We start from the raw sequence: 56,168 nt of genomic DNA, 5'->3' as shown, positions 1-56,168 counted from the left end.
CAGAAGAAGGATGCGCGCTGCCTGTCCTGCCACGCCCCGGACCAGGCCGAGCAGGGCACCGCGGCCGTCACCTGCGAGACGTGCCATGGCGGCGGGCAGTACTACTCGCCCTCGTACGTGATGAAGGACGCGGAGCTGGCGCGGCTGGTGGGGCTGGTGGACCCGTCCGAGAAGATGTGCCGGACGTGCCACGACGCCTCCTCGCCCTCCCTCCGGCCGTTCGACTTCAAGGACGCGCTCAAGGCCATCGACCATTGGTCCGCCGAGCGCACCCGCAAGGCCGCCCGGGCCGAGGCGCCCCCCTCCACGCCGCCCCCCGCGAGCGCCAGGAAGTAGCCCCGCTTGATCAAGATTCTCGACGCCCGCTTCGTCACCACCGCCGTGGAGCTGAAGGGCCTGCCCACGGACCACGCCGCGGAAGTGGCCTTCGTGGGCCGCTCCAACGTGGGCAAGTCCTCGATGATCAACACGCTCACCCAGCGCAAGAAGCTGGTGCGCGTGTCGAACACCCCGGGGCGCACGCGCACCCTGAACTTCTTTGACGTGGACCTGGAGCGCGACGGCGTCCGGCACACGGTGCGGCTGGCGGACCTGCCCGGCTATGGCTTCGCCAAGGCGAGCAAGACGGACAAGTCGCAGTGGCAGGAGATGATCACCTCGTACCTCCAGAACCGGCACCGGCTGGAGGTGGTGGTGAGCATCATCGACGCGGAGGTGGGCCCCACCGCGGATGATCTCCTCACCCTGGACTACCTCCAGGCGCACAGCCGGCGCATCCTCGTGGTGGCCACCAAGGTGGACCGGCTCACCAAGGCGCAGCGCAAGCCTCGGCTGCACGCGCTGGCGGAGCAGCTCGCGCTGCCTCGCGAGGCGGTGATGCCGTTCTCCTCCACCGAGCGGCTGGGGGTGGACGAGGTGTGGGGCACGCTGCTGGATACGTTTGGCAAGGCAACGCGCCGTTGAGCGTTCCCCTCCCGGGCGAGGAGGGGCTGTGGTAGGGACCGCGCCGTGTCCCAGAACGGCAAGACGAACGGTGCTTCCTCGCCCCTCGCTCCGCGTGAGTTGCGCCAGCGGTTGATGCAGCTCGCGCCGCGGCAGCGCATGGACGCGATTCTCGACTCCCCGGATACGCGCGCGCTCGTGCGCTCGCTGCCGGCGGAGGACCTCTACGTCACCATCCAGGAGGTCGGGCTCGCGGACTCCACGGAGCTGGTGCAGTGGGCCTCGCCCGCGCAGTTCCGCACCTTCGTGGACCTGGGGGGCTGGAAGAAGGACGCGCTCGCGCCCCACGACATCCTCACGTGGCTGCGCGCCGCGCGGGGAGATGAGCTGGAGGACTTCCTGCGCAAGGTCCACGCCTTGGACCTGGAGGTGCTCGAGTACCTGCTGAAGGAGTTCAGCGTGGTGCACGACCTGGAGGAGAACCCCGACGTCAACCCCGAGGGGATGACGCTGGAGACTCCCGAGGGGCGCTACCTCGTCGAAATCAAGGCGGAGGGCGTGGAGATGTCCGCCATGCGCGCCTTGCTCAATGACCTCATCGCGGAGAACCCCTTCGAGTCCGTGCGGCTGATGGAGGCCGTGCGCTGGGAGCTGCCTTCGGAGATGGAGGAGGCCGCGTTCCAGTTCCGTCGCGCGCGCCTGTCGGACCTGGGCTTCCCCTCGCTGGAGGAGGCCATGTCGCTGTTCAGCCGCGTGGAGGTGGGGCCGCGTCCCCAAGGGGGACCGGGCACGGCGCTCGTGGCCACCGGCGGCCACATTGACTACCTGGAGGCCGCGTTCCGCGAGCTGAGCGACGTGGAGCGGATGAACGCGGAGGACGAGCTGCGTGAAGTGGCCAACGCCGTGCTCGTGGCGGAGCTGGAGGACCCGGGCGACCTCGAGGCCGTGCGCCGCGTGAGCGAGACGGTGCGCGATTCGTTGTCCCTGGGGTTGGAGCAACTGTCGGGTTCGGATCCGGCGCGGGCGGGGGACGTGCTCCGCGACACGCCGATGCGGCGGGTCTTCCAGACGGGCTTCACGCTGACGCTCCACCTCAAGTTCCGGGCGGATCGGCTCTTCAAGCAGCCGCTCGCGCGCGTGGAGGACGTGCCGCTGCTGCTGCCCGAGGAGACCGCGGCGCTCGAGGCGCTGCGCCGCAAGCGACCGCGCCGGGCGCTGCGTGTCGCTGGGGCGGAGCCGGTGCCGTTCCGCTCGCTGCGTGAGCTGGCCTCGTCCGAGGCGGTCCTCACCCGCGCGGAGGGGCAGGTGGCGGTGTTCGCGGCGCTGCTGGGAGGCACGGAGGGCTCGGCGCGCGAGGTGGTGGCTCGCTTCGGCGTGCCGCTGCCCATCCTGGGCATCGAGCGGCTCCTGGCCGCCGCGGTGGCCATGGCCGTGTTGGAGGAGCGGGTCCACGTGCGGCCCGTGCCACAAGGGCGCGTGGTGGAGTTGGGGCAGCGTCTCTTCGAGGGCACTCCGGACGCGCCGCGCTTGCGGCCGAGCGCGGCCGATCGCGCCATCGCGGGCCTGGAGCCGGCCGTCCCCGCCGAGGCGCGGCAGGAGCTGCGGCGCATGGTGGGCCTCGCGCTCGAGCGTTTGCTGTCCGAGTTGGGCACGGCCTGGCTTCTGGAGGGCCGGCTGGACCCCATCGCCTCCGCGGTCCTGCCCATGGAGGGCGGCGCGGTTCCGTAGGTTTTTCAGTCCCGCGCTCGGCATGGGCGCGGAACTTCCGTGCAAGGCCCTGGAGATACAGGGCTTTGCGCGGCGCCTCGCCGTGGCACGCGCTTCGCTTTCCGAACCACCGCGCAGTGCAGGGCAGTTCGACAGGCGACAGGCGGGGAGGACGAGGGCATGGGGCCGGGCGGGCAGGAGCAGCGCCGTGACGTGATGGCGTTCTGCATGCTGGTGTCGTTCGCGGCGGTCATGTACGCGGTGCCGGGGGAATGGCTGCCCGTGTTGGAGCCGCTGCGGCTGGCGCTGGTGACATCCGGTCTGGCCGCGGGGCTGATGGTGATGCGGCGGCTGGGACGCGCCGAGCCGCTCTACCTCGACGGCGCGCGCGGCTGGGCGCTCCTGGCGTTCGCGACGCTGGCCTTCGTGTCCATGGCCTGGTCGGTGGATCCCGAGGTGACGCGCGCGCAGGGCATCGAGCTGCTCAAGCTCGCGGCCATCTACCTGACGCTCGTCAATGTCATCACCACCGGACGCCGGTTGATGGCCATGGGCATCGCGATGGTGCTGGCCTCCATCGTGACGTCCATCGGGGTCATCAACTGGTACATCGTGGGCGAGAACATGGTGGAGGGCTTCCGCTCGCGCTGGGTGGGCGTCTACGCGGATCCCAACCACATGGCCATGAACATGGTGGTGGTGGTGCCGCTGGCGGTGGCGATGCTCGCGCGCAAGGGCAGCCCGTGGCTCTTCCGCCTGGCGTGCGCCGCGGCGGCGGTGCTGGCGGTGGTGGCGATTGTCTTGAGCCACTCGCGCGGTGGCTTCATCGGGTTGTCGGTGGCGATGGCGCTGTGGGCCATTCGCGAGAAGCGGCGCATGCAGGCCATCGTGGTGGGCTCGCTCTTCGTCGCGGGCCTGGCGGTGTTCGCGCCCAAGAGCTTCTGGGATCGCAACGAGACGGTGGCCGACTTCCACGAGGACGCCTCCGCGATGGGCCGCGTCTACGCGTGGCAGGTGGCCAGCCGCATCAGCTTGGATCAGCCCCTGCTGGGCGTGGGCGCGGGAGGGTTCCGCTACGCGTGGCCGCTCTACGCGCCCCCCGAGGCCCACCGGGCCTATGTGGCGCACAACATCTTCTTGGATGTGATTGGCGAGCTGGGTTGGGTGGGGCTGCTCTTCTTCCTCACGTTCGTGGGCGGCGCCACGGGGGGCGCGTTCGCGGCCTCGCGCGATGTCGAGTTGGGGTGGCTTGCCCGGGCGCTGTCGTCGTCCATGGCGGGCTACCTCATCTGTGACCTGTTCTCTGGCTACATCCTCTCGGCGCACCTGTATGTGTTGTTCGGGCTGGCCGCGAGCGTTCACCGAATCGTCCTGGCAGGAGAGCGCGCCCGGGCGCCGCAGTACGCCCCCGTCGTGGACGGCGACCCCGTGAGGGGGGCGTGGGAGGGATCCGGCCATGCGGCGTGAGGAAGCGCGGATGGGACGAGACCAGCCGCTTCGGCTGGTGCAGTTCACGCGCTCGTTCCACATCGGGGGCACCGAGGTGCAGGTGCTGGAGCTGCTGCGCGGCCTGCCGCCGAGCTATCGGCTCCAGGTCTCGGTCCTCGAGGACGTGGGCCCGTTGATGGGCACGGTGTGGAAGCTCGGCTATGCGCCGCAGGTGTTCTCGCTGCGCGGCTCGCTGGCTCAGCCCAACACCGCCCGGCAGGTGTACCGCATGGCGCGCTGGCTCAAGCAGCAGCGCGTCGAGCTGGTGCACGTGCATGACTTCTATTCGAGCATCGTCGCGGTGCCGGCCGCGAAGCTCGCGGGCACCAAGGTCATCGTCGGGCGTCTGGATTTGTCGCACTGGCAGGGGCGCGCGCGCCGCGCCCTCCACTCGCGGATGACCCGATTGGCGGACCACGTGGTGGCCAACGCCGAGGCCATCCGGAAGATGCTCGTCGAGCGCGAGGGCTTGTCCGCCTCGCGCATCTCCGTGATCCACAACGGCTTGGACCTGGCGCGCTTCGACGCCCGCGTCGCCGAGGGCCTCAAGGGTCCACTGCCGGACACGGGCGGTGCCCCCGTGGTCGTCCACGTGGCCAACATGAACCACGCGGTGAAGCGGCAGGAGGACCTGCTGCTCGCGCTGGCCATGCTGCGCCACAGCGGCACGCGCCTGCATGCGTACCTGGTGGGAGATGGTCCCCGTCGCCCCGCGCTGGAGCGCACCGCGGCGGAGCTGGGCATCGCGGACACGGTGCACTTCCTCCGACATCGCACCGACGTCCCCGCCATCTATGGCAAGGCGACCTTCGGCGTCCTGTGCTCGTCCGCGGAGGGGATGTCCAATGCCGTCATGGAGGGCATGGCGTCCGGCTTGCCCATGGTGGTGACGCGGGTGGGGGGGAACACGGACCTCATCGTCGAGGGAGAGCGCGGGCGCGTCGTCGAGGCCGAGCGGCCCGCCCAACTCGCCCAGGTCTTCCGACAGCTTCTCGCAAATCCTGGGAAAGCGAGCGAAATGGGAGCCGCCGCTCGGGCCTTCGTCGCCCGGGAGCTCTCCCTGGAGCGGATGGTGCGGCTGCACGACGCGCTGTACCGGCGGATTGCCCGAGGGCCGGACGCCTGATCGCCGCATGTCAGACCGGCGTGGATACTTCCTCCCCGTCGGCGCAATGGGGGGCACGCTCGCTCGTTTGAAGATCCGCAGCCTCGTCCGTTGTAGAGGCGCGCGCACGACTCCTACCCTGTATTCAGATGGGGCAGAGTGGAAAAACGAGATTTTCGTGATGTTTGACGCAAGAGTGTGGTAAGGGCGCGTCACGCGTTGCAGGAAACAGCCTCCGTGCCCAGGGTGTCGGTTGCTGGGGAAAGAGGGGCGGGGTGGCCGGGCGCGTGCGGCTGGAATCGTACCGGGTGGGAAACGGTTCCAAGAGGTGTCCGCGAGCGAGGGGCAGCGAATTGGACCCACGCGCGGGCATCCAGACATGATGGTGGTACCGAGGGCCTCTGGCTCGCGGTGTCTGCCTGCGACTTTACGAGGCCCGGCCGACAGGCCAGAGGCCCGGGGCGCTCGCCGGTAAAACTCCAAGGTACCGGCGAGCGCTCTCTTTTTTGTCCAAGTCTCGACGCTGAAGGCGCGGTCCATCGCTCTGCTAGGGTGCTCGCCCTCGCATGCCGCGCGCGTCCCTCTTCCGTGAGCCGATTGTCCTGTCGATGACACGGCGGCCTCGCGCTGTCGCGGCCGTGTTGGCGGGCGTGTTCGTGCTGCTCGCGCTGCGGCTGGGGCACTTCGTCGATCGCTTCGCGGTCAACCTCGTGTTCTGGGACCAGTGGGACTTTCTCCAGGGCCTCTTCGACGGCGCCGACGCCTGGACGCTCTTTCGTTGGCAGCATGGCCCGCATCGGCAGGGGCTCGCGCAGTGGATCATCGCGGGCGTCTACCGCGTGAGCGACTGGAACGGCCGCGCGGATGCGGCGTGTGCCGCGGTGGTGATGCTGCTCGCAGGTGGGCTCGCGCTCGTGCTCGTGCGGCGCGCGGCTGGGTCGCTGCGGTTGGTGGACGCGGTGGTTCCGCTGCTCTTCCTCACCACGCAGAACGCGGAGACCTACGCGGGCACGCCGAACCTGGCGCATGGGGCGCTGCCATGCCTCATCCTCGTCGCAGTCGGGTGCGCGCTCACGCTCGAGTCCCCCGCGCCTCGCGCGGTGCTCCTCGCGGTGCTGTCTCTGCTGGGCGTCAGTGGAGGCTTCGGCATGACGCTGGGCGGGATCATCCCCGCGATGCTCCTGGTGTTCGCCCTGGGCCCTGGGCTCACCGTGCGCGAGCGCGTGGTGCAACTGGTGGCCGCGCTGCTCTCGGCCGCGGGCGTGCTGCTCTTCCTGCATGGCTATACCTTGCAGCCCGCGGTGGAGTGCTTTGTCTTCCCGCATCCGCGCCCGCTGGAGTACCTGCCATTCGGCGCCTTCGTGTTGGCGCGTCCCTTTGGTGTCTTGCCGGGACATGGCGCGGCGGCGGGAGTGCTCGCGGGGGCGCTGGGGCTCGGTGTCCTGGGGGCCGCCGTGGGCGCGACGGTGCAGGTGCTCCGCTCGCGGGGCGGGACGGCTCGCGCGCGGGCCGTGAGCGCGCTCGCGGGCTTCGCGGTCCTCTTCGCGGCGCAGAGCGCGGTGGGGCGGGTCTGCACCGGGCTGGAGTTCGCCGCGGCCAGCCGCTACGTGCCCTATGTGATTCCCGGGCTGCTCGCGCTGTACCTCATGCTGCGCGACACGCGGTTCTCGCCCCACGTGGCCCGCGCGCTGCCCGTGTGTTTCCTCTTGCTGTGCGTGGCCAAGGAGCTGCGCATGGGGCCGAGCCTCGACGAGGCGCGCGCCTATTCCACCGGCAAGCGGCACTGGCGTGACTGCTACCTGCGCGAGCATGACATTGCGCGGTGCGATCGCGAGACGGGCTTCTCGGTGTACCCCGATCCCTCATGGACCCACCTGCAGGCGAAGCTCGACTGGCTGGAGGCGCGCGGGCTGAGCTTCTTCCATGCCCGCGCGCGTCCCGCGGTCGCCGCGCCGCAGAGGTAGCGCTCCTGGGTGTTGCCGCCGCCGGGCCTGCTCGCTTGCCTGTACCCCAGGGGGTGAACCAGGGGGGTGCGACGCCGCGCGTCTTGGCGCGTGTCGGGCATCGAACACAGTGCGCTGTTGTGAATAAGTCGTGGGCGTTGGAGTCTCAGCGCGAGTGTTGAACGCCCTGAGAGTCCGTCGTGCCAGCGCGGGCGTGGCTGGTGCGGCTCAGGCGGCAGTCCGCGTGGAGATGGGTCATGGCTTCTTCTCGATGGTGGGTATGTCTGGCGGTGGGCTTGGCGACGCAGGGCGCTTTCGCGCAGACGGCTCCGGTGGCCGCGATGGAGCCCGCTTCCGAGTCCTACGGCGACTCGGACATGGATGACGACTCGGGTCCCGTGGCGCCTTCGCCGCCCCCCCAGCTGCCGGCCGAGAACCCCACCGCGCGCCCGGACAGTGATTCGGTGTGGGCATCGGGCTTCTGGTTCTGGGATGGCGGCCAGTGGGTCTTCAAGTCCGGTGGCTGGGTCGAGCGCATGCCGGGCTACCAGTTCGTCAACGGCTACTGGGCGCAGGATGGAGACGTCTGGCGCTGGGTGTCGGGCGGCTGGGCGCGCCCCGGCTCCACGGATGTGGAGATCCCCATCGCGGTGGACAACGAAGAGGTGACGACGGCTCAGGCGCCGCCTCCGCTGCGGCAGGAGGTTCGCCCGCAGCCCCCCGCTCCGGAGTACGTCTGGGCACCGGGCTACTGGTACTGGGGCGTCGGCGGCTGGGATTGGGTGACGGGCGGCTGGATTGTTCCGCCTCGCGCCGGCCTCGCCTTCGTCTCGCCGCGTTGGGTCCGCCGGGGACCGTCCTGGGTCTTCGTGGGCGGTGGCTGGGCCTCGCGGGGGACGTTGAGTGTCTCCATCCCCGTGTATCGCCACGCCAGCATCGCGGTCACGCTGGGGCGTCCCAACGTCTTCCTGCGCAGCTGGTACCGCTACCCCATGGTGTCGTGGCGCCACGTGCCCGAGCCGCGATACCGCTACCATGACGGCCGCTGGACGCATTACGAGAGCCGCGTGCGTGCGCCTCCGCCCTCGCACTACCACTCCGCGAGCCCCGGTCCGCGCTCGGGCGGGCACGGGGGCGGGCGGGGGGGCCACCGCCACTGAGTCCAGGACTCACTCCGCGGAGGCGCGCGTGCCCTCCGCGGGGCGAGGCAGCTCGAAGGCCCCGGTCAGCAATTCGTAGGAGCGGACCCGTTCGGCGTGGTCGTGGATGTGCGAGGTGACCATCAGCTCGTCGGCGCCCATCTGCTCGGCGAGTTCGAGCAGCCGGGCCCGCACCCGAGCAGGTGACCCGCACACGAGGATGGACCGCGCGACGCCGACCTGCTGACGCTCCATGGGAGAGTACGCGTAGGCGCGGGCCTCCTCGGGACTGGGAATGGGGCCGTTGCGTCCGTTGCGGAAGTTGACCCACAAGAGGTCATGCGTCCCGGCGAGCAGGTCCGCGCGCTCGTCCGTCTCCGCGCACACCACCGAGACACCCAGGATGGCGTAAGGCCGCTCCAGGTGCGCCGAGGGGCGGAACTGGCTCCGGTACGTGTGCATGGCGGAGTAGGCCGCCTCGGGACTGAAGTGGTAGGCGAAGGCGAAGCCCCGGCCTTGCTCCGCGGCCAATCGGGCGCTGAAGCCGCTGGAGCCGAGCAGCCAGATGGGCGGCAGCGTGATGTCCGCCGGAGAAGCGCGGATCCGCTGGAAGGGATGGTCCGGCTCCGAGAACGCTTCCTCACCGGCGAAGGCGCGCAGTTGGGAGAGCTGCTCGGGAAAGTCATCCGCGGTGAGGGCCTCCATCGAGCGGCGCAGCGCCAGGGCCGTGAGCTGATCCGTTCCCGGCGCGCGCCCCAGCCCCAGGTCGATGCGCCCAGGATAGAGCGCCTCCAACGTGAGGAAGGTCTCCGCCACCTTCAGCGGCGAGTGGTTCGGCAACATGATGCCGCCCGAGCCCACGCGCAGGTGCTCCGTCTCCCGCGCGATGGCGGTGATCATGATCTCCGGCGCGGAGCTCGCCAGCCCCCGAGAATTGTGGTGCTCGGCGATCCAGTACCGCGTGAAGCCCAGGCGATCCGCGCGGCGCGCCAGGTCGAGGCTGTTGCGCAGGGCCCGCGGCCCCGTCGAGCCCGTGCCGACGGGGATGAGGTCGAGAATGGACAGGCGAGGCAGGGGCATGGCGGTCCTCGAAAAGACCTCCTTGCTAACGGCGGGTGCCTCCGCTTTTCAAGTCACAGTGGCGAGGGGGCCGTTCATTCCCGGGGGCGCGGGGTGGAGCCCCCTGCCGGTCCCTTGCGAGCTCAGGGCTCGGTCCACACAGCGAGGCGGTGGCCGCTCGGGTCGGTGAACTCGAAGCGCCGGCCGCCGGGGAAGCTGAAGATGTTCTTGGTGATGACCCCGCCAGCCTTGCGCACGCGATCGAGCGTCGCTTCCAGGTCACGCGAGTAGAGGACGATGAGCGGCCCGCCGGGAGTGACCGCGCCATCCGTCGTGAAGCCACCGCTCAGTCGGCCATCGTTGAAGGCGCTGTAGGCAGGGCCGTAGTCCTCGAAGCTCCAGCCGAACACGGTGCTGTAGAAGCGCTTCGTCGCGGCGAGGTCGGTGACGTTGAACTCGATGTAGTCGATGCGGTGGTGCTGCGCGGCCTGCTGGGATGCGGACGACATGGGGACTCCGGTGCTCGTGAAGGACACCCCGGACTCTAGAGGGCTTCCTCCGAGGGGAATTGTACGAATCCGACAGAGGCGAGCTCGCGGGCATAGGCGCCTGGAGACGCGCCCACCAGGGCCTTGAACTCCCGTACCAGGTGGGCCTGATCGAAATAGCCGGCCGCGAGCGCGAGCTGCGCACCCGGCAGCGTGGGCGTGCGCTTCAGCCACTCCACCGCGTGCTGCATCCGCGCGATGCGACACAGCACCTTGGGCGCCAGTCCCACCGCGGTCTGGAAGCGGCGCTCGAGCTGGCGCGCGCCCACGCCGAGCGTGGCTTCCAGGGACTCCACTGTGACTCGTCCCCGAGAGGCCCGGATGCGCTCCACCGCGTGGGAGAGCGCGGCATCGGGCTGCATCGACGGGAGTCGCCGCAAGAGCAGCTCCTCCATCCGCGCCATGCGCGCCTCATCCCCCGGCGCTTCGAGGAGCCGCTCGGTCCACCCGTCGGTCAGGGCGCTGGGCCAGAGGTTGTCGAGGCAGAGCTGCGAGCCAGTCACCTCGTCGAGCGGGACGCGCAGGAACGGACGCGCGCCACCGGGACGAAAGCGAACGCCGACGAAGCACGCAGCCGGCTCCAGCGGGACGACCTCGGCGGACAGCATCGTGCCGATGACTTGCGGCCGCGCATCCGCTGCGCGCTGGCCCGGACTCAGGTTGACGAGGATGTCGAGACATCCATCTGGCAACACCCGGTTGTCCGGCGGCGAGGCCAGCTGGGCCGACAAGGCCCAGAAGCACTGGACGTAGGGCGCGAGCGCGGCGCACGGGCGACGCTCGAAGTAGAGAGACGCGGGGGACATCGGGCCGCGATTCTGCCCGAGCAGGGCGTGGCGGGCGCGTCAGAAAGAGTCAGGCACTCCGGGATTGGGTCGGAGGCCCCTGGCGTGGGAGGCTCACCGAGAAGAGCGCGCCTCGGCCGGGGGCACTCTCCACGCGGACCGTGCCACCCAGCGCTTCCACGACTTGCCGCGTGATGTAGAGCCCCAGGCCCAGCCCTCCGTAGTGGCGGTCCGACACGGCGCGCTCGAACTTCTCGAAGATGCGGCGCTGGGCCTCGGTGGGGACGCCGATGCCCTCGTCGCGCACGGTCAGCAGGGCCGTGGACTCGGTGGTCTCGACGCACACCTTCACGGGGCGGCCCGCGCCATACTTCACCGCGTTGGAGAGCAGGTTCGTCACCACCTGCTCCAGCCGGAGTCGATCCCACCAGCCCATGGCATGGCCCTCCGCGCGCAGCTCCAGCGATGAGCCCGTCTTGGCCGCCTCGTTCGCGAAGGTCGCGAGCACCTCGTGCACCACCATCGCGAGGTCCACCTGCTCCAGGTTCAACTCCAGTCGCCCCAGGCTGATCCGCGAAACATCCAGCAAGCCGTTCACCAGGCTCGACAGCTTGCGGGCCTGACCCGCCACCGCGTCCAACACCTCCGCCACCTGGCGCGCGGGCAGCACCCCCGCGGGCTCCGCCGCGATGCGACGCTGCAGCGCCTGCACCTTGAGCTGAATGGGGGTCAGCGGGGTCTTCAGCTCATGGCTGGCCACGGACAAGAACTCATCGCGGAGTTGCACCGCTTGTTGCGAGGCCGCATACAGCCGTGCGTTGTCCACCGCGAGCGCGGCGCGGCGAGCCAGGTCCTCGGCCGTCTGGAGATCCGACTCGGTGTAGCGGCGCCCGGAGTTGGCGTAGACCAGGGTGAGCGCGCCGAGCACCTTGCCTCGCGCCACCAGCGGCACGACCAGATACGACTTCAGCCCCAGCTTCTCGATGAAGTGTCGCTGGGCGGGCTCGGTCGAGGCGTCCATCTGCAGTAGCCCGATGTCCGCCACCCAGTCCGAGCGGCCCGTGCGCAGTACCTGCGGGATGCCCCGCGCGGCTTGGGGATTCAGGGGGTAGCGGCGCGTGAGCTCCCAGGCCTCGAGCGTGCGCTGGGGCTCCACGTGCGCGAGCGCGAGCCGCCGGATGGTGCCTCCCTCATCCAGCACGTCCACGGCGCACGCGTCCGCGAGCGTGGGCACGGTGAGCTGCACCAACTGGTCGAGCGTCACCTCGGGATTGAAGGACTGTCCGAGCACCGCGCTGGCCTCGGCCAGGAAGCGGTTGCGATCCTTGCTGCGCTTGGTGGCGTCGATGTCCGTCGAGGTACCGAACCACTTCGCGGGGCGGCCCAGCTCGTCGGGCATGTGCGTGGCGCGGGTGAGGAACCAGCGGTAGTCTCCGTCTTTGTCCGCGATGCGGAACTCCGTCTCATAGGGGGCGCCGGTCTCCACGGAGTGTCGCCACGCCTCCACGGCGCCGGGGACGTCGTCCGGGTGAAGGACGTCCACCCAGGACGTTCCCAGCGCGGTCTCCACGCTTCCGCCGATGAACGTCGCGAAGACCTGATTGATGTAGTCGATGTGTCCGTCCGCGCGCGCGGTCCAGACAATCTGGGGCATGGCGTCCGCGAGCATGCGGTACTCCTGCTCGCGCTTCTCCAAGGCGCGCTCCACCATCTTCAGGGGGGAGATGTCCTGGAAGGTCACCACGCACGTGGAGGGGAGGGCGCCCACCGCGGGGACCCGTGCCGAGTCCACCAGGATGGAGGTACGGCCGCGCGGCGTGGACAGCTCCAGTTGCTCCTGACTCACGTGCTCGCCCTGGGCCGCGCGGATGGAGGGCATCTGCTCCACGGGCACCGGAAAGCCTCGCGTGTCCGTGACGGAGAACGTCCGCGCGTGCTCTTCTCGTGAAGCGGCCTTCGGAAAGCGTCCGCCCCAGAGTTGATCCGCCGCGGCGTTGGCGAACGTCATGCGCGCGGTGCCGGGCTCCACCAGGATGAGCGGCACAGGGAGTCGATCCAGGATGGACTCCAGCCACTGCTGCTGATCCGCGAGCGAGGCATTCAGCTGCTCGACATGCTGCCTCGCCAGCGTCTGCTCGGTGACATCCAGGGCGATGGCGCCCACCGCGACGACGGCGCCGTCGTTCCCCTTCACCGGGTAGTAGTTGAAGAGGAACTCGCGGGAGGGCCCTCGGCCCCCGGGCGCGGGCAGGGTGGTGGCCATGCCGAGCAGCGGGGCGCCTGTCGCCCAGACGCGCTCGACCCGCTCCCGCAACAGGGGCGCGAGCGTGGGGGCCACATCCCAGGCGCTGCGGGCGCGCGCGGCCTCGGGGTCGACTCCGTGCGCGCAGGCGAGCAGCGCGTTGAGGTGCAGGTAGTGCAGCTGGCGATCGAACAAGGCCATGCCCAGGGGCACGGTCTCGGTGAGGTCGTCCAGGTCCTGCGTGGGGCACCCGGGAGCATCGGGTGGGGGCGCGGCTTGCTCGCGCTGAAGGACCGCGGCCTCGCGCCGGGCCACGGCCACCCGCCGCTGGTGCATCGCGGTGAAGACCTGCACGCGGGCGCGCAGCAGCTCCGGGGGCATGGGCTCGACCAGGTAGTCGACCGCGCCCGCCGCGTATCCCTCGGCCATCCGGTTCGCGTCCTGGGGCGAGGTGGCGTGCAGGAGGATGGAGGTCTCTGCGCCCCGTGCGTGGCGCTGGAGGCGCGCCAGGGCCTCTCGCTCGTTCGTGCCGGGAAGGTCCACGGAGAGGAGGATGGCCGCGAAGGTCGTGAGCTCGAGCGCATCCAGGGCCGCGTCCACCGAGCGGACCTTCACCATCGGCCGCCCAAGCGGTGCCAGGACATCTTCCAGGGCCCGCGAGCGGGCGATGCAGTCATCCACCAGGAGGAGTGGCACGAGCGGAGCGGGGCAGGGGACAGACGAACCCTTCAGGGGGATGGAAGATCTATCCCACGGGCGTGGGAGTGATCCGAGGACGCGCGACCGTCCTGTTGCCCGGCCAACGCGAAGCGCGGTGCTGTTGCTCCAAAACACCCCGCTCGGCCCCCGCGCTTCCCCGCGGTGGACACCGGGTGCCGTCCGACTCCGCGAGGCGGCAGCGGAGACCCGGCGACCACTCAGGCCCTCCTCCGCTACCCCGTGCTGCGCACCGGCTGCGACTCCCGGAACTGCCGTTGGTACAGGTCCGCGTACAGCCCACCGTGTCGGAGCAGCTCGTCGTGCGTGCCCTGCTCCGCGACCCGGCCCGCGTCGATGACGAGGATGAGATCCGCGGTCCGGATGGTGCTCAGCCGGTGCGCGATGACGATGCTGGTGCGCCCGGCGAGCAGTGTGGCCAGGGCCTGCTGGATGAGCGCCTCGGTGCGCGTGTCGATGTTCGCGGTGGCCTCATCCAGGATGAGCACGCGCGGATCCGTGATGACGGCGCGCGCGAACGCGAGCAGCTGGCGCTGCCCCTGACTCAGCGAGGAGCCCCCCTCCCCGAGCACGCTGTCATAGCCCTTGGGCAACGCCGCGATGAAGTCGTGCGCGTGCACGGCGCGCGCGGCCGCTTCAATCTCCTCGCGCGTCGCGTCCGGCTTCCCGTAGCCGATGTTGTCCGCGATGGTCCCCGAGAAGAGCACGGGCTCCTGGAGCACCATCGCGAGCTGCTGGCGAAGGCTCGCGCGCGTCACCTGGCGCACGTCGTGGCCATCCAGACGGACCGTGCCCGAGGTGACGTCGTAGAAGCGAGGGACGAGGCTCGCGACCGTCGTCTTTCCTGCGCCCGTCTTGCCGACGAGGGCCACGGTCTGGCCTCGGCGGACCTGGAAGGTCACGTCGCGCAGCACCGGGTTCGCGGGGTCGTAGTGGAAGGACACCCGGTCGAACTCCAGGTTCCCCTCGACGCGTTGCAGGACGTGCGCCCCGGGGATGTCCGCGGGCTCGCGCGGCTCGTCGAAGATGGCGAACACCCGCTCGGCGCCCGCGAGCGCGGACTGCATCAACGTGTAGACCGACGCCGCGAGCTGCACGGGCCGGAAGAACTGCTGCACGTAGATGAGGAACGCGGCGAGCATCCCCACGCTCAAGCGCCCCGCGAGCACGAGCGAGCCGCCATAGCCAATCACCAGCGCGGTGGACAGGGCGGACAGCACGTCGATGGCGGGAGAGAACGCGGAGGTGACGCCCACCGCGGCCACGTTCGCATCGCGGTTCGCGGCGTTGCGCTGGCGGAAGCGCTCGATGTTCATCTCCGTCCGGTTGAAGGCCTGGGCCTGCCGCACGCCGACGATCTCCTCCTGGAGCTCAGCGGTGACGTTGCCCACCGTCTCCCGCGTCTTGCGATACGCGCGTCGCGCGCGCGCCGCGAAGAGCCAGGTCGTGGCCAGCATCACGGGGATGATGGTGAAGCACGCGAGCGCCAGGGGCGCGTTGAGCACCAGCATCGTCACGAGGATGCCCACCAACCCGATGAGCGACCCCAGCAACTGCGTCAGCCCCTGCGAGAAGAACTGATTGAGCGTCTCCACGTCGCTGGCGACGCGGCTCATCAGGTCGCCCAGGGAGCGCTTGTCGAAGTAGGCGAGGGGGAGCGATTGGAGCTGGGTGAAGAGCCGCACGCGCAGCACCGCGAGCACGCGCTGCCCCATCGCGCCCACGCGGCGGGTCTGCTCGCGCTGGGCGAACGCTCCAACCAGGTAGACGACGAGCAGCGCGCCCATGGTGCCCGCGAGCCCCAGGAGGTCGCGGTGCCCGATGTCCCGGTCGATGGCGCGGCTCACCAGGTACGGCGCCAGGGACTGCGCTCCGGCACCCACCGCGATGAACACCATGGCCACGGTCAACATGCCGCGGTACGGCCGCAGCTCCGTCAGGAGTCGCCGAGCGACCTCCCCGCGATGCGCGGCGTGCTGGACCTCCAGCTCCGCCATGGACTCGATGCTGCCCGGGCGCCTCATGACGCGGCCTCCATGGCTGCGGCCGGCTGGAGCTGCGAGCCGAGAATCTGGTTGTACAGCTCACTGGTCGCGAGGAGCTCCTCGTGCTTGCCGCTCGCCGCCACGCGCCCTTCGTCGAGCACGATGATGAGGTCCGCGTCGCGCACGGTGCTGATCCGCTGCGCGATGACGAGCGAGGTGCAGCCCGCCTTGCGCATCAGCCGGTCCAGCGCGCCTTGGATGGCGGCCTCGGTCTCCGCGTCCACCGCGGAGGTGCTGTCATCGAGGATGAGCAGCCGGGGCTCGGTGAGCAGGGCCCTCGCGATGGCGAGCCGCTGGCGCTGTCCGCCCGACAATCCCACGCCGCGCTCGCCCACCACCGTGTCGTAGCCACCCGGGAGTGCTTCGATGAACTCCGCGGCCTGGGCCGCCTGCGCCGCCGCGCGGACCTGCTCCATGCTCGCGTCGGGCCGGCCATAGGCGATGTTGTCGCGCACGGTGCCCGAGAAGAGCAGGGCGTCCTGAAGCACCACGCCAATCTGCCCGCGCAGGCTGGCGAGCGTGACCTCGCGCACGTCATGGCCATCCACGAGGACGCTGCCGCCCGTCACGTCATAGAACCGGGGGACCAGGTTGATGATGGTGCTCTTGCCCGCGCCCGTGGTGCCGAGGATGGCCACCAACTGCCCGGGCTCGGCGACGAAGCTCACCCCGCGGAGGATCTCCCGCTCGCTGCCGGCATAACGGAAGCGGACGTCGCGCAGCTCCAGCCGGCCCTCCAGGGGCGGCAGCTCCCGCGCACCCGGTGCGTCCGCCACCTCCACGGCCGTGTCGAGCAGCTCGAAGACCCGGACCGCCGAGGCGCCCGCGCGCGCCAGATGCGCCGCGAGGAACCCCAGCGTCATGATGGGCATCAGCAGGAACCCCAGGTAGCTGTTGAAGGCGATGAGCTCGCCCAGCGTGAGGCGGTCCTTGAAGATCAACACCCCGCCCAGGCCCACCACCACCAGCGTGCCCAGGTTCGCGAAGAGGCCCACGAAGGGGAAGTTGCTCGACATCGCGTCGATGGCCTGGAGGCTCTGCCCGAGCAGCTCGTCGTTGATGGCCGAGTAGCGGGCGGTTTCACGTGCCTCGCCAGAGAAGGCGCGCACCACCCGCAGTCCGCGCAGGTCCTCCTGGAGCACCGTGCTGAGCTTGCTCAGGAGAATCATCCCCTGGCCGAACAGCGGGCCGATTCTCGCGACGAAGCTCTTGAGCACCCACAAGATGGGCGCGATGGCGCCCAGCGCTCCCATCGCCAGGATGGGATTGAGCGCGAGCAGCAGCACCGCGCAGCCCACCAGCATCGCCGCGGAGGCCACGACCTGCACCACGCCCGAGCCCACGAACGTGCGCACCTGCTCCACGTCATTGGTGAGGCGGGTGAGCAGCTGCCCCGTCTGCGCCTGGTCGTAGTAGCTGAAGCTCAGTCGCTGGATGCGGGCGAACAGGGCGTCTCGGAGATCGAACGCGACGCCCTGCGAGGCCCGCTCCGCGAGGTACCCCTGGAAGAAGGTGAACAGGCCGCGGGCCGCGGCCAGGGCCACCATGCCCGCCACGGCGAGCATCAAGGTCCGGTGCTCCATCTTGGCGAGCCCGCCGTCAATGGCGCGCCGCACCAGCTGGGGCGCGGCGAGGTTCGCCGCGGAGAGCAAGAGGATGGAAAGGAGGGCTCCCCCAGTGTCCCAGCGATAGCCGCGGAGGTAGCCGAGGGCCCGCCCCACGGCTTTGACACCTGCCTTGGACTGCCCGGGCCGTTGCCTGTCTGTCATGGGATTGAACTAGCGTTGCGATGCTCGCTTCGCAGCGCCCGCGCCAGGGAATGCCTGGAGCTGGCCCATGGCGAGCTTGCCAAACCACGTGGAGAGCCGCACCGAACGCGCGTCGACGAAGCGTGCGAAGGGAATCGCGACGAGCAAGGTGCCTATGATGACGCAGAGGGACGCCACGCTCGCCCGTGTCAGATAGGACAGGTGCGTGGGCATTCCCATGTAGACGAACACGCCCAGCGACGACAGCACCGTGCTGTGCAAGAGGTAGATGGCAAAGGACTTGTCACCCAGCCACACGAGCGGGCGCAGCGAGAGGAACCGCGCGACAGCGTTCTCCCGCACGATTCCCCAGACGAGCAGCACCGAGCCCACCGCGGGGAAGAAGAGCGGCCACGCGAAGGTGGCGATGTGGACCTGGATCCAGTTGGCCACCGCGACGACGTGCGCATAGGCCGCGCTGTTCCAGTGGTAGCCCCCCAGGTAGAGCCCGACGAGCACCGCGAGCGCCAGGAGCACGGGCTGGCGGCCCAGATCGGGCCACCGGTGCATGTACGCCCCCACGAAGAAGAGCGAATAGAAGAGCCCGTTCTCGGGGAAGAGGCGGATGAACAACAGCGACACGGCGGTGGCCAACCAGCCGCTGCCACGGAAGCGCCCGAACAGTGCCAGGAAGGCGAAGAGCGCGATGGAGCCGATGAACTCCACCTGGATGGTCCAGAGCACGTAGTTGTACCGCGACGAGCCCAGGAGCAGCGCCCGATAGAGTCCCTCCTTCGTGGCTTCCACGAGCGACGGCGCCTGCTGATACGCGGAGGCCAGGAACGGGCCCAGGTCGCTCTTGCCCGCCGGGAACAAGCCCGCCTTGAGCAGCCCATAGCCGAACAGGACCGAGACGAGCACCGGTGGGCCCAGTCGCAGGTAGCGCTTCACCGCGGCCTCCTGCAAGGGCGCGACCTCGCCATGCGCGAAGAACTTTCGCGTCAGCACATAACCACTCATCACGAAGAACACGCAGACGGAATACGTGCCGTTGTAGAGCGCGCAGAGGGGGCTGTCGAAGAGGACGGGCTCCCACGGCTCCCGCAGCTGCGTGGCGCCCCCCTCATGGAGGAACGGATAGAACCCGTAGAGGCAGTGGGAGAGGATGACCGTGAAGGCCGCCAGCCCACGCAGCCCCTCGAGGGAGAGGGTCTTTCCCGAGCCGCGCGCCGCGTCTCGGGGGAGCGGGACGGAAGACGGCTCGGGAGCCGGGGCGATGGGGGCGGACGGCTGCGTGAGAGACATGAGGCGCGGACCTTACCGGAGCCAGCGCGGTGCGCGCGCGTCTTCTCTGCGCGGACTCAACGCTGCATGGCGCGCAGCAGTTTCTGTGCGTCCTCGGCGCTGACCTTGCCGTCCTGCACGAGCTGCAACACGCGACGCAACTCCTCGTCTGGGATGCCAGCCGTCCCGGGCTCGGGGGGACGGACGTGCGAGTCGGCGGGGGCGCCACCCCAAGGGGCAGCTCGCTCCCAGGCCCGGGCCCAGCGGTGCGCGTGGCGGTCCGCGCGGCGGTGCCAGCGCTCGGCCTGCCGCTGCCAGCGCTCGGCATCGTGGCGCCAAGGGTCGTGGTCGTCGCGCGCATCATCCTGCTCACCCCCGCCCGCCCCGCGGACCCGGACCGAGCCGAGCTCGGTCATCAGCCGCAGCGTGGCGGCGGCGTTGGGGTGGGGGGGATAGCGATTGCGGACCGAGCCCAGCGTGGTGCTCGCCTCGACGCGCACGTCCAGGTTCGGCGCCAGGCGGACCTCCAGCGCGCCAAGCTGTGAGCTGATGAGGTGCTCGCCCGGGGTGAGGCTGAGGATGTCCAGCTTCACCGTGCCCGCGCCCGTGTGGGCCTGGATGGCGCCCGCGAGCTGCTCGCCGAAGATGGCGCCCGCTCGCGTGCGCAGGTTCAGTCGTCCTTCCACGCCGCGCAGCTTCACGGCCCCCGCGTTGGTGGATACGTCCAAGTGGCAGCCCTGGAGCCCGGCGATGCGGATCGCGCCCGCGTCGAGCTTGAACCTGGCGCGGAGGTTGTTGGGCAGGAAGAGCTGCACGTGGGGGGCGGCGCGCAGGAAGAAGGAGAAGAAGCCCGAGGGCTCACGCGCCCCGAACTCCACCTTCGTCACCTTGCCGACCTCGCGCACCGCGGCCTCCACCCCGCCATGCACGAGCATGTAGGGCGTCTCGCCCTCGGTGAGGGGCCCAACGGTGAGGACCGCGGCGTCCGCCTCGATCTCCAGCACCGCGTCCGTTCCCCACGGCAACTCATGGCGCGTGGGGCCCTCATGAGAGAACGGCTTCGTTTCGGGTTCGTTCATGGGCATCACTCCTGAAAGCGCTTCGTCAGTCGACGTGCGGCCTCATCCGCGTCGATGAGCCCGGCCGCGAGGTCATCGAGAATCTGGGCCCGGCGCAGGTTTCCGCGCGCCGACTGGAGCGGACGCGATGGGGGGGGCGGAGGCGCGGGCGGCAGGGGCCCGGCTCCACCGAGCGCCGCCACCAACTCGTCCAGTCGCGCCACCACCGTGGGGTACGAGACGCCCAACACCTGCTCCACGTCTTTGATCTTCCCGCGGCAGCTCAAGAAGACCCGGGCGAAGGCCAGCTGCTCCGGCGCCAGTTGCTGCACCCAGCCCGCGGAGAACCGCCCCTCCACCGCGCTGTCGCAGTCATCACATCGGACGCGCTCGATGTGGGTCGCTTCACCACAAACGGGGCACCGGGTCGGCATCGGGTGGATTGAAGTCTTGGTGGTCATAGACTCTCAAAAATCAATTTCGACATTGAGAATATTGATTCCGAGCGACTTTGCAAGTGAACCGCTCGAACTTCCCGAGGCGGCCGTGGTGATGAAGTGTCATGAATTACTGGTTTTGATTTATTTTCTTGAAAAACAGCATTGACCTGTTTCTGGAGGGGCGGCTTATTCGCCCGGGCCCGCGCATGCGCGCGAGCGAAGTCCTTCCCGAGAGGACCCCATGATCCGGAACCTGACCCAGGCGGTGCTGGCCGCCTCGCTGCTCACCGTGGCGTGTGGACCGCCGTCCGATTCATCCGAACCGAATGCGGGCACGCAGGAGGTGGGGCACGTGGCCCAGCTCCTGCGCCGGCCGCAGGCGCGTCCTGGCGAATACATCGTGGTGCTGCGCGACGGCGCCGCGGGTGTCCGCCCGCGCGGCGCCGTGGACATCGGTCAGGAGTTGACCGCGCGGCATGGCGGCAAGGTGTTGCGCACGTACCAGCACGCGCTCCAGGGCTTCCTCGTCAACATGAGCGAGGCCCAGGTCCAGGCGCTGCTCGCGGATCCACGCGTGGCCTACGTGCAGGAGAACGGCCGGCTCCACGTGGTGGGAACCCAGACGGGGGCTACCTGGGGCATCGACCGGATCGATCAGCGCAACCTGCCGCGCGACAGCGCGTACACGTACAACGTCGATGGCACCGGCGTGCACGCGTACATCATCGACACTGGCATGCGGCTGAACCACACGGAGTTCACCGGCCGCGTGGGCGAGGGGCATGACTCCATCGACAACGACACGGACCCGAGCGACTGCCACGGCCATGGCACGCACGTGGCGGGCACGGTGGGTGGCACCACGTGGGGCGTGGCGAAGAAGGTGACCCTGCACGCGGTGCGCGTCCTGGACTGCACGGGCTACGGCGATGATGCGCAGGTCGTCGACGGCATGGACTGGGTGACGGCCCACCACATCAAGCCGGCGGTCGCCAACATGAGCCTCGGGGGCGATCCCTCACAGGCCGTGGATGATGCCGTGGAGCGGATGGTCGCCGCGGGCGTCGCCACGGCGGTCGCGGCCGGCAACGACTCGGCCAATGCGTGCAGCTACTCGCCGTCGCGCACGCCCAACGCCATCACCGTGGGCTCCACCACGAGCAGCGACGCTCGCTCCTCGTTCTCCAATTATGGGACGTGCGTGGACATCTTCGCGCCGGGCTCCAGCATCACCTCGGCCTCGTACTCCAGCACCACCGGGAGTACGTCCATGAGCGGGACGTCCATGGCGTCTCCTCACGTGGCGGGCGCCGCGGCCCTGTACCTGAGCGCCAACCCCGGAGCCACCCCGGCGCAGGTGCGCGACGCGCTCGTCGCCAACGCCACCTCCGGCAAGGTGACGAGCCCCGGCGCCGGCTCGCCCAACCTGCTGCTCTACACGCTGTTCATCACCGGCGGTCCGGCTGACACCACCGCGCCCACCACGTCCCTCACCGCGCCTGCGGCCGGCGCCGTTCTCAGCGGCACGTCGACCGTGAGCGCCACCGCTTCGGACAACGTGGGCGTCTCGCGCGTGGAGTTCTACGCCGGCACCACCTTGCTGGGCACTGACTCCACCGCGCCGTATGCGGTCGACTGGAACACCGCCTCCGTGGCCAACGGCGCTTACGTCCTCACCGCGAAGGCGTATGACGCTGCGGGCAACGTGGGGACGTCCTCCAGCGTGTCCGTGACGGTGGACAACGTGGTGGGCAGCTGCACCATCTCCGAGCAGCTGCTGGCCAACCCGGGCTTCGAGAGCGGCAACACCGGATGGAGCCTGAGCACGGACGTCATCGACGGCACCACATCCGGCAGCGCGCCGCGCACGGGCACGTACAAGGCCTGGCTCAATGGATACGGCTCCAGCCACTCGGACTCTCTCTACCAGCAGGTCACGGTTCCCTCGACGGCGTGCTCGGCCTCGCTGAGTGTCTGGGTGAAGATCACCACCTCGGAGACCACGACGACGACGGTCTACGACACGCTGGCCATCCAGGTGCAGAACAGCGCGGGCGCCGTGTTGGGCACGCTGGCCACGTACAGCAACCTGGACAAGGGGACCGCGTACGTCCAGCGCACGTTCGACCTGAGCGCCTACAAGGGGCAGACCGTGCGCATCTCCTTCAAGGGCACGGAAGACGCGGCGGACGCGACCAGCTTTTTTCTGGATGACACCGCGCTGAGCGTCACTCGCTGAGCCGTCCCGGGTGGGCACGGCGGAGGAGTCCGCGCCGCCGTGTCCGCTGCTCGGAACGGCTCAGGTGCGCCTCACCGTCGTCGAGTGGATGGCTCTCAAGACGAGCAGCAAGGCCACCGCTCCAACGAAGGCCACGAAGATGGTCCCCGCCAGCCCGCCGAACGGGGCCCCGGTGTGGAGGGCCCGGAAAATGAAACCGCCGAGGAACGAGCCCACCACGCCCACGACGATGTCTCCGATGAGGCCGTAGCCGCCTCCGACCACGGCGGATGCCAGCCACCCGGCGACGAGTCCAATCACTGCCCACAGCAGCAGTGTCTCCAGCGACATGACGCGCCTCCTCTTGCACCTCGGGTTCGAAGACGAGGATGTGCATGGCGCGGGGCGGATGCACGGTCGCCCACTCTCAGGGCGAAGGGGCGGGCCTCGCGTTGTCGAGGCCCTCGCGCGCGCTCAGGTTTCCCCATGTCTGGATTTGGAGGGAGGACCCATGGTTCGTCCTCGGGTCGCGTTCTTGTTCGACCTCGACGGGACGCTCGTCGACAGTGTCTATCAACACGTCCTCGCGTGGCGCGAGGCGCTCGACGGCGAGGGCATTCCCTTGTCCGTGTGGCGCATCCACCGGCGCATCGGCATGAGCGGGGGGCTGTTCTCCAACATGCTGCTGCGCGAGACGGGCCTCACCCTGACGCCGGAGCGCATCGAGCGCCTGGCTCGAGGCCACGCCGTCGCCTATCGCCGCTGGATGAAGGACGTGCGGCCCTTGCCCGGCGCCCGCGAGCTGCTCGCCGCGCTGACGGAGGCGAGCATCCCGTGTGCCATCGCGACGAGCGGCCGCATGGAGAGCGCCAGCCCCGTCATCGACATGCTCCAGGTGGACCGCACCCGCGTGCCCATCGTCACGCGAGATCAGGTCAAGTACGCCAAGCCAGACCCCGACTTGTTCCTGGAGGCGGCGGACCGTCTGGGCGTCTCGATGGATGCGAGCACCGTGGTGGGGGACAGCGTCTGGGACATGCTCGCCGCCCAGCGAGCCCGAGGCCTGGGCATCGGGCTGCTGTCGGGCGGCTATGGCCCCGACGAGCTGGAGCGCGCCGGGGCCTACCGCGTGTTCGATGACCCCGCCGACCTGCTCGTCCACCTGGACGAGGTGGGCGGCCGGAGGTGAGGCTCAGCGCGCGGCGTCCACGCCGATGGCGGCGCGCGCGGAGGTGAAGCCGTCGCGTGCCAGCAGCGCGCCCAGTTCACCCAGGATTCGCGACACCATGCCCGGGCCCTCGTAGATGAAACCCGTGTACACCTGCACCAGCGTGGCGCCTGCGCGCAACTTCTCGTAGACGTCCTGTGCGGTGAAGACGCCGCCCACCCCGATGATGGGCAGGGCGCCGCCACTGCGCTGGTACGCGCGCCGGATGACGGCGTTGGACAGCTCGCGCACGGGCGCGCCAGAGAGGCCGCCCGCTTCCTTCGTCAGCGGATGCTCGATGGGGCGGGTGATGGTGGTGTTGGTGGCGATGAGGCCCGCGAGCCGGCACGCACGCGCCACGTCCACCACTTCATCCACCGCTTCGGGCGTCAGGTCCGGAGCAATCTTGAGGAACAGCGGCTTGCCCGGAGCAACCGCTTCGAGCCGCTCCTGCACCGCGCGCAAGAGGGCGGCGAGCTGCTCGGGCTCCTGGAGTTTGCGCAGGCCGGGGGTGTTGGGCGAGGACGCGTTGACGACGACGTAGTCCCCCAGCGCGCCGAGCTGCTCCACGCACGCGACGTAGTCCTCCACGGCGCGCTCCAGGGGCGTGTCCTTGTTCTTGCCGATGTTCACGCCCAGCGGCGCGGGCTTCCACGTGCGGGCGCGGAGGCGCTCGGCCGCGGCCGTGGCGCCGTGGTTGTTGAAGCCCATCCGGTTGATGACGGCCCGGTGCTCGGGCAGCCGGAAGAGCCGCGGCTTCGGATTGCCCGGCTGGGGGCGCGGCGTCAGCGTGCCGATCTCCACCGCGGAGAAGCCGCACGCGAACAGCCCGTCCACCGCCTCGGCTTCCTTGTCGAGCCCCGCCGCCAGGGCCACCGGGTGGGCGAAGGCCAGCCCGGCCAGCTCCACCGACAGGTCTCCCGTCGCGTGCGCCAGCGCGCGCGTGCGCATGGCCTCGCAGCGCGAGCGGGAACGGCCGAGGAAGCGCAGGCCCGCGATGCCCAGGCGGTGGGCCCGCTCGGCGTCGAGGCCGAAGAGGAACGCGCGCGTGAATCCGTACATGCGCATCAGCTCGGGATGAAGGACGCCTGACGCGCCCACGCGAGCGTCTGGTCCACCTGCTCGGAGGTCAGCAGGCCATTGGACTCGATGAGCTCGATCTCCCGCCGCATGTCCGTCTCGAGCAGGTACGGGCCATCCGTGTTGATGGTGAACTTCACCTTGCGGTCCCAGAAGGTCCGCATGATGTGCTTGAGCTCGTCCAGACCCTCCACCGCCTTGGTGTGCAGGTTGGAGGTGGGGCACAGCTCCAGGGTGATGTCGTTCTCGCGCAGCAGCTTCATGGCGGCCTCGTCATACGCGGCGCGGATGCCATGCCCGATGCGGTGCGGCTTGAGCTTGTCCACCACGGACATCACGCCCTCGGCCCCGGTGCCGGCCGTCTCGCCGGTGTGCACGGTGCACTTGAGCCCCGCCTTGCGCGCGCGGGCGAACAGCTCCTCGTACTGGACCACCACCTCGGGACGCAGCTCCATGGCGTCCTTCTCCGTGCCAGCCAGGTCGATGCCATAGACGCCGCGCGTGCGGTACTTGATGGCCTTGTCCACGATGATGCTGTTCATCTTGTGGTCGAACTCGCGGGCCAGGCAGAAGATGAGCCCCACCTTCACGCCGTACTCCAACACCGCCCGGTCCATGCCCCGGAGCGCGGCGTGGATGATGTGGTCCAGGTCGAGCTCGGAGTTGAGGTTGCGCTTCATCGGGTTGAAGCGCAGCTCGATCTGCGTCACGCGGCTGCCGCGGTACTCCTTGCCAATCACCTCGTAGACCGAGCGCTCGATGGCGCTCGGCGAGGACTGGATCTTCTCCGTCCAGGTGTGGAGGATCTTCAGGTAGTCATCCAGGCTGCCCACCTTGCCGGGCCGCGAGGTGATGAGTTCCACGAAGTCGAAGTAGTTCTTGACGGGGAGCTTGAAGCCCTGCTGGTGGGCGATGGACCAGAGGATGTGGGGCGCCACGGCGCCGCCCACATGGATGTGCAAATCGATGAGGTCGCGAACCATGGCGGCATGTATGCACAGTGCCGGCCGGGCGTAAAGCTAACGGCGCAGCAACACGTACACCGCGCCCTGGCCCCCGTCCTGCGGACGTGCGGTGGCGAACGCCAGCACCATGCGGCCCACGCGCTTCTGGGAGAGCCACGTCTTCAGGCCCTCCTTCAGCACGGGAATCTCGTTCGTCGAGTGCAGCCCTCGCCCATGGACGATGAGCACGCAGCGCTTGTTGGCGCGGCGGCTGTCCGAAAGGAAGCGCTCCACCGCATCGCGCGCCGCGGTCTGCGTCAGGCCATGCAAGTCCAACCGGCCCTGCACGGAGAAGTCCCCGCGCCGCAGCGCGCGCATGAGGTTGCGGTCCAATCCCGGCGACGCGCCCTCGATGAAGTCGTTCGAATCCGCGACGTCGAACGTGCCTTCGCCCGCGACCATCTCGGAGAGCTGCGCGAGCGCCTCGGCGTTTTCGTCGATGATCTCCGGCAGGCGCGGGTTGGGCGTGGGCGCCTCACCGCGATTGGAGAGCTGCTGCACGCCATCCATGGCGGAGAAGAAGAGGGAGGCGTCGTCGTCCTCCGGCCGAGGCTTCACGGCCTTGGGCGGCCTGGGCGGCGCCTTGCGCTTCGAGGCCTCCTCGGCGGCCTGCTTCTGCTGGGCCTGCTTCGCTTCGTCCTGGATGGACTTGATGGCGGACTTGAAGGGGTTGTTGTGAAAACCCGCTTCCTTCTTGGGCGGCGGACCGCCTCGCTGCTTGCTCATGGTCGTTTCCGAGTTCTATCGCGAGGCTACAGTCCGCGCAGCTTGCGGATTTCCTCGTAGGCGTCGCGGATCTCCTGGAAGCGGTGGGCGGCCTGCTCGGCGGCCTGGGCGCCCTGGTGCGCGACCTTGTCCGGATGATGGGCGGCCGCGAGCCGGCGGAAGGTGCTCTTCACCTGGGCGTCGGTGGCCTCGGGCGTGAGGCCCAGCAAGGCGTAGTGCTCCAGGCCGTCGCCCAGGTGGAGCGTGGCCAGCTCCTGGGCCGTGTCCTCGGGGATGTCCAGTCCCTCGGCCACGTGGCGAAGGGACTCGCGCTCCGAGCGCTGCAGGGGGCCATCCACGAGCGCCAGGTCATAGAGCGCATCGAGCAGGGTGTAGCGCTCGTCATCGGATAGGTCCTCGCGGCACGCCTCGAGCGAGGCCTGGAGGTTCAGCGACGCGGGGCGGCCGAGGAGGGCCTTGAGCTGGCGGCGGACGACCTCCAGGTCCTGGGCATCCGCCTGCACGACGGTCTCGAAGTGGCGGCGCACCTCGCGCACCTCCTCGCGGCGGACGTCGCCATCCGCGCGCGCCACCTCGACGAAGAGCGCGCAGCGGTGACGGATCCGCTCCGCGCGCGCGTCATCCTCGCGGGTGTCCTCTCGCATCACGGCGTCCGAGTCCACCACGGGGGGCGCGGGGAACTCGGCGAACAGCTCGGGGAAGTCGGGCGGGGGCGCGTGCTGCTCGTCATAGAAGTGGCCCGCGGCGAAGCCCCCGAGGATGCCGAGCACGATGGCCCACGGCCCTCCGATGAGCAGCCCACCCACCAGGCCCACCATGACTCCCAGCACTTTTCCTGCGCTCATTCGCGCGCTTCCCTCCCGATGGACCGTGGCGGTTTCGCCGCAGTTCCGCCGCAGTTTCTCATAGAGTCCGCCGCGCCATGGCCCAGTTGATTGACGGAAGTGCGATCGCGGCGAAGGTGCGAGCGGAGGTGCGCGCTGGCGTGGACGCGCTCCAATCGTCGAAGGGGTTCGTCCCGGGGCTCGCGGTGGTGCGCGTGGGCGAGGACCCCGCGTCGCGCATCTACGTCAATGGGAAGAAGAAGGCCGCCGCCGAGGTGGGCTTCCAGTCCTGGGAGCTGCATCCGGACGCGGACATCACCCAGGACGCGTTGGTGGCGCTCGTGCGCCAGCTCAACGAGGACCCGCGGGTGCACGGCATCCTCGTGCAGCTGCCGCTCCCCAAGCACCTGGACGCGGACGCCATCCTGGCCGCCGTGGCACCCGAAAAGGACGTGGATGGCTTCCATCCGCTCAACGCGGGCAGCCTGATGCTGGGCCGCCCGGGCCCGCGCGCGTGCACCCCGCTGGGCGTGATGCGCCTCTTGGCGGAGGTGGGCTGCGATCCCGCCGGCAAGAAGGCCGTGGTGGTGGGGCGCAGCAACATCGTGGGCAAGCCTCAGGCGCTCCTCTTGCTTCAGCGTGACGCCACCGTGACGCTCTGCCACAGCAAGAGCGACCTGGCCCGCGAGGTGCCGCTCGCGGACATCCTCGTCGTCGCGGTGGGCGTGCCCGAGCTGATTCGTGGCGAGTGGATCAAACCCGGCGCCGTGGTCATCGACGTGGGGATGAACCGGCGCGCGGACGGGAAGCTCGTGGGCGACGTGGCGTTCGCCAGCGCTTCGGAGCGCGCCAGCTTCATCACCCCGGTGCCCGGTGGGGTGGGGCCCATGACCATCGCCATGCTGATGCGCAACACGCTCGACGCCGCCCTGCGCTCGGGGAAGTGAGGGCGGCGTCGCGGCGGGACGTCACCTCAACAGACGATGTAGCCGCCGCGTCGGCCGCACACGTCCCGATTGATGCACCAGCCGTCCGGCGTGCTCCACGCGTCCATGATGACGCCGTCGCCACACGTGACGTGCGGCGAGTCCACGATGCAATCCGTGGCGGGATTGCAGTCCGGGTAGGCCTGCGCGGAGACGGGACGCTCCTCGAGCGGCGCGCGCGTGTCTTCCTCGGGAACACCACAGGCGGCGAGAGCGAAGGCGGAGAACATCACGACGAACGTCTTCCTTCGGAGGACCTTCTTCATGGGCGTGGCTCCTGGTACGCGCGCGGCGCGGGGATTGCGCTCGGGCGTCGCGCATGATGCGCCCCTTGTTGGCTGGGCAACAGCACGTGCGCTCAGGTGGTCAACCCGGCGGCAAGGCCAGACATCGCAATCCCAGCGCAGCTGGCCCTGTGTGCGTCGGGTTCTCTGACGCGCCGCGGCCTCATTCCCACGACAAGGAATAGTCGCAGTCGAGCAGGCCGGTGGCCTTGCCGTGCACCATGGGGCATTGCGTGCCAATGGCTTCCAACACCGCCTGGAGAACACCCTCGTGGTAGGTGTGGGGCATGAAGTCGCGCGCCACGCGGAGGCAGCCGCTGGAGGGCCCGCTCCAGGTGACGTGGCGCTCGCCGTAGCTCACCACGGTGCGGTAGCCGGACGGGAGGTTCGTCACCAGACGCCTCGGATCTGACGCCGCGAGCATCAGGAAGCTGCGCCCCACCAGGGAGGACAGGAAGTCCGAGGTCGCCTGCGCCCCAATCGCTCGCATCGCGCGATCAAACCCGCCCTTGCGAGGCGCCAGCATCGACGCGGCACGGAATGACATGTGCAGGAATGCCGCCACCGGGTACATGAGGAAAGGCACGAAGCGCCGCTCCCCCGTGCAGGCGAGACACTCCTCCGCGGCCTCCGTGCCCACCGAGTTGCGGATGACCTCGAGGACCCCGAGGAAGAACATGCCTCGAACGCGATCATCGGGTGTCGTCAACGCCCACCGCATCTGCAGTTCTTCGGCCGGCCCGCTGCTGACGGCTCTCCGGGCTGCATAGACTGTCATGAACCCATCCCCGAGATGAGGGCAGGGCGCTCACGTCACGACACATCGCCGTGGGGGGCGCCCTGCCGGGCCTCACGAACCAGACAGGGATAGTAGGGACGACCCTTTCGGGATGACTGTGATTCGTCTCGGCCGGAGGTGCGTGAAGGCTGTCTTTGCCGAGACGTTCTCCGCCATTCGCCCGAGAGGCGTCGCGGACTCAGGGCGCGAACGCCTGACGTACGCCCTCACGGCGCAGGGTGAACAGCATCCACACCGCCACCGGGGTGGCCGCGAAACACACGGGGAAGGTGGGGAAGATGGCGGTGATGGCGCCCACGGTGGCCAGCCCGTAGCCCTTCAGGCGCATGGCACTCAGCGCACCCCAGATGGAGAGCGTGCCGCAGATGAGCCCCACCAGCACCGTGAGCACGAAGTACCACGACAGCGTGAACACGGACGGGTCCGTGCTCTGCGCCGCGAAGGGGGAGGGGATGCGCAGGACGAACAGCACCACCTGCAAGACATTGTAGAAGATGGACAGGGTCCCCACGCACATGAGGAAGAAGGCCGGTGGCCTCACCATGTCCAGGACCCTGGCGCGCGGGTCTCCCGGCTCCAACTGCAGGCCCGGGCCGCTCATGAGCGAGCCCTCAACGCGCTCACGATCATCCGCGTCGCCGGTGACTTGTTGAGGGTGTAGAAGTGCAGCCCCGGCACCCCGCGCGACAACAGCTCCATGCACTGCACCGTGGCGTGCGCCACGCCGAGCTGCACCAAGGCGTCGGGTTGATCCTTCACGCGCTCCAACTGCAGCGCCAGCCGCATGGGGACCGTCGCGCCGCACATGCGCGTGAAGCGCTGGACCTGCTCGTAATTGGTGATGGGCATGATGCCGGGGACGATGGGGACGTTGATGCCCACGCGTCGCGCCCGCTCCACGAAGTCGAAATAGAACGCGTTGTCGAAGAAGAGCTGCGTCACCACGAAGTCCAGGCCCGCGTCCACCTTCGCCTTGAGGTGCTTCAGGTCCTCGTCGCGCGAGCCGGTCTCCGGGTGCCCCTCCGGATAGCACGCACCTCCCAGGCAGAAGTTGAAATCCTCTTCTTGGATGAATCGGACCAGCTCTTCGGCGTAGCGGAAGCCGCCCGCGGTGGGCTCGTACGCGGTCTGCCCCTGCGGTGGATCCCCGCGCAGCACCAGCACGTTCTCGACCTTTGACGCGGCAAGCCGTGCGAGCAGATCACGCAGTTCGTCACGCGTGTGTCCCACGCACGTCAGGTGGGCCATCGCCTCGATGCCGGTCTGTTGCTTGATGCGCGTGACGAGCTCCACCGTCCGGTCGCGCGTGCTGCCTCCCGCTCCGTACGTCACCGAGACGAAGCCCGGCTCCAGCGGCGCGAGGTCCTCCAATGTCCGCAACAACGAGGCCACGCCCTCGTCTGTCTTCGGCGGGAAGAACTCGAACGAGAAGCACGGCTGGGACGGATTCAACCGATTACGAATCTTCATGTCAGGACCAGTGTAGACCGTCCCCGTCGGCCTTGATTGGAGAAGGTGCGCGGCTATAGTCCGCGCGCCTTTCCACCCCCTTCAGGAGAAGAAGATGGCCCGGCGTACGCCCCTCAATGAGGCCCACCGCAAGCTGGGGGCCCGGATGGTCGACTTCGCGGGATGGGACATGCCGGTGCAGTACTCGTCGGTCATCGCGGAGCACGAGGCGGTGCGCACCGCCGTCGGCCTCTTCGACGTCTCGCACATGGGGGAGATCGAGTTCAACGGCCCCGGTGCCCTGCAGACCGTCAATCGCCTCATCTCCAACGATCTCGCCCGCTGCGCGGACGGCCAGGCGGTCTACGCCGGTCTGCTCAACGACCAGGGCGGCTTCGTCGACGACATCGTCGTCTACCGCTTCAGCCCCGAGCGCATCCTCATCTGCGTCAACGCGAGCAACCGCGACAAGGACTTCGCCTGGATGCGCGAGCATGCCCAGGGCGTGCAGCCGGTGGACCGCGGAGATGACTTCTCGCAGATCGCCGTGCAGGGGCCCAAGGCCCCCGGACTCGTGCAGCGCCTCACCCGCGTGGACCTGTCACGCATTGGCACGTACCGCTTCGCCGAGGGCGAGGTCGCGGGCGTCAAGTGCATCGTGTCCCGCACGGGCTACACGGGCGAGGACGGCTTCGAGCTGTACTGCCCGCCCGACGCCGCGGAGAAGCTGTGGAACGCGCTGCTCGCCGAGGGACAGGCGGACGGCGTGAAGCCCGCGGGCCTGGGCGCGCGCGACTCGCTGCGCACCGAGATGAAGTACGCGCTCTACGGCAATGACATCGACGATGCCCACACCGCGCTGGAGGCGGGGCTCGGGTGGATCGTCAAGCTGGACAAGCCCGAGGGCTTCATCGGCAAGGACGCGCTCGTGGCGCAGAAGGCCGCGGGCGTGAAGCGCAAGCTCGTCGGCTTCGAGCTCACGGGCAGTGGCATCCCGCGCCACGGCTATGCCATCCACAAGGACGGCAAGCCGGTGGGCGAGGTGACCAGCGGCACGATGGGGCCTTCCGTGAAGAAGCCCATTGGCATGGGCTACGTGCCCACCGAGCTGGCGGCCGAGGGCTCCACCTTCGACGTGGACATCCGTGGACGTCCCGTGCCGGCGGTGGTGGTGAAGACCCCTTTCTTGAAGAAGTCCTGAGACCCCTTTCCAGACCCCAGGCATCCCGAGGTTCATCGACATGTCCGAGAAGATTCCGAGCGAGCTGAAGTACACCGAGGAGCACGAGTGGGCCCGCTTGCAGGGCTCCAGCGCCGTGGTGGGCGTCACGGACCACGCCCAGGGTTCGTTGGGCGACGTGGTCTACGTGGAGCTGCCCAAGGTGGGCGCCACCCTCACCAAGGGCAAGCAGTTCGGCGTCATCGAGTCCACCAAGGCGGTGTCCGAGCTGTACGCCCCGCTGTCCGGCAAGGTCCTGAAGGTGAACTCGGACCTGACCGACAACCCCACGGACATCAACACGGACCCCTACGGCGATGGGTGGATCCTCGAGCTCGAGCTGACGGACACCCAGGAAGTGAGCGGGCTCCTGTCCGCTGAGGCGTACGCCGACCTGCTGAAGAACGCGTAGCAGTGAACCGGGGCGGCCTGGGTGTTAGGGACGCTCCCTGATTTCGGCACGAGTGTCGGATTCCGACACCTTCGACTCGAACGCGAGCCTTCCCACCATGTCCTTGAATTGGAAGTACCAGGAGCCCTTCGCTGGTCGTCACATCGGTCCGGATGCCCGGGCGCTCCAGCAGATGCTGGCCACGCTTGGCGTGGACTCGGTTGACGCCATCATCGAGCAGACCGTGCCGTCGGCCATCCGCGCGGCCGGTCCGCTGCGCCTGCCGGCGGCGCGCGCCGAGTCCGAGGTGCTCGCGCAGCTCGAGGCGATCGCCGCGAAGAACCAGGTCTTCAAGTCGTTCATCGGGATGGGCTACCACGACACCCACACCCCGAACGTCATCCTGCGCAACATCTTCCAGAACCCGGGCTGGTACACCCAGTACACGCCCTATCAGGCGGAGATCGCGCAGGGGCGCCTGGAGGCGCTGCTCAACTTCCAGACGATGGTGATGGACCTGACGGGCATGGAGGTGGCCAACGCCTCGCTGCTCGACGAGGGCACCGCCGCCGCCGAGGCCATGTCGCTGTCGCTGCACGGCAAGAGCGACGTGACGGGCGGGGCGTTCTTCGTCTCCGAGGCCTGTCATCCGCAGACGGTGGACGTGGTGCGCACCCGCGCCCAGCCGCTGGGTGTCGAGGTCGTGGTGGGCGACCACCGCTCGGTGGACCTGTCCTCGCGGCCCTTCGTGGGCGCGCTGGTGCAGTACCCGGCCACGGACGGCGCGGTGCATGACTACCGCGCGTTCGGCGAGAAGGTGCACGCGGCGGGCGCGCTGTTCATCGTCGCGGCGGATCTGCTGAGCCTCGCGCTCCTGACGCCGCCGGGGGAGTTCGGCGCGGACGTGGTGGTGGGCAGCGCGCAGCGGTTGGGCGTGCCCATGGGCTATGGCGGTCCGCACGCGGCCTACTTCGCCACGAAGAACGCCTTCACGCGCATCATGCCGGGCCGGCTCATCGGCGTGTCCGAGGATGCGCAGGGCCGCCCCGCGCTGCGCATGGCGCTGCAGACGCGCGAGCAGCACATCCGCCGCGAGAAGGCGACGAGCAACATCTGCACCGCGCAGGTGCTGCTCGCGGTCATGGCCGGCATGTACGCCGTCTACCATGGGCCGCAGGGCTTCAAGGCGATCGCGGAGCGCGTGCACGGCCTCACGGCGCTGCTGGCCGCGGGCCTGACGAAGCTGGGCCTCAAGCCGCGGCACGAGCAGTTCTTCGACACGCTGCGCGTGGAGCTGACGCCGGCGCAGGTGCGCGGCGTGCTCGCGGCCGCCGAGGCGGGCCGGATGAACTTCCGCCGCATCGACGACAAGTCGGTGGGCGTGACGCTGGATGAGACCACGCGTCCGTCGGACGTGGAGGAGATCCTCGCCGCGTTCGTCGCGGGCACGGGCAAGTCCGCCTCGGTGTCCCTGGAGGACGTGGGCGCGGCGCTGGAGAGCCCCATCGAGGCGGGCCTGCGGCGCAAGAGCGCGTACCTCACGCACCCCGTCTTCAACGCGTACCACTCCGAGACGGAGATGCTGCGGTACATCAAGCGGCTGGAGGCCAAGGACCTCTCGCTGACGCACTCGATGATTCCGCTGGGCAGCTGCACCATGAAGCTCAACGCGACCGCGGAGATGATCCCGGTGACGTGGCCTCAATTCAGCAAGCTCCACCCGTTCGCGCCCACGTCTCAGGCGGCCGGCTACAAGGTCATCTTCGAGCAGTTGGAGCACGCGCTCGCGCAGGTGACGGGCTTCGCGGGCACGTCGCTGCAGCCCAACGCGGGCAGCCAGGGCGAGTACGCGGGCCTGCTCGTCATCCGCGCGTACCACCAGGCGCGCGGGCAGGGGCACCGGGACGTGTGCCTCATCCCGTCCTCGGCGCACGGCACCAACCCCGCGTCGGCGGTGATGGCCGGCTACCAGGTCGTCGTCACCAAGTGCGATGACAACGGCAACATCGACGTGGCGGACCTGCGCGCCAAGGCGGACGCGCACAAGGACAAGCTCGCGGCGCTGATGGTGACGTACCCGTCCACCCACGGCGTGTTCGAGGAGGAGATCAAGGAGATCTGCTCCATCGTCCACGAGCGCGGCGGTCAGGTGTACATGGACGGCGCGAACCTCAACGCGCAGGTGGGCCTCACCGCGCCGGGCCTGATTGGCGCGGACGTGTGCCACATCAACCTGCACAAGACGTTCTGCATCCCGCACGGCGGTGGCGGCCCGGGCATGGGCCCCATCTGCGTGGCGAGCCACCTGGTGAAGTTCCTCCCCGGCCACCCGGTCATCCAGACGGGCGGGGCGGAGGGCATCGGCGCCATCTCCGCGGCGCCGTGGGGCAGCGCCAGCATCCTGCTCATCTCGTGGATGTACATGCAGATGATGGGCGGCGAGGGGCTCACCCAGGCCACTCGCGTGGCCATCCTCAACGCCAACTACATCGCCCACCGGCTGCAGCCGCACTTCCCGGTCCTGTACCGGGGCCAGCAGGGCCGCGTGGCGCACGAGTGCATCGTGGACCTGCGTCCGCTGAAGAAGGCGACCGGTGTCGAGGTGGAGGACGTGGCCAAGCGCCTCATGGACTACGGCTTCCACGCGCCGACGGTGTCGTTCCCCGTGGCGGGCACGCTGATGATCGAGCCGACGGAGAGCGAGTCCAAGGCCGAGCTGGATCGCTTCTGCGACGCGATGATCTCCATCCGCCAGGAGATTCGCGACATCGAGGAGGGCCGCGCGCCCAAGGACAACAACGTCCTGAAGAACGCGCCGCACACGGCCCGCGTCCTCACCGCGCCGGAGTGGAACCGGCCGTACACGCGCGACCAGGCCGTGTTCCCGGCCCCGTGGGTGCGCGACAACAAGTTCTGGCCCACGGTGGGCCGCCTGAACAACGCGCTGGGTGACCGCAAGCTCGTGTGCTCGTGCCCTCCGCTGGAGGACTACATGACGCCGGAGCCGAAGGGCGCCTGAGCGCGGTTCACCTCGTGACTTGACCCAGGCCGTCTCCTGCTCGCGTGGGAGGCGGCCTTCGTCTTGCGGCCCTACGTGGCGGCTGGCGCTTGGCGCGCCGGCTCCACGTGCACCACCACGTCCACCACCTGCGGGTAGATGCCGTGCAGCTTGTCCTCCACCTGGTCCGCCACCTCGTGGGCCTGGGCGGTGGTGAGGTGCGGATCCACTTCAATCTTCAGGTCGACGTAGACGCTGTCCTCCATGCCGCGGCTGCGCACGTTGCGGCACGAGCGCACGCCCGACACGGCCAGCGTGTGCTGCGACACCTCGGCGGGATCCAACCGCACCGTGTCCGAGAGGATGCCCACCGCCTGACGGACGATGCCGTAGGCCACGTAGGCCACGAAGACCATCACCACCAGCGCCACGATTCCGTCCGCGCGCGGATAGCCCAGCGACACCAGGCCCAGGGAGATGAGCACCGCGATGGTGACGAACACGTCGGACAGGGTGTGGCTCGCGTCCGCGAGCAGCAGGGCGCTCTTGTACTTCTCGCCGTAGTGCCGCTCCACGCGCGTCACCACCAGGTTGATGACCAGGGTCGCGGCCATCACTCCGGCCATCAGGCCCGTCACCTGCGGATGTCGGTCATGCAACAGGGAGTCGAGCGCCATGCGCCCCAGCTCCAGCATGCCGATGCCAATCATCGCGCCGATGCCCAGCGACGCGAGCGCCTCGAACTTGCCGTGCCCGTAAGGGTGGTCCTCGTCCGCGGGCCGTGAGGCGACCCACATGGCGACGAGGCCCAGCACGTTCGAGCCGCCGTCGATGAACGAGTGCAGTCCGTCCGCCGTGACCGAGGCGGATTGAGACATCAGTCCGAAGCCGAGCTTGGCGGCGGCGACAATCCAGTTGGCCACGAGGATGACCAGGAGGACGAGGCGGACTTTCCGATTGCGCTCCTGGAGCGCGAGGGTGCGGTCTGTCGCGGGGGCGTTCACGCCCGTGACGCTAGTGCCGTCGCGGCGCTGGCGCGAAGCGCAAAGTCACGCGGTGCGCGGACTCAGTTGGGCTCTCGGAAGAGCCGCATGCGCGGACCGCCGCCCATCTCCAGGAAGAAGCCGAACTGGAAGCGCACCGTCGCGTCCTGGCCCAGCAGGCCCGACGGCGGGTTGGGGAAGGGCTGCGCGCGCTTGAACGAGGACACCGCCTCCATGTCCAGGAAGTCCAGGCCGCTGCTCTTGTCCACCTGGATGTCCTTCACCTGGCCCTTCTCGTCCAGGGTGATGCTCAAGAGCGTGTAGCGGTCCTTGCCCGAGTACGTGCTGCCCGTCGGGTCCCGCATCTGCATCTGCTGGTTGGGGTTCCAGTGCATCCCCACGCTCTGCTTCACGCGGTTGAAGAAGCTCGCGTACTTCCACTCGCGCGTGTTGAGCATCGTGGCGTCGCCTTCGTCCACGTCGCGCAGGTTGTCGTTGGGGGCCGCGCCGAGCACTCGGTCCATGGCCGCCTGGGATGGCATCAGCGCCTGCATTCCCGGCGAGCCGAGCCGCCCCTGCGAACCTTCCTCATTGTCCTGGCCCTCACCGGGCTGGATGCGCAGGCGCTTGGCGTTGCCCACCATCGCGTCGCTGCCATTCTGGTTCTCCACCGTGACGCCAGGGCCCGGCGAGGTGGGGTCCGTCTTCACCGCCACCTCCTGCTTGTGGCGCGTGTCGGGAACCTCGAAGGCGGGCTTCTTGCCGCCCTTGGCCAGCGGCCGGTCATCGCTCCCCATGCCGTTGTTGCCGCTGAGGCGTGGGGCCTGCATCTGCTCCTGGGGCAGGCCCTTCTGCTCCTGCGGCGCCGTGCGCTGGGGCATGGCGTTCCGGTAGAAGGGCGTCTGCTCGCGCGAGCGCGTCTCCTTCTGGACGGTGTTGTCGTGCTCGGCCAGGTACTTCGAGTCGTCGGGCCGCTGCTCGTTGCCCGGCGCGGTGTCCACGACCTGTCCCTTGGGCTTCGTCGTCTCGTCGGGCTTCTTCTCGTCCTTCTTCGTCTGGGCCCGGGGCCGCTCCGCCACCTGCGACTGCGGCGACGTCTGCCCCCGGTTCTTGGCCCACTCGCTGGAGGTGAGGGGACGGACGTTCACGGAGGTTGGGCGGTGCACGGCCGCTCGCTCGCTCGCCGGCAGGTTCACCTGCACGTACGACAACAGCACGAGCAGGCCCACGAAGGCGACGTGGCCCAGCAGCGCCAGGAGGAGCGACAGGAGGAACCGGTTGGAGCTCCTGCGCCTGCGGCGTTCGCGCCAATCTGTCGATGAACCCTGGGCCACGGTGGGATGATAAACCTCCGAGCCGGCGCGCTATGCCCGAACGTGCGCCCGACGACACGCGATAGGGAAATCTCCGCGCTCAAGCCCGGGGGCGCGCGAGCCGTCCCGATGGAATCAGTAGATGGGGGCGACCTCGGCCCCGTTGAAGTAGTGGCGCAGGATGTCTCGGTAGCGCTGCCCGGCTTCCGCCCGGCCAATGGCCCCAGTCTGGCACATCCCCACGCCGTGTCCCCATCCTCCGCCGCGGAACAGCCAGCCCGTCAGCTGGCCCTCGGCGCCTCGCTCCTCCTCCACCGTGGCCATGGTGCTGTTGAGCATCCCCAGGAGCCGGCGGATGTTCAGCTCTCCTCGGACCTGCGTGGTGCCGCGCGCGCCCGCCACCGTCAGCACGCGCGCCCGGCCGGACACGCCTCGCTCGGAGAGTCCCAGCGCCCGCACCGGCCCCACGCCCAGGCGCTCCGTGAGTGCGTCCATTTGCGCCGCCGTGAAGCGCTTTTCCCAGCGGTACTTGCTGGGCTGCGCGAAGCTGGACAGTCGGCACGCGGTGGGCAGGTCGCTCGCGGACAGCCACGCTCCCAGTGAAGCCGGCGTCGGCCGTCCGTCCATGGGGCCGAGCACGTCCGGTCGCCCCCTCAGGCTGGGGTCTGGCGGCCCGCCCCACACCACGTCGTTGTCCTCGGTGTGCCCGCCACACACGGCGCTGTACACCGAGTCCACCAGGCGGCCCTCCGCGCTGAACAGGGCCTCGCCCCGCGTGGCCTCCACCGCCGCCGTGGTGCTGGCCGCCTCGCCGGTGCGACCGCGGTACACCGCGCAGTGCTGCTCCGAGCAGAGCAGGTATGGGTCCGCCAGGTGCTTGATGCCCACCTTCGCGAGCACCTCGCCGCGCGCCGTGACGGCCTGTGCCTTGAGGGCCTCGGGATGCGCACGCGCGAAAATCTCCGAGGGCACCAACCCCTTGAGCAGCGCCTCCAGCGGGACCACATTCACCACGGCCAGCTTGCCCTCGCGGTCCACCACGAACTGAAGCGCGCCCCGGAAGCTGCGGTCCTCGAAGGCGTGGAAGTCGTAGCCCACGCCGTACTCCACCTGCCGCACGTCGAAGCCCTCTGCGTCGGGCGTCTCCGCGTCCAGTCGGTCCTGCGCCAGCCCCACCACGTTGCCTTGCTCATCCTTCACCTCGAGGATGGCGCGCGCCGGGCGGTGCACCTCCTCGAACAGGACGGTCCGGGTGGCGTAGCGGCGCAGCAACTCGGCCTGCCGTTCGGCCGCGGCTTCCAGTGTGAGCGCCTCGTCGGTGAGCAGCAGGTAGCGTCGGTTGTCGATGACCTTGCCCGCGATGCCATACACCGAGCCCAGTACGTGCGTGCGGACCGCCAGCCCGCGCGCGCGCCACTCGGCCTGCATCGCCGCCAGGCCTTCCTTGTCCGAGAAGCGGAACTCGCCCAACTGCACGCGCGCGGTGACCTTTGCGGGCTCTCCCTGCGTCGCCCGCACCGACCAGCGCGTCCCACCGGGGGCGTCCAGGACCTTGTCCTCGGGTCCTCCGAACCGCAGCCGCATCCGGCTGCGCGGTGAGAACGTCACCTCGGTGCGCCCCTCCATCAACTTCACGGGGACGCGCGGCTCGCCGCCTCGGAAGTCCAGGCGCTTGAGCTCCAAGGGCCCCGGCAGTCCCAGGGACAGGTCCGGCCCTGGCTCGGGCGCGGGGGGGCGGGTGTCTGGCGTCGGCTCGGGGGCTGGCTCCGCCACGGGGGGCGGCGCCTCGGGAGCAGGGAGGGGCGCGGGAGCCTCGGCAACGGGAGCCGGCCGCGGCGTGGCGCAGGCGGCGAACAGCAAGACGAGCAGGAGTGGGCCGGCGGTTCTCACGGGGGGCGACACCGTAGCCCCCACGGGTCCAGGCGTCACGGACAGGCAGGCTCGGAAACGACAACGGCCCGATGCGGCTTGGAAGTCCGCATCGGGCCGTGTCGGAAGGCGCCACCCGGATTCGAACCGGGGAATGAGGGTTTTGCAGACCCTTGCCTTACCACTTGGCTATGGCGCCATGAGTCGGTGGGGCCGGCTTTATACGCAGCCCTCCACCACCGGGTCAAGGAAGCAACTGCGTCCGGGTGCGGGCTGTGCCCCGCTAGCATGGGAGCGGGCGCGAGGCTCGCGTCCACCCGGGAAAGGGACCGCGATGCTGCACGGGCAGGGATTGTTCCAGGAAGAGCACGAGGCCTTTCGTCGCACCGTGCGCGCCGTGGTGGAGAAGGAACTGCGGCCCTTCGCGCAGGAGTGGGAGGCGAAGGAGGAGTTCCCCCGCGAGCTGTTCCGTCGCTTCGGTGAGCTGGGCTTCCTGGGGCTGAAGTACCCCGAGGCGTACGGTGGCTCGGCCGCGGGCGAACTCTATGAGGCGGTGCTGTTGGAAGAGCTGGGCCGGTGTGGCTCGGGCGGCGTGTCCGCGGGGTTGGGCGCGCAGTTCACGATCTCCACCGGCCCCCTGCATCTGTTCGGCACCGAGGACCAGAAGCACCGCTGGCTGGCTCCGGCCATCCGAGGCGAGAAGGTGGGGGCGTTGGGCATCACCGAGCCGGACGCGGGTTCGGACGTGGCGGGCATCCGCACCACCGCGCACCGAGACGGTGACCACTACGTCATCAACGGCTCCAAGACGTACATCACCAACGGCGTGCGCGCGGACTTCGTCGTCCTCGCGGTCAAGACGGATCCGTCGCGCGGGCACAAGGGCCTGTCCATGGTGGTGGTGGAGAAGGGGACGCCGGGCTTCTCCGTGGGGCGGAAGCTCCAGAAGCTGGGGTGGCGTGCCTCGGACACCGCTGAGCTGTTCTTCGAGGACTGCCGCGTGCCCGCGGAGAACCTGCTGGGCGTCGAGGGGCAGGGCTTCTCGCAGATCATGGGCAACTTCCAGTGGGAGCGACTGTCCCTCGCCCTGGGCGCGGTGGGCGCCATGGACGACATGCTGGAGACCGCGTTGGAGCACGTGAAGCAGCGCCGCGCCTTTGGCCAGACGCTCAGCGGCTTCCAGGTGGTGCGCCACAAGTTGGCGGAGCTGTTCACGTCGCGGGAGTGCGCGCGCCAGCTCACCTACCACGCGCTGCGCCTCCACCTCGCCGGCGAGTACGCCGTGGCGCAGACGTCCATGGCGAAGAAGGTCGCCACGGAGACGTGCTGCCGCGTGGCCGATGAGTGTCTCCAACTGCACGGAGGCGCCGGCTACATGATGGAGTACGACATCCAGCGTCACTGGCGGGACGCTCGGCTCGGACCCATCGGCGGAGGAACGAGCGAGGTGATGAACGAGATCATCGCCAAGCAGCTCGGCCTCTGAGCCGCGCTCCCGCCCTCGGAGGTGGGGCGGGCAGGCGGGCGGGCAGGAACAAAGGGCAGACGCCCCGGGTTGCTCCGCGAGGGATGACACCACGCGGAGGGTCCGTGGAGCCCACCATCATCATCGACGAGCTGTATGCCCGCCTCGGGGACGATGACGTCCTCGTGCTCGATTGCCGCGGCGCGGAGGACTGGGTGCGCTTCGAGGCCCAGATTCCCGGTGCGCTGCGGATGACCGCCGCGGAGATTGCCCTCGACCTGGCAATCCTTCCGGACGACGAGCTCATCATCCTCTGTGGCTGTGCCGTGGATGGCGCGGATACCTGGGAACTCTGCCGACTGCTGCGCGCCCATGGACGCGACGCGGTGTGTCTGTCCGGAGGTCTGCTGGCGTGGATGGGCGCCGGCTACCCCACCGAGCGCCACCCGGCCGCGCCTCCCTGCGCGCCTCCGTGAGGAGCGGATGCAGCGCGTCGTGAAAGGGTGTATGCAGCGGTCGACCGCCCCCCTGGAGAACCCTGACCATGGCCAAGCTGCGCGCTGTTCTCATTGGCGCCACCGGACTCGCGGGCCAGCAGTTCATCGCTGGCCTGAAGAACCACCCCTTCATCGAGCTCGCGGGTCTCGCCGCGTCTCCGCGCTCCGCGGGGAAGACGTACGCGGAGGCGCTGCGCACCGCCAATGGGATGACGGCCTGGTTCATCTCCGAGCCGCTGTCACCCTCGGTCGCGGGCATGAAGGTCATCAGCGGTGACGCGGTCCAGGCGAAGGACTTCGATCTGGCCTTCTCCGCTGTCGAGGCGGATGTCGCTCGGGAGCTGGAGCCGCGCCTCGCCCGGGACATCCCGGTCATCTCCGCCGCCAGCGCGTTCCGCTACGACGACGACGTGCCGCTGCTGATTCCGCCCATCAACGCCGCGCACGCGCCGCTGATCCGCGAGCAGCAGAAGCGCCGCGGCTGGAAGGGCTTCATCGCGCCCATGCCCAACTGCACCACCACGGGCCTGGCCATCACGCTCGCTCCGCTCATCGAGCGCTTCGGAGTGAAGGCCGTGCTGATGACCAGCCTCCAGGCCATCTCGGGCGCCGGTCGCTCCCCGGGCGTCATCGGCATGGACATCCTCGACAACGTCATCCCCTACATCCCGAAGGAGGAGGGGAAGGTCGAGGTGGAGACCAAGAAGATCCTCGGCGCGCTGCGTCCCGATGGCTCCGCGCTGTCGCCTCATGACGTGCGCGTCTCCTGCACGTGCACCCGCGTGGCCGTGCTCGAGGGACACACCGAGTCCGTCTTCGTCTCGCTCGGGAAGAAGGCGAGCGTCGAGGAGGTCGTCCAGGCCATGCGCGAGTGGAAGGGCGTCGAGGTGTCGCGCGACCTGCCCTCCGCGCCGCCGCACTGGATCCATGTCCACGATGACCCGTTCCGCCCCCAGCCTCGGTTGGATCGCGACGTGTACGGTGGCATGAACACCAGCGTCGGGCGCGTGCGCGAAGATGGTGTGCTGGAGAACGGCTTCAAGTACGTGCTCGTCTCCCACAACACGAAGATGGGAGCCGCCTGCGGCGCCATCCTCGCCGCCGAAATGCTGCGTGCCCAGGGATTGCTGGGCTGAGCGAGCCCCGTGCATGGCTCGCCCCCCAGATTCCGGGTGTCAGCCTCAGTGCAAACGGTCTAATCTGCGCGCCCACGGACGCGCTGAAATCCGCTTTTAAGAGGAGTTCTCAATGGCCTACGTCGTCGCCGAGCCATGCATCAAGTGCAAGTACACCGACTGTGTCGAGGTGTGCCCGGTCAACTGCTTCTATGAGGGTGCCAACTTCCTGGTGATCCACCCGGACGAGTGCATTGACTGCGGCGCCTGCGAGCCGGTGTGCCCCACCAAGGCCATCTTCCCGGAGACGGAGCTCCCCGCGAAGTGGGCGGAGTACAAGAAGCTCAACGCCGACTTCTCGGGCTCGTGGCCCAACATCACCGAGAAGAAGGACGCGCTGCCCGAGGCCGAGGACTTCAAGACCAAGGAAGGCAAGCGCTCCGAGTTGGATCCGAAGCCGGGTCACTGAGCGACCGTCCTTCGTGGTTCCAAGAAAGGCCCTTGCGCTCCACGGCGCGAGGGCCTTTGTCATTGCGGCCCGCGGGCTCACTCCGAGCGCACGGTGCGCAGCCGCAAGCCGCGTGCTTCCAGCGCGGAGGTCAGCCGCGAGAGGTCCTCACCCGCGAGGGGACGTTGGCGGCCTTGGATGTGGAGCGCGATCTCTCGGGGGCCCGTTCGCTGGACCTCGACGGTGGCTTCCATCGCGCCTCGCAAGCTGAGGCTGAGCGCGGGCCGCTGGGCCTTCACGAGCACCTCGATGCGTTCGATCAACGCGAGGGCCGCTTCGGCCCGGGTGGGCGCTTCGATGATGGCACCCGACTGCGGTGGAGGAGCCCCGCCCGCGGCCTGGACGGGGTTATCGCTCGGCGGTGGGCGCACCGGGGCCAGACTTGAGGGAGCGGACCCGTCTCCGTCGGGGCGTGTGCTCGGGCTCCGGATAGCTGAGGGCTCTGGATGCGTGCGCCGCAGCTCTTTCTCGATGAGCTCCGAGGCGCGCTGGTCGTTGCGTTGTTGCCCCATCGCGTGCGCCTCTCCGCGCACCGTGCTCAGGCGGTGGGCCTCGACATGCATGGACTGCCGCGCCTGTCCGAGTGCCGTGGTGCTGCCGAGTGAGAAGGCACTCCGTTGGGTCGCGACGAATGCTCCACTGGGTCGGACCGTCGGTGGTCCCAGCGCGCGAGCGGGCGCGTTGCCCGGCTTCTTGGGGCCGCGCATCGAGGCGTCACCGGGCGGAGAGGGCGCTCGTGATGCGGGCGGGGGACGACGCGGATCCGCTCGCTGGAGGACGTCGCGAAAGCGCTCGGAGTTCGCTGGGGATTCGCGTGAGGGAGCGTCGGGGCCATCGACCTTCATGTCATGCCTCGTGGTGGGAGCGCACGAGACAGAGCAGGGGACGTGCCATGCGCGCGCCCCTTGGGTCCGGGGGGCGGCGGGTGCGCGCAGCGGGACGGGCGTCCCGCCACGAGATGCGCGCTCAGCGACGGTTGCCGAATCCGCCGGGCTGCACCGGCGCCAGGCCGGTCAGGTCATTGAACGCCAGCGGACAGGCCGCCACGGCGTTCGGATCCGCGAGGTTCGCGCCCTGCGACCAATCGCGATCCTGGAAGAGCAGTGCGTCGCGCAGCTCCACCTCGGTGACGGCCTTCTTGAACTCCCAGAGCCGTCCGCGCGCCATCAGGCGAGACCCCTTGGGAACGCGCGCCAGATCGAGGAACTGCGAGTCCAGCAGTCGCGCAGTGATGTTCACCGAAGGCCGCTTCTTGGGCTTCCCGTAGTCGAGGACGATCATGGACCGCTGCTCGGGCGGCACCGGGAGGTACCAGAGGAGGTGGGCCACGAGCGCCGGGGCCTCCGGCTCCTCGCCCTTCTTGAGCCGCTTCTTCTTGGGCTTCTCCAACTTGGCGTCCACGAACTCCAGGCCGCCGAACGCGACCTCATGGTCCAGGTAGTTGTCGCGGAAGAGCGCCTCGGCGGTGCCCGAGACGGTGGCGTTGGCGCGCGTCACCTCCACCTCATAGCGGTCGCGCAGCGCGGGCAGGGTGAACAGGAAGCTGTCCACCGGCTTCACGCCCGTGGCGAGGAAGCGCAGCTTGTCCAGGTCCATGGCGGGGTAGTACGGCGCCAGCGCCTCCGCCGTCTTCAACCACTCATCAGAGAGCTTCTTGTCGATGAGCACCCGGCGCACCATGGACACGAAGTAGATGTTGGCGGGGAAGCGAGGCGTGGAGAGCTGCGTGCCCAGGACCTGGAGCAGCATCGGATCCACGTAGAAGTTCTCGTCGCGCTTGTGGAGCGTCGGCGCGGTCTCGCCGAGCATCGTCAGGAGCGCCCCCACCAACTGCGCGCAGTTCGCGTCGCTCGTCCCTTGGTTGAGCGCTTGGTTGACGCGCGAGCGAAGGAAGCGCTTGTCCATGTCGGCCTCCCGGAACTCGGGCGGCTCGCCTGGCCCGAAGAAGACCTCGGGCTGAGCGGTGGCGGTCGCGGACAGCAGACTGAGGCAGAGGGCAGTGAGGGCAGTGCGGCGCATCACCGACCGACGTTAGCACGGCGCCCCGCGAGGCGAGCGGTAGGGCAGGGGCCGCGTGGGGCGTGAGACGTCCAACCCTGGAGGTCGAGGCGTGGACGCTGGCCCTTCATGCGACCGCGCGGCCCGGGCGCCCCCCCTGTTTTTCCGCCTGTTGACCTCCCTGCCTTTTGTGTACCTTGGCTCCGATATGGCGACTCCTCCCGAGACATCCCCGGCGCCCGTTACCATCGCCCAGGTCAAGGACGAGGCGGAACTGATGCAGGCGCTCGCCATTCGCGAGGTGGTGTTCATCGAGGAACAGCACGTTCCCGAGGGCATCGAGCGCGATGCCGAGGACGCGAACGCGTTCCATGTCCTCGCCTACCAGGGAGGTCACGCCATCGGCACGGGGCGACTCGTGATGATGTCGGAGCCGCCTCCTGGCCAGCAGGGCAAGTGGGGCCAGATTGGCCGCATGGCCGTGCTCCAGTCGCACCGCAAGGCCCGGGTCGGCTCCAAGCTCCTCATCATGCTGGAGAACGAGGCCCGCAACCGGGGCGTCGGCGGCGTGATGCTGCATGCGCAGCTCTACGCGCTCGAGTTCTACAAGCGCCATGGCTACGAGGCGCTCGGCCCTGTGTTCCAGGAGGGCGGCATCGACCACCTGGAGATGCACAAGCGCCTGTAGTCGCCGCGCGGCTCAGCGCCTCGGAGGTCGAGGCGCGGGCGGCTGCGCGTGTCGCGGATCCTCCGGCCACGCGTGTCGCGGATACCTGCGCCCCAGCTCCTTGCGCAGCGCGGGGTAGTGCCGCTCCCAGAACCCCGCCAGGTCCGTGGTGACCTGCACCGCGCGCATGTTGGGCGCGAGCAGGTGCAGCACGAGCGGCACGCGACCCGCGCACACGCTCGGTCCCTGCGCCATGCCGAAGAAGTCCTGGAGCCGTGACTCGACCCAGGGGGGCTTGTTGGGCTCGTAGTGCACCTGGACGCCGCGTCCTCCGGGCAGGGTGACGCGCTCGGGGGCATGGTTGGCCAGCAGCCGCTGCTGCTCCGACGTGAGCTTCGCGTAGAGCGCGTCCAGCAAGGAGACGCCCTCCAGGTCCGCGAAGCTGCGCGCCCCCACACACAGCGAGGCGAGCGCGTCGCGCATGAGGGTCGCGTCCACCGTGGGGAAGCCCGCCTCGGGAAAGGCCTGCGCGAGCAACTGCACGCGGGTGCGCCACTGCTCCAGCGCGGCGGGTTCGGCGAAGCGCTCGGGGCCCGCCGCGAGCGCGGCCCCGGCCAGGACCTTGGCGGCCTCCTCGGAAGGGGGCGCGGGCGTGCGCGTCTCCTCCAGCACGAGGTTTCCGTACGCGAGTCGCGTGAGGCGCTCGACACGGCGCGACTCGGGGTTCCACTGGAGCGTGTCCACTTCCTCCAGGGCGTCGGGATAGAGGTCCAGGAGCCAGAGCGGCTCGATGGCGCTGGCCAGTCGCACCAGGGCGCCGCGGCCGGGTCGCTCTTCGGCGTCGACCGCGACCATCAACTCCGCGTCTTGCACGACGCTCAGCTCCGAGAGCGTGGTGCTGCCACCGCCAAACATCACCAACTCAGGAGCGCGAGCCCGCCGCCGGCGCGCCACGCGATCCGGATATCCCGAGAGGACGCTGAGCATCAGCGCTTCTTCGGTGGCCTGGGCCGTGTCGGGGCGTCGACCCTGCTCGCGCACTTGTCGCCGGAGTTGCTTCTGGACCCGCTCGACGGATTGAACCGCGCCGGCCTCCAGTGAGAGCGAGTGCATGCGCCCGGACGCGAAGTTCGCGCGCTCGGCCTCGCGATAGCGCTCGAGCAACTCCAAGAGGTCGGATGGACCACTGACCGTCGCCGCGCCGCGCGAGCCGCCACCGCCCAGGTTGGCCCGCGCCTCCCGGCGGATGTCCCGCTCGCCCATGAGCGCGGCGAGCACGGCGGCATCCGCGCCCACCCCACGGCGCTCGCCCTCGACGATGACGCGGGCCTGCCGAGGGTGAACCGGGAAGCGAAGCAGCCGCTGGCCCACCTCGGTCACGCGCCCCGAGGCGTCGACCGCCCCGAGCCGGCGAAGCAAGAGCTCTGCGGCATCGAGGGCCGCGGCGGGCGGAGGCTCGAAGAAAGGGAACTGGCTCAGGTCCGTCGCGCCCGAGGCTCGCAGCGCGAGGATGGTCTCCGCGAGATCCGTGCGGCGGATCTCCGGGGCTTCCTGCTCGGGCCGACCGTCGAAGTCGTGCTGGGTATAGAGCCGCAGGCACATGCCCGCGCGAGTACGGCCGGCGCGGCCCGCACGCTGGGTGGCGGCGGCACGGCTCACCTTGGTGAGCTTGAGTTGGGGCAGCCCCGACCACGGAGAATGCGAAGCGACGCGAGCCAGTCCCGCGTCGATGACCACCGCCACGCCATCAATGGTGACGGAGGTCTCCGCCACGTTGGTGGACAGGATGATCTTCCGGCGCGAACTGCGGCGCACCGCACGGTCCTGTTCGGCTGGCGAGAGGTCGCCGTGCAGCGGCAGCACCTCGGCGCCGTGCCGCTCGGCGAACTCGGCGCACGTCTCCTTGGCGCGGCGGATCTCCCCTGCGCCAGGGAGGAAGACGAGCACATCTCCCTCCACGCCCTGGGTGAAGAGTCGCTTGAGGGCGGACAGGACCTGTTGATCCAGGTGCCGCTCGTCGGGAGTGGGAAGGTACTCAATGGCCACGTCGAAGCGACGGCCCTCGGACTTGAGCGAGGGGGCGCCACCGAGGAACGCCCGGACGGGCTCGGCCTCCAGCGTCGCGGACATCACCACGAGCTTGAGGTCGGGGCGCGCGGTCTCTTGCAACTGACGGAGCATCGCGAGCGAGATGTCCGCGGACAGGTGCCGCTCATGGAACTCGTCGAGCACGACGATGCCCACGTCGCGCAGCGTCTTGTCGGAGAGGAGCCGCCGGCCGAGCACACCTTCGGTGACGAAGGACAAACGGGTCTTCGGCCCCCGCACGTCCTCGAAGCGGACCTGGTAGCCCACCGTCTCGCCCACCCGCTCACCCATCTCCTCGGAGACGCGCTGCGCGGCGAGCCGGGTGGGCAGGCGGCGCGGTTGAAGGACGATGATCTCCTTGCCGCCCCCGAGCCCCGCCTCCAGGAGCGCACGCGGAACGCGCGTCGTCTTTCCCGCGCCCGGGGCGGCTTCCAGCACGAGCGAACGATGGCCACGCAGCGTGGCGACGATCTCCGGCAGGAGCGGATCGATGGGAAGGGCGACGTCCGCCATGACAGGGCCTCGGGCTACGCGACGTGGGGGACGGTGGAACTCAGGGCGCTTCAGTCTCGGGCGTCGTCGAGCCCGCCTTCTTGCGGCGGCCCCGACGCGGGGCCTCCGCCTCGCTCGTGGGCTCGGGACTGGGGGCGGGCATCTCCTCGGAGGCCGCGACCTTCTTCGGCCGCCCTCGTCGGGCTGGCGGGGCAGGCTCCGCGCTCGCAGCCACGGCGTCGCTGGCATCTGGAGAGGGGATCACCTCGCTGGCTGCGGACTCCTGCGGGGGCGCACCGAGAGCCGCCGCTTCGGGCTCCTCACTGGCCAATGCTTCGGACGTCGCCGTGGGGGGCTCGGAAGGACCCGTCTCATCCGAAGAGGGCGGCGTCTCGGTCGCGAGTGCATCGCCCTCCTCCGAGAGGATCGAACCCTCGGTGTCCGCTTCCGGCTCGCCTTCGAGGAACTCCGCCATGCCCTCGTCGGACGTGAGCGCCAGTCCCCGGCCCGCGCGCTTGCGAGGCTTGAGGGTGAGGCCGGCGGCCTCGAAGAGCCCCGGCACGGGCACGAGCGCGGCCTCGGCGAGCAACCGCCCCTGCCTCAGCACCTGCTCCAGCCGCCTGCCGAGCGAGACCAGGTCCTCGCGAAGCTCGGCCTCCTGCGCCTCGCCGATGGGCGTGGGCGTGAGGCTCGCGAGCCATGCGCCGTGCGCGACGACGACCTGCTCCACCACGGGGCGCACCAGCGCGAAGTCCTCGCGCGCGAAGATGCGCGTGACGTACGCGCTCTTCATCCTCCGCTCATAGGACGTGGCGAACTCGGTGACGGCTTCACGCGGCGCGCGACGGAGCTGTGGGAACTTGAGGTGCGGAAAGAGCGCCTCGATGACAGGGGCTCGGCTGCTGGCGGTGAAGGTGATGCCCGCGTGCAGCTTCTCGAGCGTGTCGACCCAGCGCCCCTGCTGATCGAACGTGTACTCCTCGCGCGCCTCCTCCAACTCGGGCAGGTCCTTCACGCGGGCGAGCATCGCCGGGGCGGGCTGTCGAGCAACCCGCAGCCGGTCCAGGGCGGTCGCCAGCCACTGCTTCTCCTCGTCGAGCCCCGACCTGCCCGCGAGCATCTCTTCGGCGGTCACGAGCCGGGCCTCGAAGGCCTCGGCGAATCGGATCAGCTCATAGGACTCGAGCGTCGAAGACATCAGCGGGCTCCTGGGCGGGGCGGCGGGAGATAGCACACCTTCAGCGTCCATCGAGCAGGGCACTCAGCGCGGCGGGCTCGGAGAAGTCCGCGAACGCCCACTCGGCGCCGGCTTCCCGGAGCTGCGCAGCGGAGAAGTTGCCCGTGCCCACGCCGATGCACTCGGCACCGATGCCCTTGGCTGCATGCACGTCCTTGGGCGTGTCTCCGATGATGACGACGCGGCATTCGGCGAAGGGGACACCGAACTGCGCGGCGCCCGCCATGGCCCCGGCTCGGATCAGCTCCACGCGGTCCTCGTGGTCGCAGCCGAAGCCACCAAAGGAGAACTGATCATGGATGCGCACGCGCTCCAGTTTGACTCGAGCTCCGGGGCGCACGTTGCCAGTTCCCAGTCCCACTGCGAAACCCGCGCGAGCGCGAGCCGCATGGACGGCCTCCCGCATGCCGGGGTGCACGCGGAACGCCGAGTCATCCACTTTGTGGACCTCCTCGGAAAGGTGCGCGACGTAGCTATCGACGACCGCCGAGATGGCCTGCTCGGACACGGGGGCGCCGATGATGCTCAGCGCCTTGCGAACGATGGCCCGGTCGGTCATTCCCGACATACTGAAGGAGTCGCAGGCATCGCGGCGGCCGTGGAGCTTCTCGAAGGCCAGCTCCATCGAGCGCCGTCCAGCGCCGCCAGTGGTGACCAGGGTTCCGTCGATGTCGAAGAGGAGAACGGTGGGACGCATGGCCCCCATCTAACGGAAGGCCCAGGCCGACGCGAGCCCCGCGCGTATCTTGCCGTCGTCCGAGGACTTCAGGGCTCGGTCAGCGTGAGGCTGCGCTGCAGGGCCTCGCGGACCTGGGCGCTCTCCTCCAGGGCGACCTGGTCCTCCAGGGCTTGCCGGACCTCCTGTCCACCCAGCCGGCCGAGTGCTTGCGCCACGGCCGTCCGCACCCGCGCGTCTCGGTCCTGCAACTGCGCGAGAAGCGGCGACGTCGCCTCCAGGCCCAGGCTTCGTCCCAGGGCCGCCGCGGCGCTCGCGCGGACCTCGGAGGGCGCATGCGGATCCGCCAGCAGAACCCCGATGGTGTCCGCGCCCTGGGGAGGCGCTACGACAGCCAGGGACGCCACGGCGAGCGCCCGCCGCTCACTGGGGACATCGTGGCTCTTCGCAAGCTCCGCGAGGATCGGGACCGCACCCGTGCCGAGTTCACGCCACTGCTCACGGGCGCCCTCTTCAAGCGGGCTGTGCTCCAGCAGTCCAAGGACCCGGTCTCGCAGCCCCCCCTCGGTGGATGGGGCCGCGTCGACGGAGAGGGAATGCGTGACGGGCGCGAGCGCGGCTTCGGCGGCCAGCCCACCCACGGCCAGCACACCCAGCGCGGACCCCACGAGCCACCTGCGCGCGAGCGAGGTGCGCGAGCGAAGCCCTGGGGACGTGAGGAGCAGCGGTGTCGGCATGCGGAACTCCCCGGTCGAAGCGATGTCCCAGGTTATACGTCGCCTGCCCCTCGGGACTCGATCCCGGTATTGTGCCCGCGCCATGGCCGGACGCGTCTTCTTCTTTCTTCAACACGCCAGTTATGAACCCGCTTTCCAGGCGGCCTCCATGGGAATCACCGCCGCCGCGATGGGGGACGAGGTGTACGTCGTCTTCGCGTTCGAGGCCCTCCGTCAGCTGGTGCGCGGAAGCTTCGGGCTGGCGCACAGTGAGCGGGAGCGCACGGAACTCGCGCGCGCCGAGGGCCTGGGAGTGCCCACTCCCGCGCGAATGCTGGAGGAGGCGCGGGCGCTCGGTGCTCGGCTCATCGCGTGCGACACGACCGTACGCATCTGCGGGTTCACGCCCCAGGAACTGGAGGGCACCCTGGACGAGGTCATGGGGCTCGCATCGATGTGGCGTCTGACGGAGGGCGCGCGCGTGCTCGCGCTCTAGGTCCGGGTCTCAGCCCACGAGCACGGGGGCAGTGTGGGGCAGGGTGCAGTGTAAGCCCGCGGTCATCGGCTGCGGCTGCAACTTGGCACTCCTGACTGAACGCCTCGGGCGTGGGCCTCTGAGGCTGTAGCGCCCGCCCCGAGTCGCGCGCTACTCTGGCCACACGCAGTTCCGCAGTCCCCTCATTGGAAACCCCACACCGCGCGGAGCGCCGAGTCCGCCGGAAGGAACAGACGCACGCTTATGCGCGCCACCAAGTCCCCCCTGAGCGCCCTGCTTGCCGGCATTGTCGTGATGGGAAGCACGCTGTTCGCTGGCTGCCAGACGTACGACTTCGAACCCGTGGATCCGCTCTCGATCGCGCAGACGACGGTCGAGGATGTGATCAAGGCCAAGCGCAGCAAGCCCAACGTCATGCTCCTCGTGGACACGTCCGGCTCGATGACCGACCCGGTGAATCCGTCGTCCGCGCTGTGCAAGCTGCCGTCGGGAGCGACCTGCGGAGGCAAGGACACCCCGTGTGACACCTCCAAGTGCCCGACGCGGTGGTCTGATCTCCAGGCGGCCATGGGGCCCTTCCTGGCCAACAGTGGAAAGCTCCTGCGCTTCGGCCTGACCACCTATCCCGTCCCTCCGCCCGACTCCACGGGCTCGGCGACGGCGGCGGAGTCCTGCGCCGCGGCGACAGCGGTCTCGGTTCGCAAGGACCTGCCGGCCAGCGGCGAGGATGATGACTCGCTGCTCGCGCACGCGAGCACCATCAACACCCTCATCCAGTCCATTCCGAACGCCGGCGTGGGGATGCCCGCGGGTGGTACGCCCACGAGCGGCAGCCTGACGTTCGTCAGCGGGCTCGCCAGCTTCAACGCCCCCGACAAGGATGACCGCGATCAGTTCGTCATCCTGTTGACGGACGGTCTGCCCAACTGCAACTTCAACAACGCCATCGAAGGGCCCAGCGCCGAGTGCCGGTGCACGTTCGACAACGCGTCCCAGTGCTCGGGCAGCTACCGCAAGGCGGGGTGCCTGGACCTGGACGCCTCGGTGCAGGCCGCTCGGGCGCTGCGCAAGGACAAGGGGATCCGCACCATCGTCATCGGCTTCGGCGCCGAGACGAACAACGGCGTCGGGACCGAGGTGCTGAACGCGGTGTCGGACGCTGGCGAGTTCGCCCGGTTCCAGCCCTGCACGGAGGCCACGCAGCAGACCGACTGCGGCTCGGGCGACAGCTGTGACCCCTCGACGCGCTTCTGCCGGCGCCACTTCTATCAGGCGGGCAACCAGCAGGAACTGGCGGCCGCACTGGAGGCGATCAGCAACAAGCTCGTGATCAAGGACCCCTGCCTCTTCAAGATGAAGAGCTACGAGATCCCCGAGGATCCCAAGCTCATCGTCGTCTACGTCAACGACAAGAGCGTCCCCGCGGGCGCCGACACGTGGGAGCTGACCGCGGACGGCGTGAGCTTCAAGGGCGGCACCTGCGAGCAACTCAAGGCCTCGCGTCCGGAAGCGCCCGTGACAGTCGAAGTGCGCGCGATCCGCAAGCACTAGACAGGGAGTCGGGCGGGTGGCTTTACCCGAGGCGGAGCGAGGGCTATAGGACCGTCGCTCCGCTCCGCCGCCTCGCCCATGAAAATCACTGTCCTCTCGCGCGCAGCTTCCATCCCGTCCACTCGACGGCTCGTCGAGGCAGGGCGCGCACGAGGACACCGGGTTCGCGTCCTCAATCCGCTGCGAGTCCAGATGCTGTTGGACGGCCGGAGCGCGACGCTCTTCTACGATCGGAAGAAGCTCGCCCCCACGGACGGCGTCATCCCGCGCATCGCCCTGTCCATCAGCACGTACGGACTGGCGGTGGTGAACCAGTTCGGTCTCGCGCGAGTTCCACTCGTCAACCACGCGCAGGCCATCGCGCAGTCGCGCAACAAGATGCGCTCGCTGCAGCTCTTGTCCGCGCATGGAATCAGCATCCCCGCCACGGTGATGGCCCGCGATGCCGCCCACCTCAAGGAGATGGTGGGGCTCGTGGGCGGTGTGCCCGTGCTGGTGAAGCTGCTCCAGGGCCAGGAGAAGCACGGCGTCATGGTCTGCGAGAGCGTCCAATCCCTGGAGGCAGCCTTGGAGGCGGTGCTCGGCCTGGGGCACAACCTCGTGATGCAGGAGTACGTGAAGAGCACGGGCCAGGATGTCCGCGTGCTCGTGGTCGGAGGCTGCGCGGTCGCCGCGGTGCGGCGGCGTCCACGGCCAGGGCGCCTGTCCCATACGCTGAACAAGGGAGCGCGACTCGAAGCGCTCGAGCTGTCGCCCGGTCAGCGAGCCATCGCGGAGAAGGCCGCTCGGCTGGTCGGACTGGAGGTGGCCGCCGTGGACATGCTGGATGTCCAGGGCGAGCCCAAGGTGTTCGAGGTGAACAGCTCGCCCTCACTGCCAGAGATGGAGGCCGCCACCGGCATGGACCTGGCGGGCGCCATCATCGCGCGCACCGAGGCGCTGATCGGCGGCGCCCCTCCCGTGTCCGTGCCTGAGCCCGAGGTGTCGCCGGTGCTGCTCCCAGGGCGCAAGGGGGCTGGACGGCCTCCCAAGGCAGGGTCGGGTGGTGGCTGAAGAGAATCGGCTCGCCTACCGTCCCACGCCTCGTGATACGGAGCACCCGCATACCAGGAGACGAACCATGCCGCGCATCCAACGCCTCTCTCCCGTGGCCGCCCTCTGGGTGGCGCTGGCCGTCGCACCCGCGCTCGCCCAGGACGTGGACCCTACCAGCTTCTACGAGGTCAGCACCGCGGGCTCTACGGCCCAGGTGAAGGCGGGGCAGAGCGGCACGTTCGTCCTGGCCATCAAGACGAAGGGCGGCTCGCACGTCTCCGAGGACGCCCCCTTGAAGCTCGAGCTGAAGGGGAACCAGGTGACGCCCGCGAAGGAGAAGCTGACCCGCGAGGACTCGGTGGCGAAGAAGCCCTCGGGCGCGCAGTTCGTGGATCCGCGCTTCGAAGTGCCGTTCACGGCGGGCGCCGCGGGCAAGGGCTCGGTGGATGCCAAGCTGACCTTCTTCATCTGCACGGAGAAGCTCTGCGCCAAGCAGCAGAAGACCATTTCCGTCCCGGTCGAGGTCCAGTAGGGCATGCGCGAGCGTCCGTCCAAGGGTCGTGGTGAGCGGGAGCGCGGCGGCAACGAGTCGCAGCGCCACGTGTATGGCGTCAACCCCGTGCTGGAGGCCCTGCGGGCGCGTCCGGACGAGGTGGACCGGCTCTACATCGTCGAGGGGCAGGTGGGCGACCGCGCGGCGGGCGAACTCCTGAGTCGGGCGCGCGACGCGGGCATTCGGGTGGAGCGAGTCCCGCGGGAGCGTCTGTCCGCCATGGCGGACGGAGGCGTGCACCAAGGCGTCCTCGCCGAGATGCGCGGCTTCCGCTACGTGGAGCTGGAAGATGTCCTGGAGGCGGCGAAGCAGAAGGGACAGCCCCCCTTGGTGGTCGTGCTGGACGGCGTTCAGGATCCACACAACCTGGGTGCCATCATCCGGTCCGCCTATGCCTTGGGCGCGCATGGCGTCGTCATCGCCAAGGACCGCGCGGTACAGGTGACGGGCACGGTGGCGAAGGCCTCAGCGGGCGCGGTCGAACACTGCCCCGTCGCGCGAGTCACCAACGTCTCCCGCGCGCTGGAGGAACTGAAGACCGCTGGACTCTGGGTCGCAGCCGCGGACGTGGGGGGCACGGACTCCCTCTGGACTGCTCGGCTGGACGGCCCACTGGCGCTCGTCGTGGGCGCGGAGGGCTCGGGCGTGCGAGAAGGCGTGCTCAAGCACTGCGACTTCCGGCTGCGGATCCCCATGGCGGGACGCGTGGGTTCACTCAATGCGTCGGTTTCTGCCGCGATTCTGCTATACGAGGTCGCGCGTCAGCGGAGCGGCCCTCGCTCCTGAGCTCCCGCCAAGGATCAATCTCCTTGACTTGAGCGATGGGGACTTCTAAAAGGGCGCGCCTCGCACGCCGGTGCCGGGTGGTTGACGGAGCCTGCGGAACAGGGTAGGGCGGCGGGGCGGTTGCTGGACGAATGCCGGTGTAGCTCAGTCGGTAGAGCAACTGATTTGTAATCAGTAGGTCGCGGGTTCAAGTCCCGCCGCCGGCCAAGCAGGACGGGGCCGCGGACAAGGGCCCGAGTTGTGTGGGTGAAGTCGGCAGTATGATGTATGTAGGGACAAGGGAATATCTGGAGGGATACCCAAGCGGCCAAAGGGAGCAGACTGTAAATCTGCCGGCTCTACGCCTTCGATGGTTCGAATCCATCTCCCTCCACTCGGCAACGCGGGAATAGCTCAGTTGGTAGAGCGTCAGCCTTCCAAGCTGAATGTCGTGGGTTCGAATCCCATTTCCCGCTCCAATCGTTGTAGTGAATCGCCAAGCCCTGATAGCTCAGTTGGCAGAGCGCATCCTTGGTAAGGATGAGGTCACCAGTTCAATCCTGGTTCAGGGCTCCATTTTTCGAGGAGTGTCATGTCCAAGGAAAAGTTCGATCGTAGCCTTCCCCACGTGAACATCGGAACGATTGGGCACGTGGACCACGGCAAGACGTCGCTGACGGCGGCCATCACGAAGGTGCTGGCCAAGAGC

Annotated in this window: 51 protein-coding genes and 5 tRNA genes (1 of these 56 running past the window's edge); 28 read left to right on the top strand and 28 right to left on the bottom strand. The window is 69.2% G+C overall.

What is annotated here, in order from left to right; translation table 11 throughout:
* The 7 genes from KRR26_RS31330 to KRR26_RS31300 form a co-directional block, all read left to right on the top strand.
* A protein-coding gene (locus KRR26_RS31330) for a multiheme c-type cytochrome (RefSeq protein ID WP_120206810.1) crosses the window boundary here: on the top strand, window positions 1–336 show its 3' portion. Its footprint begins 171 nt before the window's first position; 336 of the gene's 507 nt are visible here — the last part of the coding sequence; its start codon lies beyond the left edge, outside the window; its stop codon occupies window positions 334–336.
* A gap of 6 nt (window positions 337–342) precedes the next feature.
* Entirely contained in the window at window positions 343–963 is a 621-nt protein-coding gene (gene yihA / locus KRR26_RS31325; RefSeq protein WP_120206809.1) for a ribosome biogenesis GTP-binding protein YihA/YsxC, read from the top strand.
* A gap of 45 nt (window positions 964–1,008) precedes the next feature.
* Complete coding sequence (locus tag KRR26_RS31320; protein ID WP_217081596.1) at window positions 1,009–2,670, top strand: DUF6178 family protein; 1,662 nt, start codon at window positions 1,009–1,011, stop codon at window positions 2,668–2,670.
* Between the two features lie 159 nt (window positions 2,671–2,829).
* On the top strand, window positions 2,830–4,116 hold the full coding sequence (locus KRR26_RS31315) for an O-antigen ligase family protein (RefSeq protein WP_120206807.1): 1,287 nt from the start codon (window positions 2,830–2,832) through the stop codon (window positions 4,114–4,116).
* Window positions 4,106–5,263 carry a spore coat polysaccharide biosynthesis glycosyltransferase ExoK gene (exoK, locus tag KRR26_RS31310; protein WP_120206806.1) on the top strand — a complete coding sequence of 386 codons (1,158 nt, stop codon included), beginning with the start codon at window positions 4,106–4,108 and terminating at the stop codon, window positions 5,261–5,263. Before KRR26_RS31315 ends, exoK begins: the two co-directional genes overlap by 11 nt.
* Before the next feature lie 545 nt (window positions 5,264–5,808).
* Window positions 5,809–7,206, top strand: coding sequence for a hypothetical protein (locus KRR26_RS31305; RefSeq protein WP_217081595.1), 1,398 nt, complete (start codon window positions 5,809–5,811; stop codon window positions 7,204–7,206).
* Between the two features lie 236 nt (window positions 7,207–7,442).
* On the top strand, window positions 7,443–8,345 hold the full coding sequence (locus KRR26_RS31300; RefSeq protein WP_120206804.1) for a YXWGXW repeat-containing protein: 903 nt from the start codon (window positions 7,443–7,445) through the stop codon (window positions 8,343–8,345).
* 9 nt (window positions 8,346–8,354) lie between these two features.
* Here the strand turns inward: KRR26_RS31300 and KRR26_RS31295 are convergent, their stop codons facing one another.
* The 9 genes from KRR26_RS31295 to KRR26_RS31255 all read right to left on the bottom strand — a co-directional run bounded on the left by KRR26_RS31295 (window position 8,355) and on the right by KRR26_RS31255 (window position 20,271).
* Window positions 8,355–9,404: an LLM class flavin-dependent oxidoreductase gene (locus tag KRR26_RS31295; RefSeq protein WP_236069370.1), complete on the bottom strand. Its 1,050-nt coding sequence runs from the start codon at window positions 9,402–9,404 to the stop codon at window positions 8,355–8,357.
* 122 nt (window positions 9,405–9,526) lie between these two features.
* Window positions 9,527–9,892 carry a VOC family protein gene (locus KRR26_RS31290; RefSeq protein WP_120207110.1) on the bottom strand — a complete coding sequence of 122 codons (366 nt, stop codon included), beginning with the start codon at window positions 9,890–9,892 and terminating at the stop codon, window positions 9,527–9,529.
* 35 nt (window positions 9,893–9,927) lie between these two features.
* Window positions 9,928–10,737: an AraC family transcriptional regulator gene (locus KRR26_RS31285; RefSeq protein ID WP_217081594.1), complete on the bottom strand. Its 810-nt coding sequence runs from the start codon at window positions 10,735–10,737 to the stop codon at window positions 9,928–9,930.
* A gap of 49 nt (window positions 10,738–10,786) precedes the next feature.
* Entirely contained in the window at window positions 10,787–13,654 is a 2,868-nt protein-coding gene (locus KRR26_RS31280; RefSeq protein WP_217081593.1) for a PAS domain-containing protein, read from the bottom strand.
* 236 nt (window positions 13,655–13,890) lie between these two features.
* The gene (locus KRR26_RS31275) at window positions 13,891–15,699 is read right to left on the bottom strand and encodes an ABC transporter ATP-binding protein (protein WP_217081592.1); all 1,809 of its coding nucleotides are present in this window, start codon (window positions 15,697–15,699) and stop codon (window positions 13,891–13,893) included.
* A complete protein-coding gene (locus tag KRR26_RS31270; protein WP_233577068.1) occupies window positions 15,696–17,441 on the bottom strand; it encodes an ABC transporter ATP-binding protein in 1,746 nt (581 codons plus the stop codon). The genes KRR26_RS31275 and KRR26_RS31270 overlap by 4 nt, the downstream gene beginning before the upstream one ends.
* Window positions 17,442–17,498: 57 nt before the next feature.
* Window positions 17,499–18,773: an acyltransferase family protein gene (locus KRR26_RS31265; RefSeq protein WP_120206798.1), complete on the bottom strand. Its 1,275-nt coding sequence runs from the start codon at window positions 18,771–18,773 to the stop codon at window positions 17,499–17,501.
* A 56-nt stretch (window positions 18,774–18,829) separates the two neighbouring features.
* Window positions 18,830–19,831: a DUF4097 family beta strand repeat-containing protein gene (locus KRR26_RS31260; RefSeq protein ID WP_217081590.1), complete on the bottom strand. Its 1,002-nt coding sequence runs from the start codon at window positions 19,829–19,831 to the stop codon at window positions 18,830–18,832.
* 5 nt (window positions 19,832–19,836) lie between these two features.
* A complete protein-coding gene (locus KRR26_RS31255; protein ID WP_199723802.1) occupies window positions 19,837–20,271 on the bottom strand; it encodes a DUF2089 domain-containing protein in 435 nt (144 codons plus the stop codon).
* Between the two features lie 220 nt (window positions 20,272–20,491).
* On the opposite strand from KRR26_RS31255, the gene KRR26_RS31250 reads away from it, so the two are divergent.
* Window positions 20,492–22,489, top strand: a complete 1,998-nt coding sequence (locus KRR26_RS31250) for a S8 family serine peptidase (protein WP_217081589.1) — start codon at window positions 20,492–20,494, stop codon at window positions 22,487–22,489.
* Between the two features lie 60 nt (window positions 22,490–22,549).
* On the opposite strand, the gene KRR26_RS31245 is transcribed toward KRR26_RS31250, so the two are convergent.
* Entirely contained in the window at window positions 22,550–22,819 is a 270-nt protein-coding gene (locus tag KRR26_RS31245) for a GlsB/YeaQ/YmgE family stress response membrane protein (RefSeq protein WP_120206795.1), read from the bottom strand.
* A 160-nt stretch (window positions 22,820–22,979) separates the two neighbouring features.
* On the opposite strand from KRR26_RS31245, the gene KRR26_RS31240 reads away from it, so the two are divergent.
* Entirely contained in the window at window positions 22,980–23,657 is a 678-nt protein-coding gene (locus KRR26_RS31240) for an HAD family hydrolase (protein WP_217081588.1), read from the top strand.
* Window positions 23,658–23,660: 3 nt separating this feature from the next.
* Here KRR26_RS31240 and KRR26_RS31235 read toward each other — a convergent pair whose 3' ends face one another.
* The 4 genes from KRR26_RS31235 to KRR26_RS31220 are packed head-to-tail and all read right to left on the bottom strand — an operon-like array spanning window position 23,661 to window position 27,330.
* Entirely contained in the window at window positions 23,661–24,737 is a 1,077-nt protein-coding gene (locus KRR26_RS31235) for a quinone-dependent dihydroorotate dehydrogenase (RefSeq protein ID WP_120207106.1), read from the bottom strand.
* A gap of 5 nt (window positions 24,738–24,742) precedes the next feature.
* The gene (add, locus tag KRR26_RS31230; RefSeq protein WP_217081587.1) at window positions 24,743–25,738 is read right to left on the bottom strand and encodes an adenosine deaminase; all 996 of its coding nucleotides are present in this window, start codon (window positions 25,736–25,738) and stop codon (window positions 24,743–24,745) included.
* A gap of 36 nt (window positions 25,739–25,774) precedes the next feature.
* Window positions 25,775–26,485 (bottom strand): Smr/MutS family protein, encoded by a 711-nt coding sequence (locus KRR26_RS31225; RefSeq protein WP_120206792.1) that lies wholly within the window; start codon window positions 26,483–26,485, stop codon window positions 25,775–25,777.
* Between the two features lie 26 nt (window positions 26,486–26,511).
* The gene (locus tag KRR26_RS31220; protein ID WP_120206791.1) at window positions 26,512–27,330 is read right to left on the bottom strand and encodes a J domain-containing protein; all 819 of its coding nucleotides are present in this window, start codon (window positions 27,328–27,330) and stop codon (window positions 26,512–26,514) included.
* A 77-nt stretch (window positions 27,331–27,407) separates the two neighbouring features.
* Here KRR26_RS31220 and folD point away from each other — a divergent pair, with 77 nt between their 5' ends.
* Window positions 27,408–28,256, top strand: coding sequence for a bifunctional methylenetetrahydrofolate dehydrogenase/methenyltetrahydrofolate cyclohydrolase FolD (gene folD / locus KRR26_RS31215; RefSeq protein WP_120206790.1), 849 nt, complete (start codon window positions 27,408–27,410; stop codon window positions 28,254–28,256).
* 26 nt (window positions 28,257–28,282) lie between these two features.
* Here folD and KRR26_RS31210 read toward each other — a convergent pair whose 3' ends face one another.
* The 4 genes from KRR26_RS31210 to metF all read right to left on the bottom strand — a co-directional run bounded on the left by KRR26_RS31210 (window position 28,283) and on the right by metF (window position 30,848).
* Window positions 28,283–28,561, bottom strand: a complete 279-nt coding sequence (locus KRR26_RS31210) for a lipoprotein (protein WP_217081586.1) — start codon at window positions 28,559–28,561, stop codon at window positions 28,283–28,285.
* 181 nt (window positions 28,562–28,742) lie between these two features.
* Entirely contained in the window at window positions 28,743–29,357 is a 615-nt protein-coding gene (locus tag KRR26_RS31205) for a TIGR02265 family protein (RefSeq protein WP_120206788.1), read from the bottom strand.
* Between the two features lie 199 nt (window positions 29,358–29,556).
* Complete coding sequence (locus tag KRR26_RS31200) at window positions 29,557–29,979, bottom strand: hypothetical protein (protein ID WP_120206787.1); 423 nt, start codon at window positions 29,977–29,979, stop codon at window positions 29,557–29,559.
* Window positions 29,976–30,848: a methylenetetrahydrofolate reductase [NAD(P)H] gene (gene metF / locus KRR26_RS31195; protein ID WP_120206786.1), complete on the bottom strand. Its 873-nt coding sequence runs from the start codon at window positions 30,846–30,848 to the stop codon at window positions 29,976–29,978. The genes KRR26_RS31200 and metF overlap by 4 nt, the downstream gene beginning before the upstream one ends.
* A gap of 94 nt (window positions 30,849–30,942) precedes the next feature.
* Between metF and gcvT the strand changes: the two genes are divergently transcribed.
* From gcvT to gcvP, 3 genes are all read left to right on the top strand, one after another.
* On the top strand, window positions 30,943–32,028 hold the full coding sequence (gene gcvT / locus KRR26_RS31190; RefSeq protein WP_217081585.1) for a glycine cleavage system aminomethyltransferase GcvT: 1,086 nt from the start codon (window positions 30,943–30,945) through the stop codon (window positions 32,026–32,028).
* 40 nt (window positions 32,029–32,068) lie between these two features.
* Window positions 32,069–32,458 (top strand): glycine cleavage system protein GcvH, encoded by a 390-nt coding sequence (gene gcvH / locus KRR26_RS31185; RefSeq protein WP_120206784.1) that lies wholly within the window; start codon window positions 32,069–32,071, stop codon window positions 32,456–32,458.
* Window positions 32,459–32,555: 97 nt separating this feature from the next.
* Window positions 32,556–35,456, top strand: coding sequence for an aminomethyl-transferring glycine dehydrogenase (gene gcvP / locus KRR26_RS31180; RefSeq protein ID WP_217081584.1), 2,901 nt, complete (start codon window positions 32,556–32,558; stop codon window positions 35,454–35,456).
* Between the two features lie 71 nt (window positions 35,457–35,527).
* On the opposite strand, the gene KRR26_RS31175 is transcribed toward gcvP, so the two are convergent.
* The 4 genes from KRR26_RS31175 to KRR26_RS31160 all read right to left on the bottom strand — a co-directional run bounded on the left by KRR26_RS31175 (window position 35,528) and on the right by KRR26_RS31160 (window position 39,799).
* A complete protein-coding gene (locus KRR26_RS31175) occupies window positions 35,528–36,439 on the bottom strand; it encodes a cation diffusion facilitator family transporter (RefSeq protein ID WP_120206783.1) in 912 nt (303 codons plus the stop codon).
* A 62-nt stretch (window positions 36,440–36,501) separates the two neighbouring features.
* The gene (locus KRR26_RS31170) at window positions 36,502–37,752 is read right to left on the bottom strand and encodes an energy transducer TonB family protein (protein ID WP_120206782.1); all 1,251 of its coding nucleotides are present in this window, start codon (window positions 37,750–37,752) and stop codon (window positions 36,502–36,504) included.
* 114 nt (window positions 37,753–37,866) lie between these two features.
* Window positions 37,867–39,660 (bottom strand): SpoIID/LytB domain-containing protein, encoded by a 1,794-nt coding sequence (locus KRR26_RS31165; RefSeq protein WP_407931747.1) that lies wholly within the window; start codon window positions 39,658–39,660, stop codon window positions 37,867–37,869.
* A 67-nt stretch (window positions 39,661–39,727) separates the two neighbouring features.
* Window positions 39,728–39,799 (bottom strand) — tRNA-Cys (locus tag KRR26_RS31160).
* Between the two features lie 135 nt (window positions 39,800–39,934).
* Between KRR26_RS31160 and KRR26_RS31155 the strand changes: the two genes are divergently transcribed.
* The 4 genes from KRR26_RS31155 to fdxA all read left to right on the top strand — a co-directional run bounded on the left by KRR26_RS31155 (window position 39,935) and on the right by fdxA (window position 43,146).
* Window positions 39,935–41,086, top strand: a complete 1,152-nt coding sequence (locus tag KRR26_RS31155) for an acyl-CoA dehydrogenase family protein (RefSeq protein WP_120206780.1) — start codon at window positions 39,935–39,937, stop codon at window positions 41,084–41,086.
* A gap of 104 nt (window positions 41,087–41,190) precedes the next feature.
* Complete coding sequence (locus KRR26_RS31150) at window positions 41,191–41,541, top strand: rhodanese-like domain-containing protein (RefSeq protein ID WP_217081582.1); 351 nt, start codon at window positions 41,191–41,193, stop codon at window positions 41,539–41,541.
* 68 nt (window positions 41,542–41,609) lie between these two features.
* Window positions 41,610–42,698, top strand: coding sequence for an aspartate-semialdehyde dehydrogenase (gene asd, locus KRR26_RS31145; RefSeq protein ID WP_217081581.1), 1,089 nt, complete (start codon window positions 41,610–41,612; stop codon window positions 42,696–42,698).
* 112 nt (window positions 42,699–42,810) lie between these two features.
* Window positions 42,811–43,146, top strand: coding sequence for a ferredoxin FdxA (gene fdxA, locus KRR26_RS31140; RefSeq protein ID WP_120206777.1), 336 nt, complete (start codon window positions 42,811–42,813; stop codon window positions 43,144–43,146).
* Window positions 43,147–43,223: 77 nt separating this feature from the next.
* On the opposite strand, the gene KRR26_RS31135 is transcribed toward fdxA, so the two are convergent.
* Window positions 43,224–43,748: a hypothetical protein gene (locus tag KRR26_RS31135; RefSeq protein WP_233577064.1), complete on the bottom strand. Its 525-nt coding sequence runs from the start codon at window positions 43,746–43,748 to the stop codon at window positions 43,224–43,226.
* A 403-nt stretch (window positions 43,749–44,151) separates the two neighbouring features.
* Window positions 44,152–45,204, bottom strand: a complete 1,053-nt coding sequence (locus KRR26_RS31130) for a hypothetical protein (protein ID WP_120206775.1) — start codon at window positions 45,202–45,204, stop codon at window positions 44,152–44,154.
* A gap of 187 nt (window positions 45,205–45,391) precedes the next feature.
* On the opposite strand from KRR26_RS31130, the gene KRR26_RS31125 reads away from it, so the two are divergent.
* Entirely contained in the window at window positions 45,392–45,871 is a 480-nt protein-coding gene (locus KRR26_RS31125; protein WP_120206774.1) for a GNAT family N-acetyltransferase, read from the top strand.
* A 12-nt stretch (window positions 45,872–45,883) separates the two neighbouring features.
* Here KRR26_RS31125 and hrpB read toward each other — a convergent pair whose 3' ends face one another.
* Genes hrpB through KRR26_RS31105 form a run of 4 tightly spaced genes read right to left on the bottom strand, consistent with a single transcriptional unit; the run spans window position 45,884 to window position 51,080 of the window.
* On the bottom strand, window positions 45,884–48,451 hold the full coding sequence (hrpB, locus tag KRR26_RS31120) for an ATP-dependent helicase HrpB (RefSeq protein WP_120206773.1): 2,568 nt from the start codon (window positions 48,449–48,451) through the stop codon (window positions 45,884–45,886).
* A 40-nt stretch (window positions 48,452–48,491) separates the two neighbouring features.
* Window positions 48,492–49,628, bottom strand: coding sequence for a hypothetical protein (locus KRR26_RS31115; RefSeq protein WP_217081579.1), 1,137 nt, complete (start codon window positions 49,626–49,628; stop codon window positions 48,492–48,494).
* Between the two features lie 40 nt (window positions 49,629–49,668).
* Window positions 49,669–50,373 carry an HAD family hydrolase gene (locus KRR26_RS31110; RefSeq protein ID WP_217081578.1) on the bottom strand — a complete coding sequence of 235 codons (705 nt, stop codon included), beginning with the start codon at window positions 50,371–50,373 and terminating at the stop codon, window positions 49,669–49,671.
* 59 nt (window positions 50,374–50,432) lie between these two features.
* A complete protein-coding gene (locus tag KRR26_RS31105) occupies window positions 50,433–51,080 on the bottom strand; it encodes a HEAT repeat domain-containing protein (protein ID WP_217081577.1) in 648 nt (215 codons plus the stop codon).
* Between the two features lie 82 nt (window positions 51,081–51,162).
* On the opposite strand from KRR26_RS31105, the gene KRR26_RS31100 reads away from it, so the two are divergent.
* The 10 genes from KRR26_RS31100 to KRR26_RS31055 form a co-directional block, all read left to right on the top strand.
* Entirely contained in the window at window positions 51,163–51,555 is a 393-nt protein-coding gene (locus KRR26_RS31100) for a DsrE family protein (RefSeq protein WP_120206769.1), read from the top strand.
* A 243-nt stretch (window positions 51,556–51,798) separates the two neighbouring features.
* Window positions 51,799–53,106 carry an adventurous gliding motility lipoprotein CglB gene (gene cglB / locus KRR26_RS31095; RefSeq protein ID WP_120206768.1) on the top strand — a complete coding sequence of 436 codons (1,308 nt, stop codon included), beginning with the start codon at window positions 51,799–51,801 and terminating at the stop codon, window positions 53,104–53,106.
* A 78-nt stretch (window positions 53,107–53,184) separates the two neighbouring features.
* The gene (locus tag KRR26_RS31090) at window positions 53,185–54,159 is read left to right on the top strand and encodes an ATP-grasp domain-containing protein (protein ID WP_120206767.1); all 975 of its coding nucleotides are present in this window, start codon (window positions 53,185–53,187) and stop codon (window positions 54,157–54,159) included.
* Between the two features lie 67 nt (window positions 54,160–54,226).
* Window positions 54,227–54,673 carry a hypothetical protein gene (locus tag KRR26_RS31085; protein ID WP_120206766.1) on the top strand — a complete coding sequence of 149 codons (447 nt, stop codon included), beginning with the start codon at window positions 54,227–54,229 and terminating at the stop codon, window positions 54,671–54,673.
* A 3-nt stretch (window positions 54,674–54,676) separates the two neighbouring features.
* Window positions 54,677–55,480, top strand: a complete 804-nt coding sequence (gene rlmB / locus KRR26_RS31080) for a 23S rRNA (guanosine(2251)-2'-O)-methyltransferase RlmB (protein WP_217081576.1) — start codon at window positions 54,677–54,679, stop codon at window positions 55,478–55,480.
* Window positions 55,481–55,613: 133 nt separating this feature from the next.
* Window positions 55,614–55,686: transfer RNA gene (locus KRR26_RS31075), tRNA-Thr, on the top strand.
* An 83-nt stretch (window positions 55,687–55,769) separates the two neighbouring features.
* A tRNA-Tyr gene (locus KRR26_RS31070) sits at window positions 55,770–55,853 on the top strand.
* Window positions 55,854–55,862: 9 nt separating this feature from the next.
* Window positions 55,863–55,938 (top strand) — tRNA-Gly (locus tag KRR26_RS31065).
* A 21-nt stretch (window positions 55,939–55,959) separates the two neighbouring features.
* Window positions 55,960–56,035 (top strand) — tRNA-Thr (locus KRR26_RS31060).
* A gap of 16 nt (window positions 56,036–56,051) precedes the next feature.
* The coding region (locus KRR26_RS31055; RefSeq protein ID WP_217081601.1) for a GTP-binding protein at window positions 56,052–56,168 on the top strand (117 nt) is incomplete at its 3' end.

Source organism: Citreicoccus inhibens (assembly GCF_019039035.1).
GTDB classification, from domain to species: domain Bacteria; phylum Myxococcota; class Myxococcia; order Myxococcales; family Myxococcaceae; genus Citreicoccus; species Citreicoccus inhibens.
Note: the sequence above shows the minus strand (reverse complement) of the source record. Positions and strands in the feature narration are given on the sequence as shown.

Bases quoted from the DNA above. Each gene is read 5' to 3' on its own strand.
- KRR26_RS31240 (WP_217081588.1), top strand. From the start codon at position 22,980: ATGGTTCGTCCTCGGGTCGCGTTCTTGTTCGACCTCGACGGGACGCTC.
- KRR26_RS31300 (WP_120206804.1), top strand. From the start codon at position 7,443: ATGGCTTCTTCTCGATGGTGGGTATGTCTGGCGGTGGGCTTGGCGACG.
- metF (WP_120206786.1), bottom strand. From the start codon at position 30,848: ATGAAGATTCGTAATCGGTTGAATCCGTCCCAGCCGTGCTTCTCGTTC.
- KRR26_RS31305 (WP_217081595.1), top strand. From the start codon at position 5,809: ATGCCGCGCGCGTCCCTCTTCCGTGAGCCGATTGTCCTGTCGATGACA.
- folD (WP_120206790.1), top strand. From the start codon at position 27,408: ATGGCCCAGTTGATTGACGGAAGTGCGATCGCGGCGAAGGTGCGAGCG.
- gcvT (WP_217081585.1), top strand. From the start codon at position 30,943: ATGGCCCGGCGTACGCCCCTCAATGAGGCCCACCGCAAGCTGGGGGCC.
- KRR26_RS31275 (WP_217081592.1), bottom strand. From the start codon at position 15,699: ATGAGGCGCCCGGGCAGCATCGAGTCCATGGCGGAGCTGGAGGTCCAG.
- KRR26_RS31110 (WP_217081578.1), bottom strand. From the start codon at position 50,373: ATGGGGGCCATGCGTCCCACCGTTCTCCTCTTCGACATCGACGGAACC.
- rlmB (WP_217081576.1), top strand. From the start codon at position 54,677: ATGCGCGAGCGTCCGTCCAAGGGTCGTGGTGAGCGGGAGCGCGGCGGC.
- KRR26_RS31250 (WP_217081589.1), top strand. From the start codon at position 20,492: ATGATCCGGAACCTGACCCAGGCGGTGCTGGCCGCCTCGCTGCTCACC.
- KRR26_RS31125 (WP_120206774.1), top strand. From the start codon at position 45,392: ATGGCGACTCCTCCCGAGACATCCCCGGCGCCCGTTACCATCGCCCAG.
- KRR26_RS31245 (WP_120206795.1), bottom strand. From the start codon at position 22,819: ATGTCGCTGGAGACACTGCTGCTGTGGGCAGTGATTGGACTCGTCGCC.
- hrpB (WP_120206773.1), bottom strand. From the start codon at position 48,451: ATGGCGGACGTCGCCCTTCCCATCGATCCGCTCCTGCCGGAGATCGTC.
- KRR26_RS31285 (WP_217081594.1), bottom strand. From the start codon at position 10,737: ATGTCCCCCGCGTCTCTCTACTTCGAGCGTCGCCCGTGCGCCGCGCTC.
- KRR26_RS31295 (WP_236069370.1), bottom strand. From the start codon at position 9,404: ATGCCCCTGCCTCGCCTGTCCATTCTCGACCTCATCCCCGTCGGCACG.
- KRR26_RS31155 (WP_120206780.1), top strand. From the start codon at position 39,935: ATGCTGCACGGGCAGGGATTGTTCCAGGAAGAGCACGAGGCCTTTCGT.
- fdxA (WP_120206777.1), top strand. From the start codon at position 42,811: ATGGCCTACGTCGTCGCCGAGCCATGCATCAAGTGCAAGTACACCGAC.
- KRR26_RS31210 (WP_217081586.1), bottom strand. From the start codon at position 28,561: ATGAAGAAGGTCCTCCGAAGGAAGACGTTCGTCGTGATGTTCTCCGCC.
- KRR26_RS31220 (WP_120206791.1), bottom strand. From the start codon at position 27,330: ATGAGCGCAGGAAAAGTGCTGGGAGTCATGGTGGGCCTGGTGGGTGGG.
- KRR26_RS31135 (WP_233577064.1), bottom strand. From the start codon at position 43,748: ATGCATGTCGAGGCCCACCGCCTGAGCACGGTGCGCGGAGAGGCGCAC.
- KRR26_RS31085 (WP_120206766.1), top strand. From the start codon at position 54,227: ATGCCGCGCATCCAACGCCTCTCTCCCGTGGCCGCCCTCTGGGTGGCG.
- KRR26_RS31265 (WP_120206798.1), bottom strand. From the start codon at position 18,773: ATGTCTCTCACGCAGCCGTCCGCCCCCATCGCCCCGGCTCCCGAGCCG.
- KRR26_RS31255 (WP_199723802.1), bottom strand. From the start codon at position 20,271: ATGACCACCAAGACTTCAATCCACCCGATGCCGACCCGGTGCCCCGTT.
- KRR26_RS31090 (WP_120206767.1), top strand. From the start codon at position 53,185: ATGAAAATCACTGTCCTCTCGCGCGCAGCTTCCATCCCGTCCACTCGA.
- exoK (WP_120206806.1), top strand. From the start codon at position 4,106: ATGCGGCGTGAGGAAGCGCGGATGGGACGAGACCAGCCGCTTCGGCTG.
- KRR26_RS31200 (WP_120206787.1), bottom strand. From the start codon at position 29,979: ATGAGCGGCCCGGGCCTGCAGTTGGAGCCGGGAGACCCGCGCGCCAGG.
- KRR26_RS31235 (WP_120207106.1), bottom strand. From the start codon at position 24,737: ATGTACGGATTCACGCGCGCGTTCCTCTTCGGCCTCGACGCCGAGCGG.
- KRR26_RS31260 (WP_217081590.1), bottom strand. From the start codon at position 19,831: ATGAACGAACCCGAAACGAAGCCGTTCTCTCATGAGGGCCCCACGCGC.
- KRR26_RS31105 (WP_217081577.1), bottom strand. From the start codon at position 51,080: ATGCCGACACCGCTGCTCCTCACGTCCCCAGGGCTTCGCTCGCGCACC.
- KRR26_RS31205 (WP_120206788.1), bottom strand. From the start codon at position 29,357: ATGACAGTCTATGCAGCCCGGAGAGCCGTCAGCAGCGGGCCGGCCGAA.
- KRR26_RS31315 (WP_120206807.1), top strand. From the start codon at position 2,830: ATGGGGCCGGGCGGGCAGGAGCAGCGCCGTGACGTGATGGCGTTCTGC.
- KRR26_RS31115 (WP_217081579.1), bottom strand. From the start codon at position 49,628: ATGTCTTCGACGCTCGAGTCCTATGAGCTGATCCGATTCGCCGAGGCC.
- KRR26_RS31225 (WP_120206792.1), bottom strand. From the start codon at position 26,485: ATGAGCAAGCAGCGAGGCGGTCCGCCGCCCAAGAAGGAAGCGGGTTTT.
- cglB (WP_120206768.1), top strand. From the start codon at position 51,799: ATGCGCGCCACCAAGTCCCCCCTGAGCGCCCTGCTTGCCGGCATTGTC.
- gcvP (WP_217081584.1), top strand. From the start codon at position 32,556: ATGTCCTTGAATTGGAAGTACCAGGAGCCCTTCGCTGGTCGTCACATC.
- KRR26_RS31100 (WP_120206769.1), top strand. From the start codon at position 51,163: ATGGCCGGACGCGTCTTCTTCTTTCTTCAACACGCCAGTTATGAACCC.
- KRR26_RS31290 (WP_120207110.1), bottom strand. From the start codon at position 9,892: ATGTCGTCCGCATCCCAGCAGGCCGCGCAGCACCACCGCATCGACTAC.
- KRR26_RS31130 (WP_120206775.1), bottom strand. From the start codon at position 45,204: ATGCGCCGCACTGCCCTCACTGCCCTCTGCCTCAGTCTGCTGTCCGCG.
- asd (WP_217081581.1), top strand. From the start codon at position 41,610: ATGGCCAAGCTGCGCGCTGTTCTCATTGGCGCCACCGGACTCGCGGGC.
- gcvH (WP_120206784.1), top strand. From the start codon at position 32,069: ATGTCCGAGAAGATTCCGAGCGAGCTGAAGTACACCGAGGAGCACGAG.
- add (WP_217081587.1), bottom strand. From the start codon at position 25,738: ATGGTTCGCGACCTCATCGATTTGCACATCCATGTGGGCGGCGCCGTG.